General features: G+C 59.7%; 54 protein-coding genes (2 of these 54 running past the window's edge). 28 read left to right on the top strand and 26 right to left on the bottom strand.

Annotation, left to right across the window (positions count from 1 at the left end; translation table 11 throughout):
- Positions 1-1,373, bottom strand: partial view of a sodium-translocating pyrophosphatase gene (locus tag AC5S27_RS13945; RefSeq protein WP_493935170.1) — the 5' portion only. Its footprint begins 916 nt before the window's first position; only the first 1,373 of its 2,289 coding nucleotides appear in the window; it begins with the start codon at positions 1,371-1,373; the stop codon falls past the left edge of the window.
- A 323-nt stretch (positions 1,374-1,696) separates the two neighbouring features.
- Between AC5S27_RS13945 and AC5S27_RS13940 the strand changes: the two genes are divergently transcribed.
- Both AC5S27_RS13940 and AC5S27_RS13935 read left to right on the top strand, forming a co-directional pair.
- Positions 1,697-3,931, top strand: coding sequence for an alpha-ketoacid dehydrogenase subunit alpha/beta (locus AC5S27_RS13940; protein WP_493935169.1), 2,235 nt, complete (start codon positions 1,697-1,699; stop codon positions 3,929-3,931).
- A 135-nt stretch (positions 3,932-4,066) separates the two neighbouring features.
- Entirely contained in the window at positions 4,067-5,143 is a 1,077-nt protein-coding gene (locus AC5S27_RS13935) for a glycosyltransferase family 4 protein (RefSeq protein ID WP_493935168.1), read from the top strand.
- 387 nt (positions 5,144-5,530) lie between these two features.
- On the opposite strand, the gene AC5S27_RS13930 is transcribed toward AC5S27_RS13935, so the two are convergent.
- Entirely contained in the window at positions 5,531-6,505 is a 975-nt protein-coding gene (locus AC5S27_RS13930; protein ID WP_493935167.1) for an alpha/beta hydrolase, read from the bottom strand.
- 56 nt (positions 6,506-6,561) lie between these two features.
- Between AC5S27_RS13930 and AC5S27_RS13925 the strand changes: the two genes are divergently transcribed.
- Positions 6,562-6,885 (top strand): Rieske (2Fe-2S) protein, encoded by a 324-nt coding sequence (locus tag AC5S27_RS13925; RefSeq protein WP_493935166.1) that lies wholly within the window; start codon positions 6,562-6,564, stop codon positions 6,883-6,885.
- A gap of 221 nt (positions 6,886-7,106) precedes the next feature.
- Here the strand turns inward: AC5S27_RS13925 and AC5S27_RS13920 are convergent, their stop codons facing one another.
- Positions 7,107-8,516: an amidohydrolase family protein gene (locus tag AC5S27_RS13920; RefSeq protein WP_493935165.1), complete on the bottom strand. Its 1,410-nt coding sequence runs from the start codon at positions 8,514-8,516 to the stop codon at positions 7,107-7,109.
- 369 nt (positions 8,517-8,885) lie between these two features.
- Here AC5S27_RS13920 and AC5S27_RS13915 point away from each other — a divergent pair, with 369 nt between their 5' ends.
- The gene (locus tag AC5S27_RS13915) at positions 8,886-10,634 is read left to right on the top strand and encodes a hypothetical protein (protein WP_493935164.1); all 1,749 of its coding nucleotides are present in this window, start codon (positions 8,886-8,888) and stop codon (positions 10,632-10,634) included.
- A 442-nt stretch (positions 10,635-11,076) separates the two neighbouring features.
- Here AC5S27_RS13915 and AC5S27_RS13910 read toward each other — a convergent pair whose 3' ends face one another.
- The 12 genes from AC5S27_RS13910 to dnaX form a co-directional block, all read right to left on the bottom strand.
- Positions 11,077-12,345 carry an acyltransferase family protein gene (locus tag AC5S27_RS13910; protein WP_493935163.1) on the bottom strand — a complete coding sequence of 423 codons (1,269 nt, stop codon included), beginning with the start codon at positions 12,343-12,345 and terminating at the stop codon, positions 11,077-11,079.
- A gap of 54 nt (positions 12,346-12,399) precedes the next feature.
- Positions 12,400-13,686 (bottom strand): acyltransferase family protein, encoded by a 1,287-nt coding sequence (locus tag AC5S27_RS13905; RefSeq protein WP_493935162.1) that lies wholly within the window; start codon positions 13,684-13,686, stop codon positions 12,400-12,402.
- A 287-nt stretch (positions 13,687-13,973) separates the two neighbouring features.
- Complete coding sequence (gene tpiA, locus AC5S27_RS13900) at positions 13,974-14,726, bottom strand: triose-phosphate isomerase (RefSeq protein WP_493935161.1); 753 nt, start codon at positions 14,724-14,726, stop codon at positions 13,974-13,976.
- 97 nt (positions 14,727-14,823) lie between these two features.
- Positions 14,824-15,435 carry a recombination mediator RecR gene (gene recR / locus AC5S27_RS13895; RefSeq protein WP_493935160.1) on the bottom strand — a complete coding sequence of 204 codons (612 nt, stop codon included), beginning with the start codon at positions 15,433-15,435 and terminating at the stop codon, positions 14,824-14,826.
- A 55-nt stretch (positions 15,436-15,490) separates the two neighbouring features.
- Positions 15,491-16,642 carry a M48 family metalloprotease gene (locus AC5S27_RS13890; protein ID WP_493935159.1) on the bottom strand — a complete coding sequence of 384 codons (1,152 nt, stop codon included), beginning with the start codon at positions 16,640-16,642 and terminating at the stop codon, positions 15,491-15,493.
- 97 nt (positions 16,643-16,739) lie between these two features.
- A complete protein-coding gene (locus AC5S27_RS13885; protein WP_493935158.1) occupies positions 16,740-17,306 on the bottom strand; it encodes a hypothetical protein in 567 nt (188 codons plus the stop codon).
- A gap of 151 nt (positions 17,307-17,457) precedes the next feature.
- Positions 17,458-17,874 carry a secondary thiamine-phosphate synthase enzyme YjbQ gene (locus AC5S27_RS13880; protein WP_493935157.1) on the bottom strand — a complete coding sequence of 139 codons (417 nt, stop codon included), beginning with the start codon at positions 17,872-17,874 and terminating at the stop codon, positions 17,458-17,460.
- Positions 17,875-17,967: 93 nt separating this feature from the next.
- Positions 17,968-19,401 carry a UdgX family uracil-DNA binding protein gene (locus AC5S27_RS13875; protein WP_493935156.1) on the bottom strand — a complete coding sequence of 478 codons (1,434 nt, stop codon included), beginning with the start codon at positions 19,399-19,401 and terminating at the stop codon, positions 17,968-17,970.
- Entirely contained in the window at positions 19,398-20,651 is a 1,254-nt protein-coding gene (locus tag AC5S27_RS13870; protein ID WP_493935155.1) for a putative DNA modification/repair radical SAM protein, read from the bottom strand. Before AC5S27_RS13870 ends, AC5S27_RS13875 begins: the two co-directional genes overlap by 4 nt.
- A gap of 155 nt (positions 20,652-20,806) precedes the next feature.
- On the bottom strand, positions 20,807-21,757 hold the full coding sequence (locus tag AC5S27_RS13865) for an MBL fold metallo-hydrolase (protein WP_493935154.1): 951 nt from the start codon (positions 21,755-21,757) through the stop codon (positions 20,807-20,809).
- Between the two features lie 135 nt (positions 21,758-21,892).
- Positions 21,893-22,219: a YbaB/EbfC family nucleoid-associated protein gene (locus AC5S27_RS13860; RefSeq protein ID WP_493935153.1), complete on the bottom strand. Its 327-nt coding sequence runs from the start codon at positions 22,217-22,219 to the stop codon at positions 21,893-21,895.
- A gap of 46 nt (positions 22,220-22,265) precedes the next feature.
- Positions 22,266-24,470 carry a DNA polymerase III subunit gamma/tau gene (gene dnaX / locus AC5S27_RS13855; RefSeq protein WP_493935152.1) on the bottom strand — a complete coding sequence of 735 codons (2,205 nt, stop codon included), beginning with the start codon at positions 24,468-24,470 and terminating at the stop codon, positions 22,266-22,268.
- Positions 24,471-24,623: 153 nt separating this feature from the next.
- Here dnaX and AC5S27_RS13850 point away from each other — a divergent pair, with 153 nt between their 5' ends.
- The 3 genes from AC5S27_RS13850 (at position 24,624) to AC5S27_RS13840 (ending at position 26,701) form a co-directional block, all read left to right on the top strand.
- Positions 24,624-24,821 (top strand): type II toxin-antitoxin system VapB family antitoxin, encoded by a 198-nt coding sequence (locus AC5S27_RS13850; RefSeq protein WP_493935151.1) that lies wholly within the window; start codon positions 24,624-24,626, stop codon positions 24,819-24,821.
- Positions 24,822-24,918: 97 nt separating this feature from the next.
- On the top strand, positions 24,919-25,194 hold the full coding sequence (locus AC5S27_RS13845) for a VapC toxin family PIN domain ribonuclease (RefSeq protein ID WP_493935150.1): 276 nt from the start codon (positions 24,919-24,921) through the stop codon (positions 25,192-25,194).
- 286 nt (positions 25,195-25,480) lie between these two features.
- Entirely contained in the window at positions 25,481-26,701 is a 1,221-nt protein-coding gene (locus AC5S27_RS13840; RefSeq protein ID WP_493935149.1) for a hypothetical protein, read from the top strand.
- A gap of 85 nt (positions 26,702-26,786) precedes the next feature.
- Here the strand turns inward: AC5S27_RS13840 and AC5S27_RS13835 are convergent, their stop codons facing one another.
- Complete coding sequence (locus tag AC5S27_RS13835; RefSeq protein ID WP_493935148.1) at positions 26,787-27,224, bottom strand: STAS domain-containing protein; 438 nt, start codon at positions 27,222-27,224, stop codon at positions 26,787-26,789.
- Between the two features lie 140 nt (positions 27,225-27,364).
- On the bottom strand, positions 27,365-27,859 hold the full coding sequence (locus AC5S27_RS13830; protein ID WP_493935147.1) for an SET domain-containing protein: 495 nt from the start codon (positions 27,857-27,859) through the stop codon (positions 27,365-27,367).
- 129 nt (positions 27,860-27,988) lie between these two features.
- Between AC5S27_RS13830 and AC5S27_RS13825 the strand changes: the two genes are divergently transcribed.
- Positions 27,989-28,756 carry a tetratricopeptide repeat protein gene (locus AC5S27_RS13825; protein WP_493935146.1) on the top strand — a complete coding sequence of 256 codons (768 nt, stop codon included), beginning with the start codon at positions 27,989-27,991 and terminating at the stop codon, positions 28,754-28,756.
- Between the two features lie 159 nt (positions 28,757-28,915).
- Complete coding sequence (locus AC5S27_RS13820; protein WP_493935145.1) at positions 28,916-29,452, top strand: DUF1569 domain-containing protein; 537 nt, start codon at positions 28,916-28,918, stop codon at positions 29,450-29,452.
- A 32-nt stretch (positions 29,453-29,484) separates the two neighbouring features.
- Here the strand turns inward: AC5S27_RS13820 and AC5S27_RS13815 are convergent, their stop codons facing one another.
- Positions 29,485-30,369 carry a prepilin peptidase gene (locus AC5S27_RS13815; protein ID WP_493935144.1) on the bottom strand — a complete coding sequence of 295 codons (885 nt, stop codon included), beginning with the start codon at positions 30,367-30,369 and terminating at the stop codon, positions 29,485-29,487.
- A 108-nt stretch (positions 30,370-30,477) separates the two neighbouring features.
- On the opposite strand from AC5S27_RS13815, the gene mazG reads away from it, so the two are divergent.
- From mazG to AC5S27_RS13790, 5 genes are all read left to right on the top strand, one after another.
- Entirely contained in the window at positions 30,478-31,515 is a 1,038-nt protein-coding gene (gene mazG / locus AC5S27_RS13810) for a nucleoside triphosphate pyrophosphohydrolase (RefSeq protein ID WP_493935143.1), read from the top strand.
- Entirely contained in the window at positions 31,512-32,417 is a 906-nt protein-coding gene (locus AC5S27_RS13805; RefSeq protein ID WP_493935142.1) for a GNAT family N-acetyltransferase, read from the top strand. The genes mazG and AC5S27_RS13805 overlap by 4 nt, the downstream gene beginning before the upstream one ends.
- A 276-nt stretch (positions 32,418-32,693) precedes the next feature.
- A complete protein-coding gene (gene menC, locus AC5S27_RS13800) occupies positions 32,694-33,821 on the top strand; it encodes an o-succinylbenzoate synthase (protein WP_493935141.1) in 1,128 nt (375 codons plus the stop codon).
- Between the two features lie 142 nt (positions 33,822-33,963).
- The gene (locus AC5S27_RS13795; RefSeq protein ID WP_493935140.1) at positions 33,964-34,422 is read left to right on the top strand and encodes a hypothetical protein; all 459 of its coding nucleotides are present in this window, start codon (positions 33,964-33,966) and stop codon (positions 34,420-34,422) included.
- Positions 34,423-34,551: 129 nt separating this feature from the next.
- Positions 34,552-35,349 (top strand): DUF2076 domain-containing protein, encoded by a 798-nt coding sequence (locus AC5S27_RS13790; RefSeq protein ID WP_493935139.1) that lies wholly within the window; start codon positions 34,552-34,554, stop codon positions 35,347-35,349.
- A gap of 85 nt (positions 35,350-35,434) precedes the next feature.
- Here AC5S27_RS13790 and AC5S27_RS13785 read toward each other — a convergent pair whose 3' ends face one another.
- The gene (locus AC5S27_RS13785) at positions 35,435-36,031 is read right to left on the bottom strand and encodes a TetR/AcrR family transcriptional regulator (RefSeq protein WP_493935138.1); all 597 of its coding nucleotides are present in this window, start codon (positions 36,029-36,031) and stop codon (positions 35,435-35,437) included.
- 62 nt (positions 36,032-36,093) lie between these two features.
- Here AC5S27_RS13785 and AC5S27_RS13780 point away from each other — a divergent pair, with 62 nt between their 5' ends.
- The gene (locus AC5S27_RS13780) at positions 36,094-37,128 is read left to right on the top strand and encodes an alpha/beta fold hydrolase (protein WP_493935137.1); all 1,035 of its coding nucleotides are present in this window, start codon (positions 36,094-36,096) and stop codon (positions 37,126-37,128) included.
- A 263-nt stretch (positions 37,129-37,391) separates the two neighbouring features.
- Here AC5S27_RS13780 and AC5S27_RS13775 read toward each other — a convergent pair whose 3' ends face one another.
- The gene (locus AC5S27_RS13775; RefSeq protein WP_493935136.1) at positions 37,392-38,378 is read right to left on the bottom strand and encodes a hypothetical protein; all 987 of its coding nucleotides are present in this window, start codon (positions 38,376-38,378) and stop codon (positions 37,392-37,394) included.
- A 112-nt stretch (positions 38,379-38,490) separates the two neighbouring features.
- On the opposite strand from AC5S27_RS13775, the gene AC5S27_RS13770 reads away from it, so the two are divergent.
- Entirely contained in the window at positions 38,491-38,892 is a 402-nt protein-coding gene (locus AC5S27_RS13770) for a bactofilin family protein (RefSeq protein WP_493935135.1), read from the top strand.
- A 97-nt stretch (positions 38,893-38,989) separates the two neighbouring features.
- Positions 38,990-39,634: a class I SAM-dependent methyltransferase gene (locus AC5S27_RS13765; protein WP_493935134.1), complete on the top strand. Its 645-nt coding sequence runs from the start codon at positions 38,990-38,992 to the stop codon at positions 39,632-39,634.
- A gap of 253 nt (positions 39,635-39,887) precedes the next feature.
- On the opposite strand, the gene AC5S27_RS13760 is transcribed toward AC5S27_RS13765, so the two are convergent.
- The 3 genes from AC5S27_RS13760 to AC5S27_RS13750 form a co-directional block, all read right to left on the bottom strand.
- Positions 39,888-40,133: a hypothetical protein gene (locus tag AC5S27_RS13760; protein WP_493935133.1), complete on the bottom strand. Its 246-nt coding sequence runs from the start codon at positions 40,131-40,133 to the stop codon at positions 39,888-39,890.
- A 556-nt stretch (positions 40,134-40,689) separates the two neighbouring features.
- On the bottom strand, positions 40,690-43,074 hold the full coding sequence (locus AC5S27_RS13755; RefSeq protein WP_493935132.1) for an APC family permease: 2,385 nt from the start codon (positions 43,072-43,074) through the stop codon (positions 40,690-40,692).
- Between the two features lie 197 nt (positions 43,075-43,271).
- Positions 43,272-43,397 (bottom strand): hypothetical protein, encoded by a 126-nt coding sequence (locus tag AC5S27_RS13750; protein ID WP_493935131.1) that lies wholly within the window; start codon positions 43,395-43,397, stop codon positions 43,272-43,274.
- Positions 43,398-43,525: 128 nt separating this feature from the next.
- On the opposite strand from AC5S27_RS13750, the gene lnt reads away from it, so the two are divergent.
- From lnt to AC5S27_RS13710, 8 genes are all read left to right on the top strand, one after another.
- Entirely contained in the window at positions 43,526-45,178 is a 1,653-nt protein-coding gene (lnt, locus tag AC5S27_RS13745; RefSeq protein ID WP_493935130.1) for an apolipoprotein N-acyltransferase, read from the top strand.
- Between the two features lie 83 nt (positions 45,179-45,261).
- Positions 45,262-45,495 carry a ribbon-helix-helix domain-containing protein gene (locus AC5S27_RS13740; RefSeq protein ID WP_493935129.1) on the top strand — a complete coding sequence of 78 codons (234 nt, stop codon included), beginning with the start codon at positions 45,262-45,264 and terminating at the stop codon, positions 45,493-45,495.
- Positions 45,496-45,506: 11 nt separating this feature from the next.
- Positions 45,507-45,818: a type II toxin-antitoxin system PemK/MazF family toxin gene (locus AC5S27_RS13735; protein WP_493935128.1), complete on the top strand. Its 312-nt coding sequence runs from the start codon at positions 45,507-45,509 to the stop codon at positions 45,816-45,818.
- A gap of 90 nt (positions 45,819-45,908) precedes the next feature.
- A protein-coding gene (prfB, locus tag AC5S27_RS13730) for a peptide chain release factor 2 (protein WP_493935127.1) occupies positions 45,909-47,052 on the top strand; the annotation gives its coding sequence in 2 pieces (ribosomal slippage) (positions 45,909-45,983 and positions 45,985-47,052; 1,143 coding nt in all).
- 26 nt (positions 47,053-47,078) lie between these two features.
- The gene (locus AC5S27_RS13725; RefSeq protein WP_493935126.1) at positions 47,079-47,546 is read left to right on the top strand and encodes a CoA-binding protein; all 468 of its coding nucleotides are present in this window, start codon (positions 47,079-47,081) and stop codon (positions 47,544-47,546) included.
- A gap of 46 nt (positions 47,547-47,592) precedes the next feature.
- Complete coding sequence (locus AC5S27_RS13720; RefSeq protein WP_493935125.1) at positions 47,593-47,907, top strand: BrnT family toxin; 315 nt, start codon at positions 47,593-47,595, stop codon at positions 47,905-47,907.
- Entirely contained in the window at positions 47,888-48,166 is a 279-nt protein-coding gene (locus AC5S27_RS13715) for a BrnA antitoxin family protein (protein ID WP_493935124.1), read from the top strand. Before AC5S27_RS13720 ends, AC5S27_RS13715 begins: the two co-directional genes overlap by 20 nt.
- Positions 48,167-50,338 carry a protein-disulfide reductase DsbD family protein gene (locus AC5S27_RS13710; RefSeq protein ID WP_493935123.1) on the top strand — a complete coding sequence of 724 codons (2,172 nt, stop codon included), beginning with the start codon at positions 48,167-48,169 and terminating at the stop codon, positions 50,336-50,338.
- A gap of 79 nt (positions 50,339-50,417) precedes the next feature.
- On the opposite strand, the gene AC5S27_RS13705 is transcribed toward AC5S27_RS13710, so the two are convergent.
- The 3 genes from AC5S27_RS13705 to AC5S27_RS13695 are packed head-to-tail and all read right to left on the bottom strand — an operon-like array spanning position 50,418 to position 53,123.
- A complete protein-coding gene (locus AC5S27_RS13705) occupies positions 50,418-50,918 on the bottom strand; it encodes a GyrI-like domain-containing protein (protein WP_493935122.1) in 501 nt (166 codons plus the stop codon).
- Between the two features lie 40 nt (positions 50,919-50,958).
- Positions 50,959-52,338 (bottom strand): replication-associated recombination protein A, encoded by a 1,380-nt coding sequence (locus AC5S27_RS13700; protein WP_493935121.1) that lies wholly within the window; start codon positions 52,336-52,338, stop codon positions 50,959-50,961.
- Positions 52,335-53,123, bottom strand: coding sequence for a TrmH family RNA methyltransferase (locus AC5S27_RS13695; RefSeq protein ID WP_493935120.1), 789 nt, complete (start codon positions 53,121-53,123; stop codon positions 52,335-52,337). The genes AC5S27_RS13700 and AC5S27_RS13695 overlap by 4 nt, the downstream gene beginning before the upstream one ends.
- 187 nt (positions 53,124-53,310) lie before the next feature.
- Between AC5S27_RS13695 and AC5S27_RS13690 the strand changes: the two genes are divergently transcribed.
- The 3 genes from AC5S27_RS13690 to AC5S27_RS13680 all read left to right on the top strand — a co-directional run.
- Positions 53,311-53,952: an L-threonylcarbamoyladenylate synthase gene (locus AC5S27_RS13690; RefSeq protein WP_493935119.1), complete on the top strand. Its 642-nt coding sequence runs from the start codon at positions 53,311-53,313 to the stop codon at positions 53,950-53,952.
- Positions 53,953-54,642, top strand: a complete 690-nt coding sequence (locus tag AC5S27_RS13685) for a YdcF family protein (RefSeq protein WP_493935118.1) — start codon at positions 53,953-53,955, stop codon at positions 54,640-54,642.
- 325 nt (positions 54,643-54,967) lie between these two features.
- Positions 54,968-56,348: the 5' portion of a hypothetical protein gene (locus AC5S27_RS13680; RefSeq protein ID WP_493935117.1), read on the top strand. It continues 344 nt past the right edge of the window; the window shows 1,381 of its 1,725 coding nt (coding positions 1-1,381); it begins with the start codon at positions 54,968-54,970; the stop codon falls past the right edge of the window.

Genomic DNA, 56,348 nt, shown 5'->3' with positions numbered 1-56,348 from the left:
GAAAGCATGCCCAGCGTAGCAATCGCCGTCCCGTAAATACCCTTCGCGTAATCCGAAATCCCCACCCCATTCGGCAGCACCAGGTGGTCCAGCCCGATCACGCCAAAATAGTAGCTCAGCAGTAGCGCGCCGCTGATCACGACAGCAGGCATCGCCGGAGTCTGCATACCAACCGCCAGCCCGGTAATGATGTTCGTCGCCGGACCCGTCTTGCAAGCCTCGGCAATCGACTGCACCGGCCGGTACTGCGTCTCCGTGTAGTACTCCGTGATCCGCACAAACAGGAACGAAGTCACAATCCCCACCGCGCCCGCCGCCAGCAGCCACCAGCGGTCATCCAGCAGAAAATGCACCCCAGCCGCAAACCCAAGAAACGCCAGAAAGCTCGTAATGTAGAAGCCGCGATTCAGAATATGCATCGGGTCATCTGTCTCTTTCGCATGCACGGAAGCCACCCCGACGATGCTCGAAACGATATTGATCGCATGCACGATCAGCGGAAACAGAATCCCCTTCAACCCAAACACCGGATACAGCGCCGCGCCCAGAATCATCGCGCCAACGCTCTCTGCCGCGCTTGACTCAAACAGGTCAGCACCACGCCCGGCGCAGTCGCCAACATTGTCGCCAACCAGGTCAGCAATCACCGCCGGGTTCCGCGGATCATCCTCCGGGATTCCCGCTTCGACCTTGCCCACAAGATCAGCGCCCACGTCAGCAGCCTTCGTATAAATGCCGCCGCCCAGTTGCGCAAACAGCGCCACCAGCGAAGCCCCAAAGCCAAACCCCACAAGCTGGAAGGGAACTGCCTTGGCCATCTCATCCCCGCCCAGCCCGCCAAACAGCAGGAACAGCGTCCCAATCCCCAGCAGCGACAGCCCGACCACGATCAGCCCCGTCACCGCGCCACCGCGCAAGGCAAGCTTCAGCGCTCCGCCCATGCTCGTCCGCGCCGCCGCCGCCGTCCTCAGGTTCGCGCGGATCGAAACAAACATCCCCGTATATCCCGAGAGCCCCGAGCAAGCCGCGCCCACCAGGAAGCTCACCACCACCTTCAGCGCCAGCGGAGCCGTCGGCCCATACATCTTGTACCCGCCATAGAGCACCACTGCCAGCACAATCGCCATAATGGCAATCGTCTTGTACTGCCGGGCCATGAAAGCCTGAGCGCCCTCGCGAATGGCCCCTGCAATCTCCTGCATGTCAGTAGTGCCCGTGTCCGCCGAGAGCACGTTCCGGGCAAACAGCGTAGCGGCGACCAGAGCCAGAACACCAGCTCCCAGAGCAATCCATAAATAGATCGAATCACTGCCTGAAGAACCGCTGGTAAGTGGATCGGCCAGCGTGGCAAGCGCAAAATTGAATGCGAACATTCGGGGAGTATCCTCCTGAGATATAGCTGGTTGCTGTCATGTGTGCCGCAGAACGGCACAGCCCAAAAATCTTCGAACGCCTGATCGAACTCGAATCCAGTCCAAAGTCAGCCAGCGCAGTAGACGAATAGAAACACGGCAGCAATTCAATCGTCAATATGTCGAAATACGCTATGCCCGCGTCGCGCCCGCGACCTGATCCAAAGCGCACCCTTTTTCCACATCCCCCGGCGTTGTTACAATCGACAAGGCTTAACCCTGAGCACCGGCCAGTTTCCCGGCCACGTACCCCTCAGGCAAAGTTGCCAGGGGAGGTGGCAGGCATGGCAAGATCAGCTTCCAGCACCAAGGAACGAAGCGGCACCACCATCACGGTTGCGCAGGGAACCGATACTGCAACCGCAACGGAGGGCGATCTGGGCATTTTAGGCCCGCGCCAGCTCGTCGACTTCTACCGCCTCATGTACACCTCGCGCCGCATCGACGACCGCGAAATCCTCCTCAAACGCCAGCAAAAAATCTTCTTCCAGATCTCCGCCGCCGGCCACGAAGCCTTCCAGGTAGCCATCGCCCTCGGCACCCGCGCCGGATACGACTGGTACGTTCCCTACTACCGCGACCGCGCCCTCTGCCTCGCGCTCGGCATGACCGCCGAAGACATGTTCCTCCAGGCCGTCGGAGCCGCCAGCGACCCCTCCAGCGGCGGCCGTCAGATGCCCAGCCATTGGGCCAGCGAAAAGCTCAACATCGTCAGCACCGGCTCCTCCACCGCCACTCAGGTCCTGCACGCCGTAGGCGTCGCCGAAGCCGGCCTTTACTACGCCAAGCACCCCGAAGCCGCCGCCAAAGGGGAAGGGGACTATCGCGCCTTCCACAACGTCCGCTTCCACGCCGACGAAGTCGCGGTCACCACCATCGGCGAAGGTTCCACCTCGCAGGGAGAATTCTGGGAGGCCCTCAACACCGCCTCCAACAAGAAGCTCCCCGTCATCTTCTGCATTGAAGACAACGGCTACGCCATCTCCGTTCCCGTCGAAGCCAACACCCCCGGCGGCAATATTTCGAAGCTCGTCGCCAACTTCCCCAACTTCTTCTTCGCCGAAGTCGACGGCACCGACCCCGAAGCCAGCTACGCCGCCATTCAGGCCGCCGCCGCCCATTGCCGCGCCGGCAAGGGCCCCGCCTTCGTCCACGGCCACTGCGTCCGCATCTACTCGCACTCCTTCTCCGAAGACGACAAGAACTACCGCCAGAAGGCCGAGCGCGAAGCCGACGCCATGCGCGACCCCCTGCACAAGCTGCAGATGCGCCTTCTCCGCGAAAACATCCTCACCACCGCCGAGCTCACCGACCTCGAATCCCAGATCGACGAGCAGGTAGCCGCCGCCGCCGCCCGCGCCGTAGAAGCCGCCATCCCACCCATCTCCAGCATTACGAAGCACGTCTATTCAGAAGACTTTGACCCCACCAGCGAGTCCCTGGAGTCCGACCCCATCTGGATGGAAGTAGGCGACGGGCAGGCCAACCACAAGGCCGATAAGACCATGGCCGACCTCATCACCACCTGCCTTCGCGACGAAATGCGCCGCGACCCGCGCATCGTCGTCTACGGCGAAGACATCGCCGACGCCACCCGCGAAGAAGCTCTCAAGGAAGCCAAGGGAAAAGGCGGCGTCTTCGGCCTCACCGCCGGCCTCCAGTCCGAATTCGGCTCCGACCGCGTCTTCAACTCGCCCCTCGCCGAAGCCAATATCGTCGGCCGGGCCGTCGGTTACGCCGTCCGCGGCCTCAAGCCCATCGTAGAAATCCAGTTCTTCGACTACATCTGGCCCGCAGTCCACCAGATCCGCAACGAGCTCTCCGTTATGCGCTGGAGGTCCAACGGCCTCTTCCGCGCCCCCGTCGTCATCCGCGTGCCCATCGGCGGCTACCTCACCGGCGGCTCCATCTACCACTCGCAGAGCGGGGAGTCGATCTTCACCCACATCCCCGGCCTGCGCGTCGTCTTCCCGTCGAACGCGCTCGACGCCAACGGCCTCCTGCGCACTGCCATCCGGTGCGACGACCCCGTCCTGTTCCTAGAGCACAAGCGCCTCTACCGCGAACCCTACGGCCGCGCCCCCTACCCAGGGCCGGACTACATGATCCCCTTCGGCAAAGCCGCCATCACCCGCCCCGGCACTGACGTCACCATCGTCACCTACGGAGCACTCGTCCCCCGCGCCCTGCAAGCCGCGCAAAAAGCTGAGCGCGAACACGGCATCCAGACCGAAGTCATCGATCTCCGCACTCTAAGTCCCTACGACTGGGAAGCCATCGCTACGTCAGTCAAAAAGACCAGCCGCGTCATCGTCGCCTACGAAGACATGCGCAGTTGGGGTTACGGCGCGGAAATCGCCGCCCGCATCGCCGACGAACTCTTCGAAGACCTCGACGCCCCGGTCAAGCGCGTCGCTGCCATGGACACCTTCGTCGCCTACCAGCCAGTCCTCGAAGACGCCATTCTCCCTCAGCCCGAAGACTTGCTAAAGGCCATCCTGGAGCTGCGCGCCTTCTAAGGTAGGGCGCGGCTTTAGCCGTGCCAATCAAGAGCGAATAATGTGCGGGGCTTTAGCCCCTGAGGGACATCCATCCTGAGCCAGAAACTCCGCATCCTCCTCGTCGGCAACTACGAACCCGACCAGCAGCAGAGCATGCAGCGCTACGCCCAATGGCTCCTAGCCGCCCTCAAGGCCCGCGGCGTCACCGTCCTGCTCATCCGCCCTGTCCCGTTCTTCTCGAAACTCGCCGCAGGCCCTTTCCGCAAACAGGCCATCATCAAATACCTCGGCTACCTCGACAAGTACTTCATCTTTCCCAAGCAGCTCAAGACCGCAGCCAAACAGTTCGACCTCGTCCACATCTGCGACCACTCGAATTCCATGTACGTCCGCGCCACCTCCGGCGTCCCGAACCTGATCACCTGCCACGACGTCCTGGCCATCCGCTCCGCCCGAGGCGAATTCGCCGCCACTAGCACGGGTTGGTCCGGCCGCCTGCTCCAGTCCTGGATCCTTCGCGGCCTCAAGCAAGCCCGCAACATCGTCTGCGTCTCAGAAAAAACGAAGTCCGACCTGCTCCGCCTGACCGGCGATACAGCCGCCAAAGTAGAAGTCGTCCTGAACCCGCTCAACTGGCACTACAAGCTCCAGCCAGGCCTGCCTGCAGACTTGAAGTCGCGCCTCGGCCTTGCAGAAGGCGAAACATACTTCCTTCACGTAGGCGGAAACCAGTGGTACAAAAACCGACCCGCCGCCGTCCAGATCTTCCGCGAACTCATTCCGATGCAGGAGTTTAGCAGCGCAAAGTTAATCCTCGCCGGCAAGCCTCTCCCCGCCGCCCTGAAAGCCCTGATCGACGATTCGAAGTTGGCCGACCGCGTCCTCCCCATCATCGGCACCAGCAACGAAGAACTCGAAGCTCTCTACAGCAACGCCCTTGCCCTCATCTTCCCTTCATTGGAAGAGGGCTTCGGCTGGCCCATCGCTGAAGCCCAGGCCTGCGGCTGCCCAGTAGCCACCACCAACCGCCCCCCCATGACAGAAGTAGCCGGAAACGCAGCAATTCTCTTCGACCCCGCCCAACCTAAGGAAGCTGCCGAAGCAATCCGCCAGGGTCTGAGCAATCGTGAATCTCTAATAACCGCGGGTCTGGAAAACGTTCAGCGCTTCGAGGAATCCAAAATCATAGAAGAATATCGCCGTTTTTACTCGGAGATCCAAAATGTATAAACTATGTAATTTCAATTGCTTACTCTAGCGAATCAAGAAGATACTGTCACCTTGAGCAAAGCGTAGCAGAGTCGAAGGGCCTGCGGTTGTTCTTGCTGTTGCCGTCGCTCTTCTTATTTGTCATTCCCGAAGGGAATCTGCTTCTGCATTTGCCTTTGCCTTTCTTTCTGTCATTCCCGAAGGGAATCTGCTTCTGCATTTGTCTTTGCCGTTGCCCTTGCCTTTCTGTCATCCCTGAAGCGAATCTGCTGTTCTCCCAACTCGAATCAACATAAGCACAACTTCAAAGCCCACAAACCCAAGGGCCAAAGGCCCGCCGCAATACCAGCCCAGGGCAACGCCCTGGGTAGCAAGCACCAAAGAAAGCCAAAGGGCTGAAAGCCCGCCCTATCGCCCACCCGGACCTAAATCATCCAACCACCGCCGCAGCCCAGAATCGAAGAATGGATCCCCCACCACCGGCGCCCGCAGCCAGACCTTCGTCCCGCCCGCCACCGCAGGCAAATCGCCCTTTCCCTGCGCCAGCATCCACAAAGAAGGCACGCGCACCACGCCAGCCGCAGCAGCAAGATCCCACCGGTCCTTCACCATCCAGGAAACCGGCACCAGCCGGCTCCGCGCATCGCCGTAGACAGGCGCCATGGCATCCACCAGCGGCTCGTCCAGGATCACCCCAGCAATTTCCGAATGATCCGCCGCCACCTCAGCCGCCAGATTAGCCCCCAACCCCGACCCGGCAATCAGAATCCGGTCGGCAGGCAAATGCCGCATCTGCGTCAGCCAGCTCAGAGACCACTCCGCATCCTGCCGGAATTGCTTCTCACTCGGCCGAGGCAGAGCATCTCTCACCGTAGAAAGCCCATACCCGCGATAGTCCACCGCAAAGACCGCCAGCCCGTTCCGGTGCAGCGCCGCCAGCATATCCACCGAATCGCTCAGATTCCCATCCGCCCCATGCAGATAGAGCACCGTAAGGTGCGCATTCTCAACGGGAATCCACCAGCCAGTAAGCTGCGTGACGCCAGCCTCGGTAGCCGCAAACTTCACCGGCTCAAACGCCAGCCCAACACTCGCCGGAGTGCGCGTGATCGCCGCCTTGGGATGGTAGAGGAGCTGCCAATGCCCCTGCCAGAACAGCAAACAAAGCACCAGCCACCCGCACACCGCCGCCCCAACCAGGACAGCCGCTAACGCTCCCAGCAGCCACCTGGCCGAGACCGGTTGGAACACAGGCCGCGTCCCACTCTCCCGCTGCAAGCGCATTTCGTCCATCGCCTTCTCAAACCCGGAAAGTTTCGGAGGACTCGACGCGCGCGTGGTTTTCTTCTGTGGTTTCGAGGAACGATTTGTAGGACGGGCCATAGCTAACTCCATCCTATCGTGCAGGCTGCGATAGATTATTCAGAAGGAGTTCGCGAATGCGTGAGCTGGTAAAGATCTGCGACGAGAGTGATCTGCCCAAGGAAGGGCGCGTTTGTGAAATGGCAGGAGGCCGCCTCTGCGTCGCCCGTGTCAACGGCGAAATCGCCGTCCTCGACAACGCCTGCCCCCACCACGAAGGCCCGCTCGGCCAGGGACTGGTGGAAGACGGCCGAGTCGTCTGCCCGTATCACGCATGGGCTTTTGATGTGAAAACCGGTGCAGCACTCCATAATCCAGCCGCCAAAGTCCGCGTTTACGAGTCCGTGATCAAAGACCACGAGCTCTGGGTTCGCCCGCCGGATTATGCGGCTGAAGCTTGAGGCCAGAGTGTGGAACATAGCATTCCTGCTATGCCTGTTTTCGACGTATTCTGCAATGCACAAAACGGCTCAATTCAACGCAAAAGAATAGTTAGCAGAATCAATGAGTTACAACTATTTTGCTTGACAAAAGTTGAGGTCGGAAAAGCCGCAAATTGTTCCACGCGGAACAATCGTGGAACAACGGATTGTTCCACATCACCGTACGTCCTGAGCGAAGGCTATTTCGGGCAGGAATCGAGCGGTCCCAGCTCTGAGCCGATCGCCTTGAGCTTGGCCCTCAGACGGTCTTGCACTGCCAAAAACGAACCATTCGGCAGCGCATCCAGGTTCAGTGCTTTCTCCGTTCCGCAGAGTTGCAGTGGCTCTGTTTTCAGCTTGAGCGACTTCAACAGGGCCGGTTCGCCGTACACAGGCACGCCGTTGATCACTACCAGGTCGATGCTGCTGGCGATATTTCCGGCCACAATCTGGTCATAGGGATTGCCCGTACCAGGTTTGTCCGATTTGACGAGAAAGAAATCCGCATACAATCCAGCGGTGATCGTGCCTACTTTATCGTCGATCCGGGCTACGCGCGCGGGTATGCTTGAGGCCATTTCGACCAGCTGCCGTGCCGAGAACAGGCCGTTGAGTTGTTCCACGTTCACCTTCGCCGCGTACTGGATTTCTTCAAACATATTGTCCGAGCCGGAGGGCGACCAGTCGGGCGCGAGCGAGATGGTCACGCCTTCGCGGAATGCGGCTGCTACGTTTGCCGTCTGTCCGTAGAGCTCAAAGTTGCTGCGCGGCGACCAGACGATGGACGATCCGGCGCGGTGCACGCGGGCCAGTTGCTGCGGCGATAATCCGACGGAATGAATGAGCGCTGTGTGTGGTCCGAGCAGGCCGTGGGAGTCCAGAATGTCCAATTCCTGGGCGGATTCGGCGTCGGTGGGCAGCCCTTCGGCGATGTGAATTGCTAACAAATCCAGGCTGCCGTCGGCGATCTGGCGGGCGCGGAGTGCCGCAGTCTGGGAATCCATATCACGAGGCAGGATGCCGATCGAGTTGGCGATGCGCTCGTGATCGAGCTCTCTGCCATAGAAACCGGTGTAGTGGTCGAGGTTGCGGACCAGTCCGCGCAGGCAGCTTGGCGATTCGCTGCTGCCTTCGCCCGGCATGTGATTGGAGCCGAGGCCGATGATCGATGTCGTCCCGCCGATGAGCGCTTTGACTTCGGCGTACTCGTCAGTGTCGCAGAAGTTGGCTGGGTCGGCGAGCATGGCGTAGCCCTTCGATTCGAGCTGCTGCTGGTAGACGAACCAGTCGCGCCAGGCGTAGCGGTTGGGGAATTTGTGCGGCGGATTCCAGCGGGGGAAGATGTTGAAGGCCGGATGATTGTGCAGGTCGATGAATCCGGCGAAGACGAAATCGTTGGTTTCGAGCACCTGCGCGCCGGGGATATCCGGCTTCTCTCGTTCTACGTGGAGCATCTTTCCGTTGTAGACATCCAGCCAGCCGCCGGCGATTACGCCGTCCGGAGTGACGAGATTACCGCGCAGCAGTAGGTGGCTCGCGCCGGCGTCCTGGGCGTGAGAGACGGATGCAACCAGTAAGGCGAAGAAAAGGAGAATCAATTTGCGCAGCATCGTTTTGTCATCATGCCATAACGGGCCGGGGGCCAGTGGCTAATGGCCAGTGGTCGGTGGTCGGTGGCCAGCGATCCGTGATTGGTGGTGCCTGGCGATGCGGGACTTTGCCGATGGGTGCACTGGCCTCTTGTCGTCCTTTTTCAATGCCATATCGGGGGCGACTTCCGTAAAGCCGAGATATCATTACTTATCCGGCTCAATGAGCCCATTGGCGATTTATCTTGAAGCCAGATTTTACAGTTGTGGCAGGCAACAATACAGAGGCCGAACCGGCTAGACATATCAAGCATTACGATGAGTCTCGGCGATGGGCCAAGTTCTGGATTTACCAGATGGTCCGTACTTTCCCATTTCACGAGGATTCAGATGGCGCAAAATCTTATATCTTTGGCTATAGCTCGTTTTCAAAATCTGACGGCTGCGGAAGCATTGGCGATCAACGCCGCGGCAGCCGGAGAAGTCGCCGCGTGCGGCCCAATCTCGGAATATACCGACTCCCTGGACCCCTTCAAGCTCAACACCGATTGGTCAAAAAGAGTGATCCGGGCCGATATTGTGCGCTGGCTATGCCTCGAGGGTGGAACAACGGAACTAGTTCCACGCAGCGGGATTCAGATCTTCGCCGCCATGATTGTTGGTGAGCTCGATATGCAGTACACGTTGACACCGTTTCCGCTCACTCTGCAAAGCTGCTTCATTACTGACACTATCTCGTTCAAGAATGCACGCCTCTCTTCGTTGATCCTCTCAGGAAGCCACGTCTCGCGAATCCTAGCCGACGGTTTAGAAGCGAAAAATAACGTTCTCTTGAACAAGGGATTCGAATCCACGAGTGAAGTAGTGTTTCGAGATGCAAAGGTTGGAGGAGGCTTCAATACAACGGGCGGCATCTTCAGGAACCCTGAAGGAATGGCTTTAGGGTGTGACAGGATGCGTGTTGAGGGTAGCGTCTTCATTTCGCGCGCCAAAATAGGGATGCAGAGCCAGTTCTACGGGGAGGTTCGGTTCGCCGGAGCCCAAATTGGGAGCAACTTGGAATGTGATGGCGGTTCGTTTGCGAACCTCACCGGCCCTGCAATTACAGCGGACAGGGTCGCTACGAACGGTGGCGTGACCTTGAGAAATGGTTTCACGGCAAAAGGCGAAGTCCGATTCCAGAACGCGAGCATCGGGACCGCCTTCGACTGTAGCCATGGTACCTTCTTCAATCCAGATTGCAAGGCATTGAATGCCGAAGGCGCACGAGTAGGCGGTAGCGCATTCTTCGCCGGACAGTTCACGTGCACTGGCAGCCTCCATCTTTGGGGTTTTGCGGTAGATGGGGGCGTCCAGTGCCAAGCCGGGAAGTTTACGAAGATGGACCTGCGCAGAGCTTCAATCAAAGGACCGCTCCGCTGGATTGATATAACCAACCCAGGTGAGACGGATCTTGATCTTAGGGACGCGACAGTCGGATCGATCGAGGACACCGAGGAGAGTTGGCCCCGGTCGGGACACCTGCATATTGAAGGCCTGAGATATGAGCAGTTCGTGAATCGACCGAACGACGTAGAGAAGAGGTTGAAATGGCTGCGACTGGACACTTCAGACTCCTCTCGACCTTATCAACAGCTTGCTACGCTCTATTCTGAACTCGGCGAACCTACGATCGCTCGCCGTGTTCGGTATGAAATGGAGGAGATGCGATATCGTGGTCGCTCTCAGATCCTCGGCTTCCTGCTCAAATTGACGATTGGTTATGGATACCGACTTGGCAGGGCCGGTTGGTGTCTGGCTGTGATGTGGATGCTGGGATTCATCCTCAGTTCGATCGGGTACGCGAACGGTCTTGTCGTCCCCACCGAAAGTGACGCTTACAAGTATTTCGTTGTTCATGGAGATGCGCCACCGCAGTACCAGAGATTCAGTTCCGTTATCTACTCTTTGGAGCATTCAATTCCTGCACTCAGCTTGGGTGTGTCATCCGCATGGACTGCTAATGTTCCTGCAAATAATGTGCGACCGCGAATAGATCGCGGTCTCCGTTGGTGGTTCTGGTTGCAGACAGCACTAGGGTGGATACTTTCGATCTTTTTCGTAGCTGGCCTGACCGGGCTGGTCAAAAAAGATGCCTAGAACTTAGTAGAGCCGTCAAGACCAACGACTAAGGAGTGTCAGGCATCTAGCCCGACATGCTCGCCAGTTTCGATTTTTGATTTCAGTCTAATGTACTCATCGAGCAAGGATTGGAAAGACGAACACGACATTTAGTCCCGTGAGACGCGCTTGTCGTCAGTTGGGATCTGGGCGAGTGCCACATTCGCCATGCGCTCATGGACGGCTGGATTGATGTTTTCTCTGGCGAGATTTGATTTGACCGGCCTTACTTCCCTCAGGGGCGAAAGCCCTCATCGGTTGGACTGGCTTTTCGGCACGACTTAAGTCGTGCCCTTTCACAAAACTAACTTCCATTGGCACGAGTGAGGTCTTGCTCTTTCACAAAACTGGCTTCCTTTGGCGCGAGTGAAGTCTTGCTCTTTTTCACAAGCTGATTTCATCGGACTCAAGCAGAGGGTCTTCAGAGAATCCGGCGCAGGCCGGGGAGGCGGACGAGTGGGTCGGAGATCAGCCCGCAGGCGGCGATCGCAAGAGAGCCCGTAGTCGCGAATTTGATCAATGCTGGGGCGTGCCATGGATGCAATAGCAGGGCTACGGTGACGAGGACCGGCGGGTGGATGATGTAAACGGCGTAGGCGCGGCGGTTGAGCCAGTCCCAGAATCTGGAGGGCTGATTCATGTGTTCGCGGAAGAGGAGCAGCCAGAGACAGATGGCTCCCCAGGCTACGAATGGTTCCCACAGAGCGTAGAGAAGGGCTGTCCAGCTGAGTCCACCGTTGAAGCTTCCGCCGCCGCCTCCGCTGGCGAGTTTTTTCGCGAGTAGGATGCCGATGGGCAGGCATGGCCAGGCGATGACGAGGTTGATGATCCAGGGGCGGGCTTGTTTCCAGTTGAGCTGGCTGAGCCAGTCGTGACGCCAGGCGGCGATGCCTACGGCGAAGAGGAAGATGTAGCCGGGGAAGTAGCCGAGTTGCAGGCCGAAGACGTTCACGCCGACGGGGACGAACAGGCGGACGACTAAGGAGACTGCGGCGACGCCCAGCGCACTGATCAGCCACCAGAAGCCGGATGGGACTGGGGCGGCTTGCTGGCGGGCGGTGTCGAGTTGGCTGCCGAAGAATTTGCGCCAGAGGCAGTAGGCGAGGGCGAAGATGAGCAGTGCTTCGGCGAACCAGAGGGGGCCGTTGATGATGCGCTGGCGGTTCCAGAGGAAGCGGATGCAGGTCCAGAAGCCGTCGCCCTGCCACCAGTTCACGATGGCTGCCGTGAGGGGGCCGAGGAACAGGATGAATCCCAGCAGCGGGAGGCCGAGGCGGAGGAAGCGGTCGAGTAGGAACTGTTGGTAGCCTTTGCGTTCCAGGGAGCGCGGGGTGAAGTAGCCGGCGAGCAGGAAGAAAAAGCCCATGAAGTAGGCCTGGTTGGTGGCGCAGAAGAGGGTCAGTAGGAGGCTGCTGGGACGCGCGGAAGTTTGGTCTTCGTGCCAGAACCAGCCGCCCGAGCCGCCGTAGGTGATGGCGGTGTGGTGGAGGATGACGAGGGCGGTCATGACCGAGCGGAGGCGGTCGATGGAGTAATCGCGGGGTTTTGTTGCTTCGGTCACGAGATGAGCATACGCGAGGCGTTGCTGCGGGGTTCCGTAGCTGTTTCTTATCTGCGGGAGATTCAACGACAACAGCAGATTCCCTTCGGGAATGACAATAAGAATGGCAAGTGCAACCGCAAAAAACAACAGCAGATTCCCTTCGGGAATGACAACAAGGAAAGCAAAGACGACGACTGCGGTCTAGAAGATTTTGCGGAGGATTGGGAGGCGGACTAAGGGGTCTACGAGGAGCCAGACTGCGGCGCAGGCTAATGGGCCGGCAACTGCGAATTTCAGGAAGCCGGGAGCGTGCCAGTTGCGCAGGAGCAGGCAGACGGCGACCAGAACTGGTGTGTGGAAGACGAAGACGGCGTAAGCGCGGCGGTCGAGCCAGGCCATGAAGGCCGATGGTCGGTTGAAGTGGCGGCGGAAGATGACCAGCAGGAACGAGATGACGCCGACGGCCACGAGCGGGTCCCACGCGGCGTAGACGAGAGCTTCCCAGTGGAGGCCGCCGAGCAGGTGGCGGATGGTGTCGGTGGTGCGGAGGAAGGATTTGGTGATGGCCAGGGTGGGCCAGGCGAGGATGGAGACGACGATCCAGGGGCGGATGTGGCCCATGTTGAGCTGGCTCATCCACTGGTGGCGGCGGGCGGCGACGCCGATGCAGAAGAGAAAGATGTAGGCGGGGAAGTTGCCGAGCCAGAGACCGCCGAAGCGGGCGTCGGCGGGGAAGACGAGGCGCACGAGGAAAGTGGTTGCGATGACGGCGAGGACGAAGAGAGCCCAGGCACCGTGGCCGGGAAGGAGCTTCCAGCTGATGACGTGTAAAGGCTTCCAGGGCTTGCCGGCTTCGCTGCGTTCGTTCGCTGAGTGCAGTGAGCCGATGCGGAGCGTGCGCCAGCCGGCGTAGCCGATGCTGATGGCCAGCAAGCCTTCGGTGAACCAGAGTGGACCGTTGATGAAGTTGCGCTGCTGCCAGATTTCCTGGATGGCGGGCCAGAAGCCGTGCCCGGTGGCGGCGGAGACCATGGCGACGCTGAGCGGCGCGAGGACGAATCCGAAGAGCAACAGGGGAAAGCCGAGGCGGACGGCGCGGTGATAGAGGAATTTTGCCGGGCCTTTGCGGTCGAAGGAGCGCGGGGTGAAGTAGCCGGCGAGCAGGAAGAAGAGGCCCATCAGGTAGGCCTGGGTGGTGATGACGAACAGGGTGAAGAGAACGCTGGTGGGCGAGCGGGAGTTGCCGATTTCGCGATAGAACCAGAATCCGGTGCCGCCGTAGGTCATGGAGGCGTGGGTCAGGACGACCTGGGCGGTGGCGATGGTGCGCAGGTGGTCGATGTAGCGGAAGCGATGGGCGGATAGCTTCGGCGTCGATGGATTGGAAGCGGAGTTCTGCGCACCTGGGGAAGTGGAGAGACCGGATTGACGAGCGGCTGGATCCGGCTGCGCGGTGAGCGGCCCGGATGCGGACTGTATTGTGTGCAACGAGAGATCCTCCACGGCGTTCGGAGGTTAGAGGAAACGTTCAGCAGCAAAGGGGGAAGAGAGCGAGAAGGTACAGCACAAGGGAAACAAGTGAAACCGATGACGCAGATGGATATCAGGGTGCGGTGAACTAGCAATCCAACAGAGAGTGGTCGTTCAGGACATTGTGTGACGAAACATGAAAATTAGCCAGCAAAAAGCCGGGGATGTTCCCCGGCTCAAAGAAAAGCCTGATTGATTGTTGTCCGCCGCGAGCGGTTACGGGAATAGCACTGAAGGGTTACTGCTTAGTACTTGACGATAGCGGCGAAGGAGTCGGGCTTGAGGCTGGCACCGCCGACGAGGGCGCCGTCGATCTCTTCCTGGCTGAGGAGTTCGGTGGCGTTATCGGGCTTGACGCTTCCGCCGTAGAGGATGCGGGTGGCCTTGGCGGTGGCTGAGCCAAGAATGTTGGCGAGCTCGGCGCGAATGATCATGTGGGCTTCGACGGCCATTTCGGGGGTGGCGGTTTTGCCTGTGCCGATGGCCCAGACGGGTTCGTAGGCGATCACCAGAGAGGTGGCGTGCGCGGCATCAATGCCGGCGAGGGCGCCCTGGAGCTGCTTGAGGAGGACGACGCCGGTGTGGCCGGATTCTCGCTCGTGGAGATGTTCGCCGACGCAGACGACGGGGACGATGTTGTGCTTGAGGGCGGTGTGGAGCTTCTTGTTGACGATCTCGTCGGTTTCGTTGAAGTACTGGCGACGCTCGGAGTGACCGATGAGGGTGTGGGTGGCGCCGACGGCGAGGAGCATGGAGGCGGAGGTTTCGCCGGTGTAGGCGCCTTCTTCGGCGAAGTGCATGTTCTGGAGGCCGACGGCGACGTTGGACCCGGCGGCGGCTGCGACGACGGTGGCGAGCGAGGTGACGGAGGGGAAGAGGGCGATTTCGTCGCGGTCGTGGCCGGCTACGAGGGGGAGGAAGGCGTCGGTGAAGGCCTTGGCTTCGGCGGGGGTTTTGAACATTTTCCAGTTGGCTGCGATGAGTGCTTTACGGGACATTGGGTGTTTTTTCCTCGCTGCCATTCTAGTGGATTGGGGTGAGGGGCGACGCTTCCTCGGGTGGGATCAGTTGGAGCGGGGGGATTGGACGAGTTGTTTAGAGTTCGTGGCGGTGGTCCATTGCTCTGGACATGGTGACTTCGTCGGCGTATTCGATGTCGCTGCCGGCTGGGACGCCGGTGGCTATTCTGCTGATCCTGACTGGATGGGTGTGGGCGGTGTTGCGGAGGGTGGTGGCCAGCCAGCTGGCGGTGGCTTCGCCTTCCAGTGTGGGGCTGGTGGCGAGGATGACTTCGTCGATGTCGCCGCGGTCTACTCTGGCGATTAGATTTGCGGAGCGGAGCTGGTCTGGGCCTACGCCGTGGAGGGGCGAGAGGGTGCCGTGGAGGACGTGGTAGACGCCGTTGTAGTTGCGGGTGCGTTCGACGCTGGCGATCGAGGTGGGCTCTTCGACGACGCAGATGAGGCGCTGGTTGCGCGTAGGGCTGGTGCAATAGGCGCAGGGGTCTACGTCGGTGACGTTGTTGCAGATGGAACAGAGGCGCAGGGAGGCCTTGAGGGCGCGGACGGCTTCGGCGAGGGCGGCTGCGTCTTCGTCGTTGGCGCGGAGAAGATGGAAGGCGTAGCGCTGGGCGGTCTTGGTGCCTACGCCGGGGAGCTTCTTGAGTTCGTCGATGAGCCGGGACATGGGTTCGGCGTATCTGGACATGGTTCTAGGGTATAGGAGTTGGGTGGAGGTGTGATGGAGCTGGGTCACGGGTGTTTCAGTGGTTCGGCGCGGGCTTAAGCGGGCTGGGCGGTGTGCCGGGCGGCGTACCGGGTAGGATCGCTCCTGTGCGGTCGGCCTCCGGGGTCGTATCGGAGGGTGACGGTCTGTATTGGGTATCGAGGATGGTCTGGAGGTAGAGGCTTCGCTTGGGGCTCTTCAGTCTTGCGGGGTCTTTGGGAAGACGGGCCGGTGCCAGGAGCCGCCATGCCTCAGGCGCCTGGTGCGGATCGAATCCTGCATCGGCGGTGAAGGACAGGGCCATGCGGGCCCGCTCGTGTTCGTCGGTGCGTCCGGCATTGTGCAACGCGAGCAGGCCGCCAGTGCTGCCGATCGCTCCGGGGATGGGGCCTGCGACTCCTAACGCGCCGGACGCCAACTGCGCGCCATCTTTCCAGGTGTAGGGACGCCCGTTGAATGCCTGCAACTGCAGCTCTCCGGCGATGCCATCGGCCAGCACTGCGGCCAGCTGGTCGTCGTTGTGAAGGCGGCTGACTGCTTCGATGGGTACCAGAACGAGTCCGTTATCGCAGAAGATGGCGGAGCGGATGGCCTGCTCCTCAACCACGTAGAAACGGAAGGGGATTCTTGCGGGGTCATCGACAGGAAGGTCGCGCTGATACTGGGGGACTAGCTTCATCCCAAGGCGCCGGATATGCTCCTGCTGCGCGGGGTTGATGGTGACGTCATACCAGCCGCACCATCCGCCGTGATCTTCTGCGGGGAACACTCCTGGACCGATTGCAAAGCCGCGGTTGCCATCGACCTTGCTTTCGGGAGGGAATGTCGTCACTTGCCCGGCGGGGTTGCTTTTGGGAAGTTTGAGTCTGGCGAATGTTGCCTTGGTTGCTGCGATTGTGCCTGAGCCGTCTGGCTTGCCTTCTACGGTCGTCCAGGTGCTGGTGCCGACTTCGCTGAGAGCCTGCAGGCCTCTGCCGAAGCGGATTTCGGTGGCGGGAAGGATGCGGAACGAGTATCCTCCGGCTCGGAAGACCGGTTCCGAGCCTGGGGCGATCACCCGGTCGATGATGGCCTCGATCTTGATGGGTTTGTCGACATTTGGCGGAGGTGTGCAAACCGCGAGAGGAGGCGCGGTGAGTGCGATGAGGAATAGAAGCTGGAAGCGCGCGGCGATGGCTGATTTGCTCATAGGTATCCACGAAATGAAACATCCGGACTATGCCGGGGAATAGATCTCTACGCAGTTGACTCCATGCCGTTCACAAAACGGACTCTGTGGTTGGCAGCTAGAAGGTGGTTGGGCCTTTGACTTGCAGCGCCTGCTCTTTTCCGCCCATGGTCATGCGGCAGCGCCACTCGTTGAATTGTGTGCGCCAGCAAGCGCCCTGGCCTACGTCGCCACCGAAGGACTTGCTGCAGTTTTTGCCCTTGTTGTAAGGGTTTTCTGGAGTGCAGGTGTAGCTGGTGGAGGAACCACGCAGGGGGTAGACCTTGGCTGCGGGATCGATGTTATCCCAGTAGTTATCGACGCCGGGGTTGTAGGACTTGGGATTGCCTATCTGGACGACCACGTCGGTGGCCAGCATGAAGACCGGGCTCGAACCGCCGGCGTTGCTGTTGGATTCGAAGTCGCACTGGGCCATGACGGTGGCCTCGGCCATGCTGGGCACGTGTGTCACCTTCGCGCAGACTCGCGGGTTGCGGGCTTGAAATTGCTGGTTGAAGGTTGGCGGCGCGGGGGAGATGTCCGCGACTGATGCGCCGGAGGCCTCGACCGAATCGGATTTGCAGCCGGAGATCGCGGTGGTGACAGCGAGAAGCAATAGACAACTGGCAGCTGCGGGGAACTTCATGTTGAAATCTCCTGGCGGTTTTTGACGCCAAGAGTACCATGCCGTGTCAATCCCGTGTAAGCGGCTGCCCTTCCATCAGGAGGGCAGGGACAGAGCCACGGCAACGCGCAGTTGTCGTTGGGAGAAGAGATCAGTGCTATGCTGCTGAAACTTATTCGATGCCGAGGATTTTCACTATCACTCGCTTGCTGCGCTGGCCGTCGAATTCTGCGTAGAAGATGCGTTGCCAGGTGCCTAAGTCCAGCTTGCCATTGGTGATGGGCAGGGTGGTTTCATGGTGGAGTAAAAGCGCTTTCAAGTGGGCGTCGGCGTTGTCTTCTCCGGTCTGGTGGTGCTTGTAATTGGGGCGGTCGGGGGCTAGTTCTTCGAGCCACTTGCCGATGTCTTCGATGAGGCCGCTTTCGTGGTCGTTGACGTAGATGGCTGCTGTGATGTGCATGGGGGAGACGAAGCAGAGGCCGTCGCGGATGCCGCTGCGACGGACGATGGCTTCTACCTGGTCCGTGATGTGGACCATCTCTTTGCGTTTGCGGGTGTTGAAGGTGAGGTATTCGGTGTGGGCTTTCATGTCATGACCAGGGTACAGGGTGTAGGGGATAGGGAATAGCTTACAGAGAACAGCTTACAGCTTAAAGTTTTTTGGGGGAAGGATGGCCGGTGTTCAGGCTATTTCTGCTTTGGCTAGTTTGAGGTCGGACAGGAGGGCCGCTCGCATTTCTATACCTCGTTGTGGGTCGGGGGCGCGGAGGATGGCTGAGGGGTGGAGGGTGGCTATTACTTTTTCTGCCCAGGGGCTGGAGACGATTTTGCCCCGCTCGCGTGTGAGGGAAAATTTTGCGCCGAGCAGGGACTTCGATGCGGATGCGCCGAGACAGAGGACCAGGCTGGGCTGGACGGCGTCGAGTTCGGCGAGGAGCCAGGGGCGGCAGGCGTTGATTTCACCGAGGCGTGGGTTTTCGTGGAGCCGGCGCTTGCCGACCTCTTTGAACTTGAAGTGCTTGACTGCGTTGGTGACGTAGGTTTGGGCGCGGTCGATGCCGGCTTCGGCGAGCAGCTCGTCGAGGAGGCGGCCGGCAGGGCCGACGAAAGGGTGGCCTTGACGGTCCTCTTCGTCGCCGGGCTGCTCGCCGACCATGAGTAGTTTGGCGTGCGCGGGGCCTTCGCCGAAGATGGCCTGCGTGGCGCAAGCGTAGAGTTCGCAGCCTTTGCAGCCGGGGATGGCGTCACGCAGGACGGGCAGGGTGTGCTGCCTGGGCACCCAGGATTCGGCGCTTAGTTGAGAGCGTTGATCGACCATGGTTTGGACTCGATGTTCGGCATGCTGGAGGAGATCGGGCATGCTTTGGAGTTCGGGCAGGTTTTTCCAGTAGCGCACGGGCATTTCAGAGCGCATGGCCCGGAGGTTGGTGCGGGCGGGGTTGTAGATGGAGCCGTAGTAGGTGCGCCAGAGGTCTTCGAGCTCATCTGCCTGCGGGGCCAATTCTTTCGGGACGCCGGGGCCGAATTCTACTTTCCTGGTTGCCGGGTCCCAGAGCATGGATGCGTCGGGGGTCAGGATGGACCAGCGCATGACGGAGAATCGCTCCGCGAAGAAGGATGACGCGAGAGGGAGGATCCGGTGGTCGGGCTCGTACCAGGCGACGAACTGTTCTCCGCCGGGTGTGACGACCTGGCGGAAGCGAACGAAGGCGTGCATCTTGTGCAGGTCCCGTTTGACCTGATGCTCGAGACGCCGGAGGTCGGCTACATCGTCGTCGACGGCTATGTGCATCAGATCTCGATTGCTTTGGAGGCGCCACAGGAGGCTGTAGAGGATGTTCCAGCGGTCGGGGCTCCGATGGCAGGCGGCGATGGCGGCGCGCCGGAAAAATTCCGCGGGCACATGCGGGGTGGGGAAGGCTACGGGGACGTTGGTGGACTGTAGCTTCTGGGCCGCGAAGAGAGATGGTGCGCCGGGGGTGTGGGTGCCGGAATCGATGAAGTCAACCTGGTGGGGATGAATGCCTGCTTTCAGAAGCGGTCGGGCTGCTTCTCGCCAGGCGGCCAGTGTGGGCTCGATGTAGATGGGGTGTGCGAGGCCAGCGGTGGGGTTCATAGCTGTCCGGTGAGAGCGGATTGCGGGGTGAAGAGGTCCAGCTGAAGGGGGTGCGCGGCGGTGATTTTGCTGGACCGGGCGGGGAGCGGCAATTTTTTGGGGGGAAGGTGATCGTGCGCCATGAGGTAGTGGGCCGCGGTGCTGGTGCGGACGTGGAGCTTGCGCAGGTCGTCGAGGATGAGCTTGTGGTAGCGGCGGATTGTCAGGATGCGCTCTACGTTCTTGTGGCCGATGCCGGGAACGCGCAGGAGGGCTTCGCGGGAGGCTTTGTTTACATCGACGGGGAAGAACTCGGGGTGGGCCTGGGCCCAGGTGAGCTTGGGATCCTGGTCGAGGCGAAGGTTCGGGGTCTGGTCAGTGGTTAGCTCGGCGGCCTGGAACTTGTAGAAGCGCATGAGCCAGTCGGCCTGGTAGAGGCGGTGCTCGCGGACGAGGGGCGGGGCTGACTGCGGGAGGCGGCCGTCTCCGAGCGGATAGGGGGAGAAGCCGGAGTAGTAGATTCGGCGCAGCTTGTAGCTGCCGTAGAGGTGGGTGGCGGTGGTGAGGATGTCGCGGTCGGAGGTAGCGGTGGCTCCGATGACCATCTGGGTACTTTGGCCGGCGGGGGCGAATTTGGGGGTGGAGCGAATGCGGCGGCGGTCGTGGTCGAGCTCGTCTTTGCGTTCGCGGATCTGGCCCATGGTTCCTTCGATGACTTCGACTTTCTTGTCGGGGGCGAGCTGGACGAGGTCGCTCTGGGTGGGGAGCTCGATGTTGGCGCTGAGGCGGTCGGCGTAGGTACCCGCGCGTTCGGTGAGAGCTTGTGAGGCGCCGGGGATGGCTTTGAGGTGGATGTAGCCGCCGAAGAAGTGGTCTTCACGCAGGGAACGGGCGATATCGATCATTTGCTCCATGGTGTAGTCGGGCGACTGGACAATGCCGGAGCTCAGGAAGAGGCCTTCGATGTAGTTGCGGCGGTAGAAATCGAGGGTGAGCTGGACGACCTCGGCGGGGGTGAAGCGGGCACGGGGGATGTCGCTGGAGACGCGGTTGACGCAGAAGGCACAGTCGTAAGTGCAGTAGTTGGTGAGGAGGATCTTGAGCAGGGAGACGCAGCGGCCGTCGGGGGTGTAGCTGTGGCAGATGCCGGTGCCGTCGGAGTGGCCGATGCCTTTGCCGTTGCCGGCGCGCCTGGAGCCGCTCGATGCGCAGGAGGCATCGTATTTGGCTGCGTCGGCGAGGATGGATAGCTTCTGCTGGGTGGTCATCATGGGAAATGATCCGTCTACCAGCTTTTAGTGTAGCGAATAAAAGGCGAATTCATGAGCGAAATTGCGCACGGAAAGCCAGCCTTTGACGCGATCAAATGCGCGGCTTGAAAGCTACGTGATCTGCAAAAGCTGGCGGTAGGCGGATTTCTTTCTCGCTAGATGGTGCGGTAGGCAAGGCCGGCGAAGGCGTCGCCGTTCATCATGCCACCTGCCCACTTCGCGTCCCAGGGGGCGGTGGGTTTTTTGGCGATGGCTTCCTGTTCGGTGAGGCCGGAGGATTTGAGGGCGGCTACTTTCTCGCGGACTCCGCTGAGCATGTCGTGGAGGGCTTGCAGGTCGGCTTTGGTGCCGAGCGGGCCGTGGCCGGGGATGATTTTTGTGTCGGCGGTGGCGAGGGCGAGAGCCTTCTCGTTGGCGCGGATCATGCCGCCGATACTGCCGCCTGAACTCTCGTCGATGAAGGGGTAGAAACCGTTGAAGAAGGTGTCGCCGCAGTGGAGGACGTTGGCTTTCTGGAAGTGGATGTAGATGTCGGTGTCGGTGTGGGCGGGGTCGAAGTGGACGAGGTCGAGGGCGTCGCCGTTCTGGGAGATGGTCTTGGTGGAGTCGAAGGTGATGGTGGGGATGGCACCGGCGGGGTTTGGCGGGAAGTTGAGGTTGAAGGCTTTGATGAACTGCGGGGTGGAGAGGCGTTCGCGGGTCTTGGTGTGGGCGGTAATGGTGTAGCCGGCGGAGTGGAGGTTTTCGTTGCCGTCGGTGTGGTCGTAGTGCCAGTGGGTGTTGATGAGGGTCTTGGGTGCGCCGGGGCCGGCGGCTTTGGCAGCGGCGAGGATGGCGGGGACGGCTGTGGCGAAGCTGGAGTCGATGAGCAGGTGGCCGTCGGGGCCGGTCTGGAGTGCGATGTTGCCGCCTGCGCCCTGGAGAAGGAAGACGTTGTCGTAGAGTTTGGTGGTTTTGATCGGGGTCTTCAGGGCGGCTTCGCGCGCCTGGAGGACGCGGTCGGGGAGCTGAGCTTTCAGGAAGCGGCTTGCGGAGAGCGTGGCTGCTGTGGCCATGGCGGTGGTGCGGAGGAAGTGGCGGCGGGTGAGATTTTGCGGGGTGGGCATTTTGGCTCCGGGGCTGGACTTGGTGAAGGTAACAGCAGATTCTCTTCAGGGGTGACGGAAAGAGAAGCAACTGCAACAGCAGATTCCCTGCGGGAATGGCAAACCCAAAAAGCAAGGGCAAAGGCAAGTACGGCGCTAGGTGAGGCCGGGGATGTTCAGGCCGCCTAATGCGCCTTTCAGCTGGCCTTTGAGGGCTTCTTCGGCTTTGCGGCCTGCGTCGTTGACGGCGGCGACTACGAGGTCCTCCAGCATTTCGAGGTCGGCGGCGTTGCTGGTGAGGCTGGAGGCTGCGGCGGGGTCGATGCGAATTTTGAGGAGCTGCTTTTTGCCGTTCATGGTGGCGGTGACGGCGCCGCCGCCGCTGGATCCTTCGAGGATGGTGTTGGCTAGCTTGCGCTGGACTTCTTCCTGCATCTGGCTGGCTTGCGAGAGCATTTCCTGCATTTTTAGCGGGTTAAACATGGTCGCTCCTTGACAGTGAACAGAGAACAGCCGACAGAGAACAATTTTAGGTGCGGAGGTCTACTACGGCTACGATTTCGGCGTTGAAGAGGGATTGGGCTTGCAGAACTAATGGGTTGCTGCGGGCTTCGGCTTCGATGCTGCCTTGCGGGGCGCGGACTTTGGCTGGGCCGCCTGAGGCCTGGCCTTCGCCGGGGACGATGAGGAAGCGGGTGGGTGCTCCGGCTTGCTGGAGGCCGGCGCGGATGAGCTTTTCGGCGGCGGCGTTGAAGGTGATGCGGATCATGGTAGGCTTGGCGGCGACTTCGATGCGGACACTGGAGCCTTCGATGAGCCATTTGCCGTCTTCGAGGATGACGGCTGCTGTACCGTGGCCGCCCTGCGAGAGGGATTCGGCTACTGCGGTGCGGGCGGCTTCTACGAGTTCGTTGGACGCAGCGGCGGGGGGCTGGGGAGGAACGATTTGGGGGCCCGGGCTGTGTTGTGCAATCGGCTCTTCGGCGAGCGCAAGAGAGCCCATGGTCATGGGTTCGGACAGATGAGCCGATTCGACGTTATGAAATGCAGGTTCCGGAGTGTTGTGTTGCAGAGTGCCCGGGGCTGAAGCCGCTTCTCTGTCTGAGCCGACATTCAGGGGGCTGAAGCCCCCTGCTCCCTCCGGGATGGCCGCTGTCGCGCCCATGGGTGTTGAAGGAGCGGCGGCTGGTGCTTTGGCAGGGGCTGAAGCCCTGGTGATCTCAGGGGGATTTTCGGCACGGCTAAAGTTGTGCCCTGTTACAGAGGTTTCGGCCTGGTTGAGCTTTGGTGCTGGTGAAGCTGAGATTGAAGCTGGTGAAGCCGAAATTGACGCTGGCGTGGGCGAACTCGAAGCTTCCGTGGTGCGTTGAGTGCTGGCGCCGAAGGGGGACAATGATGCGATGGGTGAGGCCGGGGCTGCGGGTTGTTGCACGTGCTGTTGCGCTGGTGTGGGTGCTGACTGGCGCGGAGCAGAGGCGGGCGGCGCGGAGGGGCGCTGGCCTGTTGGGGGCGCTGGGAGGGACGGGCGCTTTGAGCTGCTTTGGAGGGAGAGGCCGCTCAGGATTTCTTCGACTGGCAGGAGGCGCTGGGCCTGGATGAGTTTGAGCATGCCCAGTTCGAGGTGGAAGCGCTGTTCCTGGCGGTAGTTGAGCTCGTCGAAGGTGCGGAGGGCGATCTGGAGGTTGCGGGTGAGTTCGTCTTCGGTGAAGAGCTGGGCGGTGCGCCAGGCGCGGCTGCGCTCGTCCTGGGCGATTTCGAGGAGCTGAGTGTTTTCGCCGCCGAGCTTGGACATGAGGCAGTTGCGGAGGTAGCGGACGAGCTGGCGGGCGAGGGCCGATGGGCTGTTGCCGGAGCTGATGAGCTTGTCGAGATCCTGCATGAGCGCGGCGGATTGCTGGGCGCTGACGGATTCCATGAGGCGCTCGAAAACGGCGTTGGGGACGGAGCCCATGAGCTCGCGGATCTGGTCGGTCTGCAGGACGGCGCGGCCGTTCTCCACCGGGGCCGAGGCGATGGCCTGGTCCATGATGGAGAGCGCGTCTCGCATGGAGCCGTCGCCGGCTTCGGCGAGCAGGGCGAGGGCGGCGTCTTCGGCCTGGACGTTCTCTTTCTCCGCGATGGCTTTGAGCTGGGCGAAGATGTCGTCGAACTTTACGGCGTGGAAGCTGAAGTGCTGGCAGCGGGAGCGGATGGTCTGCGGGATCGACTCGGGCTCGGTGGTGGCCATCATGAAGATGGCCCACTCGGGCGGCTCTTCGAGGGTCTTGAGGATGGCGTTGAAGGCGGCGTCGGTGATCTGGTGGGCTTCGTCGAGGAGGAAGATTTTGTACTTGTCGCGGGCGGGGCGGACGTCGGCCTGGGCGCAGATGGAGCGGACGTCGTCGATGCCTCGGTTGGAGGCGGCGTCGATCTCGATGAAGTCGAAGGAGTTGGAGGCGATCAGGTCGCCGGAAGCGTTGCCGCCGGAGGCGATTTCCTTGCAGGAGACGCATTGCAGGCAGGGCTCCACAGTGGGGCGGAGCTCGGTACCGACTTCGGTCCGGCAGTCGAGGGCCATGGCGAGGATGCGGGCGATGGTGGTTTTACCGATGCCGCGGTGGCCCGAGAAGATGTAGCCGTGGGCGATGCGCTTCTGGGTGAGGGCGTTGACGAGAGTGCGGGTGACGTGGTCCTGGCCGGCGACGTCAGAGAAGCGCTGCGGACGGTATTTTCGTGCGAGAACCTGATAGCCCATGCGATGCGCTCCCTGGTCGATTGTACCGTTTGGCGGGTGGGTTGGGGATGCTAGGGCTGGTGGAAAACGGGGGTCTGATCGGGGGACTGGTCATCTTTTCTATATGCAATCGGCTGACATCGTTTGATGCTAATATCCGTGCATGGAGGGTTTATGCGGACAACATTGGCCTTGGACGACGAATTAGTGCGGGAGGCGCAGGAGTTCAGCGGAGTTTTCGAGAAGACAGCGCTGGTAAGAGAGGCGCTGAAGGCGCTGATCGAGCGGGAGGCTTCGCGCAGGCTGGCCGCGCTAGGCGGCACGATGCCTGAGCTTGAAGATGTGCCGAGATTACGGGTGGCTAATCTGTGAGGTTGATTTGATTTTAGCTGACACAGCAGTTTGGATTTCCCATTTCCGGAGTGGGGTGCCGGCGATGGTGAGGTTGTTAGGACAGAATCAGATTGCTATGCATCCATTTATCGTGGCGGAGCTGGCGCTGGGGTCCTTGCGGGATCGGGTGCGTACGCTTGGGATGCTTGAGAGGTTGACGCAGGTTCGGGTGGCGCAACTGGGAGAGGTGCGCCGGATGATTGAGACGCATACGCTTTACAGTCGCGGCATCGGGCTTACAGACGCACATCTGTTGGCGTCTGTGCTGATAACACCTGGTACGCAACTTTGGACGCTTGATAAGAGGTTGATTGGCGTAGCGCGGGACTTAGGAGTGGACTCTGGTTTGTAGACCACGAGGTCGACAGAGGGAAAGAGCGGACGGCAACCATTGCTACTGGGTGGTGCCGTTTTTTGTTGGCTGGTGTCTACTTCGCTAGGAGTCAATTGCAGGCTGGATCTTTTAGCTTTTTATAGGGAGAGTTATGGCTGGCGCTGCGTGGTTGCTTTCCGGGTTATTGCTAAGCGCTTGGATTCAGGCTCCTGAAAAGATACAGGCACCTGAGCCTGCGCAGGCTGTGGCCCCGGCGTCTCAGGCGGAGCCAGGTCTTCGGCCTGGGGAGATTTATCAGCAGGCGATGAAACCGTTGGATCTGGTGCGGAGTTCGCTGGATAACTGGTCGGATACGGAGCTGGGTGCTTTGAGCGCAGGGATGCGGATGGCCCGGGTGAGTTGCAACGCTGTGAATATTGAGCAGCTGGTCATCGATAAAGCAGGAGCGGCCATGAAGCAGGTCGATGCGGGTGGCGTCAGCCTCACTTCTGATGACGATCTTTTCGACCTTATCCGTTTATGCGCGTTGGGGCAGGACTGGAATCAGAGTCTCGCGGCGGCGAAGAAGTACCTGGCAGTTGGAGCTGCTACGCATCGGAGTCAGGCGTATGCGCTGAGCATCAATGCGATGGTACGTATCAACGATCTGGATGGAGCTGTGGAAGCGGCGCGTGCGATGTTGCATGATGTGCCGTATGACGCCGAGGTGGCGTATGCGACGCAGTTTCTCAAGGCCTATCTGACGCAATCCGTCGACCCCAGGGCTCTCACCTTTGCTACCGAGGAACATGGCGCGCTGGTGGAGGCATTGAAGAGTGGTTCTACGTTGAAACCGCTGCATGGGGGCGCGGTGATGGGGGTAGGAACGCTGTACACGTCGGGAATGCAGTTGGCGTTCTTGCAGCGGTACGCGGGCGATGAGCGCGGGGCAACGCGAACGATCGTGGAGCTGGATGCGGCGGCGGCGACGTCCCAGTCGCTGACAGCGCCGGATGTGCAATTGATGGGGGCTGTCCGGAAAGAGTATGGATTGCTGGGGCATGTCTTGCCGGAGATTGAGGCGCAGGGGATTACCAGCGGCGCCGCTCCAAGAAAGTTCAGAAGCGATGAGGGATTTGTCACGGTTGTTGTGATGTTTCCGGATTATTGCCCGCAGTGTGTCAAGACGATTACGGATCTGAAGGAGTTTGCGGCGGAGCATGTAGCAGCAAAGGTCCATGGGTATGGGTTGGTGGTGCGGGAGGTTATGGAGGCTGCGCAACCGGAGAGTTGGAAAGCTCTTAAGGGGGCGAACCTTTTGGCTGTAAAGCCGGGTGTGGCGCAGATGTTGGGAGCTGTTGACTATCCGCTCTTTGTGGTTACAGACGAGCATGGATTGGTGTATTTCGTGGGGACGGCTCCGGCGAATGCCTTTGTGCCGAATGGGTATATGGAGCAGACGATCGGGCGGATTGTGGGTGAGGTTGCTTTGGAGCGCAATGCAGTAGTTGGGAAGGGTAAGCAGGTGGTCAGGAAGCCTAACTAATGTAAGGGCGTGCCTATTTGGGTTACAGGTTCTTTGTTTTCGAGTGGATTGAATTTCTGATTGGTCTGCTGGGGGCGGGGATGTTTCAGAATTTCATTCCGTGTTCGCCGATGTGGGAAAAGACATTTAAGAGGCCGGTGACGCCGAGGAGTTCGCGGATGCGTTTGCCTAGGTGGGTTAGTTCCAGCGTTACGCCGTGGGTCTTGGTGTGGACGTAGATGCGGACCAGGGTGCCGAGGCCCATGCTGTCGGCGTATGTGAGGTCGGACAGGTCGAGGATGATGTGTTTGGTTTCGGGGAGGAGCTGGGTGACCTGGGTGTAGAGGGTTGGTCCGGTTTCTGAGATGAGGCGGCCGTGGCAGTGGACGATGGCTTTGCCGCCGTGGCGTTCGATATCGAGAGTTAGCTGAGGCGTGGCCGGGTTGGTGGCGGTGGACATCTTTGGCTCCTTGAGGACTTCGGCGTGGATGGGGTGCGAAGTCGGACGACCATAGATTTCAAGAGTTTGGAATGTGGAAAGCATACCTCAGGGGATAAATCCCCGTCGAAATGATTGGTTTTTGTGCCTGGGATAAATCCCCGGCCTACCTTGGAGACGACTTCATCAGGGGAGATGGATTTCCGTTCTACATATGCCGACGGTTCTTCTCTGCATGGGGAGCTTCATTTGCTGGCTTTGGCGCGGGTTTTGGCGGCTTTGCGTTTGCCGCGTTTTTTGGTGCGGGCTTTGCGTTCTTCGGCTTTGCGGCGTTTGATTTCTTCTTTGGAGTACATGCTGCCGCGGCAGTTGGGGGCTTTGCAATAGCAGGTGCAGGGATCGTCGGCGCCGTCGTAGAGGCAGTAGTCGTAGGTGATTTCGCTGCCTGCGGGGATGTCTCGGAGGGCGACGATGAAGACGCGGCCATCTTCTTCGATGGTTTCGGAGTTGCCGTCGCAGCTGTGGTTGATGAACATGGCGGTGCAGAAGCCGTCGATGACGATCGCGCCGTCACCGAGTCCAAAGAGGTAGGTGACGGGGTAGTCCTGATAGAGCTCGTCGGCTTCTTCCTTGGTGATGCGGCGGCCGGTGTATTCGGCGATACGTTCGCCTTTGCGGACGGCGGTGGTGGTGTAGCAGCCGGCGGCGTGGATGGCTGATGATTGAACGATCAGTCCCATGGGGTGAGTCTCATAAAATGGAAAGAGGCCTTTGTGGGGATGGGGAAATTTTGTAGCCCAGAACCGCATCCTAACATTGCGTGGTGCGGGACGGTAGAGGTTTGATTTTGCTGGGGAATTAGAGCTGGAATGCTGAGAGATTTTTCAATTCGGGGTTGGGGATGGAAGGCGGCTGCCGGACTCTGGCTGGGGCTGTTGCCTGTGCTTGGGATGACGGCGGCGCTTGGGCAACAGACGCCTCCGCCTGCTCCGGCCCAGGATAAGCCTAAGCCGGACGCGCCGAAGTCGGACAACGACAATCCGTTTCCGGGGGAGAACTCGAATGCTCCGATTATCCCGGTGGAGCAGCCTGCGGACCCGAATGCTACGACTGCGGGCAGGAAGCCTGCGATTCCAATGGAGGATGCCGGAGTGGCGCGGCCGGCTCCCGATCCCGATGGGGATCCGGTGCGATCGCCGGAATCCGCTGAGGGCGCTGAGGGTGGTTCGGATGACGGGTTCAGTTCGAGCCGGTCTGGGTTGAACCATCTGCCGGTGGAAGACGATGCGGAGGTGAAGCCGGGGTCTTCAGCGAAGGTGAAGACGCGGCTGCAGGTGGTGAAGGAAGATGTTGATGTTGGCAATTTCTATTTAGAGAAGAAAAACTGGAAGGCGGCGCAGGCGCGGTTTGCTTCGGCGTTTCAACTGGATCCGGAGAATGCGGATGCCGTGTTTGGGATGGCGGAGGCGGAGCGGCACCTTGATCTGTTCAAGGATGCGGCGGAGCATTACAAGGTGTTTCTAAGCTACGATCCGGATGGCCCACATGGGAAAGCTGCTCGCAAGGGGCTGGACCAGGTAGAGGCGGGTCTGGCGCATGCTGGAAACGGGCCGGCGGCTGCGGCTCCAAAGCAATAACTCGATAAATTGTGTTACCTTGGTAACGATTTTTGCGAGAAGATAAATCGTTGGTTTTCCACCTATCAAAATGAGCGATTTGACTTAGTCTTGGAAAAAAGCATCCAAAAGTCTTGCCGTTACGTTAGGTATTCAGAGAGGACACGGTCGATAGCTTTCATGCATCCAGTCTTGAAGTCTGCCCTGGAACCTCTAGCTGAACAAATCTCCACTGTGAGCAAGGAAGAGGCTCAGGTGGCTCCGCTTCCGGGGCAGGACCGGTGGTGTGCTCAGCAGATCCTGGAACATTTGATCCTGACGTACAAGATGACTACGGACTCGGTGAACCGGCAGTTGAAGACGGGCCGGGTGCTTAAGAACAAACGGGGGCTGCTCGAGTTTCTGCTGCGTGCACAGACGATCGGGCTGGGGTATATGCCTTCCGGTGTCATAGCGATACGAGCGGTGCGGCCTACGGACTTCGAGCCGGAGAGCGGTGCGGAGACGGCGGTACGTTTTCTGGCTGCAGCTGAGGAGATGGACGAGGCGCTGGTGGCGGCACGGAAGAAGTTTGGGATACAGACGGTGGGGGAGCATCCGTTTTTCGGAGTGATGCGGGTGGATGAGTGGCGGCGATATCATGCGGTGCATGCGAAGCATCACATGGGGCAGCTGAAACAGGCGATTCGCTATGCGCGTACGACGAACCCGGTTTAGAGGCTGCTTAGAGCTTTCGATACGTTAGAACTTTAGAGGGTCAGGCGGGTCCATACTTCCCAGGGCCAGTCGGGGTAGAAAATTTCTGATAATGCGGCGATGCAAAGGAAAGTGCCCAGCGGGAGGGTTGCTTTGGCCCACTCGCGCGTTTCAGCCTTGTCGCGGCGGAGGGCTGAGGCGGCGAGCGCGATGAGGGCTGCTGCTGTCGCTCCGAGGACGGCAAGGGCGAAACATTCGAGGGCGCCGATGAGGCCCAGCCAGGCGCCGAGCATGGCCATGAGCTTGGCGTCGCCGAGGCCCATGCCTTCTCTGCGACGGACGAGCCAGTAAGCCAATCGGATGACGAGGACGATGGCGGCTGGAGCGAGAAGTTCGACGACTGGAGGCCAGGCTTCGGTGGGCCAGTCGAAGGGATGGTGGCCGGGGTTTCTGGTCCAGGCGAGGGCGACGGTGACTCCGTAGCCGAGGAGAATGCCGGGAAGGGTGAACCAGTCAGGGAGCCAGAAGTATTCGGCGTCGAGGGCGGCCAGGGCTACGAGAAGCCAGGCCAGCGCGGCGTGGCCGAGGAGCTGGATGAGGGTGTTGGCTAGCTGGTGGGGGACTGCGCTTGGGTCGTTCGTGAAGAGCGGTTGGCTGAATTTGAGCCAGATCCAGGCCCAGAGGAGGCCGATGGTGAGTTCGGTGAGCGGGTAGCGAATGCTGATGGGGGTGTGGCACTGGCGGCAGCGGGCGCGGAGGATGAGCCAGCTCAGGACGGGCAGGTTTTCCCACCAGGCTAGGGTGTGGGTGCAGTTGCGACAGTGGGAGCGGGGGTGGGAGAGATTTTCGCCTTCGGGAAAGCGGATGAGGACGACGTTGAGGAAGCTGCCGAAGGCGAGGCCGAGGAGGGCGGCGAAGAGAGTTCCTAGTTGTTGCATCTGTTGGCCGGGTCTCCTGGGATCATGTGCCGTGAGGGATAGACGGGTGGGCGGGATGGGACGTTCGTCGTCTCCGAGTGGGGGCTAAAGGCAGGTTACAGTATTCGTATGACGGAGCCTTTGGCTGGGGATGATTTTCGGGAAGAACTGCGGTTGCGTGAGTTTGGAGCGGCTGGGACGGCGTTTGCTGAGGCTGTGGCGATTATGGCGCGGCTGCGGGGGCCGGGTGGGTGTCCGTGGGACCGGGAGCAGAGCTTTGACTCGATCCGGAAGTACACGCTGGAGGAGACCTATGAGGTTCTGGACGCGATTGAGCGGCGGGACTGGGCGAATCTGACGGAGGAGCTTGGAGATCTGCTGCTGCAGGTGCTGTTTTATGCGCAGATGGCTGCGGATGAAGGCAGGTTCAAGATCGAGGACGTTTTGGAGGGGTTGAACCGGAAGCTGGTTCGGCGGCATCCGCATGTGTTTGGGGAGGCGGCTTCTGCGGCGGCGGGGAATGAGGCTCAGGTGGATTCGGCAGTGGATGGTTCGGCCGCAAGGGTTCTAGCGAACTGGGACGCAATCAAGAAGGCGGAGAAGGGTGAGGCTGGGGACGCTTCGCTGTTGGATGGGGTAATGCGCGGGCAGCCTGCGCTGCTGGAGGCGGCTAAGTTGGGGTCGAAGGCGGCTAAGGTGGGGTTTGACTGGCCGGAGTGGCGGGGATTGCTGGCGAAGGTTGAGGAGGAGACTGCTGAGCTGGTGGAGGCTGTGGAGAGGCAGGGAATCGGGAGAAGGAAACAGGGAACAGGGAATAGGGAACAGGGAATAGAAGACGGGGTAGAGGGTGGCGCAGAGAAGCAGATTCCCTTCGGGAATGACAACCAAAAAGGCAAAGGCAACAACGAAGTTGGCGGCGATGCGGTTGAACAGGATGAGGTTGAGGCTGAGCTGGGGGATTTGCTGTTTACGGTGGTGAATCTGGGGCGGCATCTTGGGGTGGATGGGGAGATGGCGCTACGAGGGACGAATGCCCGGTTCCGGAAGCGGTTTGGATGGATGGAAACTGCAGCTGCGAAGCCACTGAATGAGCTTTCGGCGGACGAGTTGGAAAGGCTTTGGAGTGAGGCGAAGGTTAGTTTAAGCAATTCTGGGGTGGGGAAATGATTGTGATTCGGGAGTGCCGCGGGTTTGCGGAGTTGCAGGCTTGTGTGGATTTGCAGGTGGAGGTTTGGGGTTACAGCGATGGGGATGTGATTCCGCGGCGGGTTTTTTTAGTGGCGCAGAAGATTGGCGGGCAGGTTTTGGGGGCGTTTGAAGAGCAGGGAACAGGGAATAGCCACCCCAGCGAGCAAAGACCGCTCGCCGGGGACCCCGGCAGGGAACAGGGAATAGAGAGCAAAGAACAGCGGACAGAGAACAGAGAACAGTGGACGCGCGAGGCTGCGGAGAAGATGGTTGGGTTTGCTTTGGCTTTGCCCGGGGTGAAGACTGGGGCGAAGTCTGGCACTGGGAAGCCGCAGAGTTATCTTCATTCGCACATGCTGGCGGTGCGGGAGGGGTATCGGAACCAGAGTATTGGGGCGAAGCTGAAGCTGGCCCAGAGGGCGGATGCTTTGGAGCGCGGGCTGGTGCGGATGGAGTGGACGTTCGATCCGCTGGAGATCAAGAACGCATTCTTGAATATTCACAAGCTGGGGGCGATTGTGCGGCGGTACGAGGAGAACTTTTATGGAGCCTCTTCTTCGCCGTTGCAGGGTGGGTTGCAGACGGACCGGCTGGTGGCTGAGTGGTGGCTTGCTACGCCCCACGTCGAGGAGGCTGTGCAGGGGCGACGATCTGCGACGCCGGGACGGCCGGGTGAGGGCTGGGTCGAGTCGATTCGGGTGCCTGCTGAGGTCTATGCGTGGAAAGCGGATGACGCACAGCGGCACCTTGCGGCTGAGGTTCAGAGGCAGAATCGGGAGGTTTTTCAAGACGCGTTTGCGCGGGGTCTGGCGGTGATTGCGTTTGAACGGAACGAGCGGGGTGACGGGATATTCTATTTAGGTGAGTGGGTCGAGCCGTAGGCTCGGGTGCGCGAGTGTGAGTGTGTCAAGGCAACAGCAGATTCCCTTCGGGAATGACAAGCAAAGTGCAAATGCAAGTGCAACAGCAGATTTCCTTCGGGAACGACAACAAGAAACGCAAAGGCAATCGATTGCACCGGAAGTGGAGCGATTGGCCGGGAATCTGCGTTTTATACAGTGTGCGCATGATGGAATGGCGCGCGGGCCGGGGTATTCTGGATTCGAAACGCGGTCTTCGGCATCTGACATAGCAATGGAAATCAGGACCCTGACGATATGAAGATTGATGCGATTTATCTGCGCGAGTTGAACATGCCGCTGGTGCGGCCTTTCCAGACGAGTTTTGGAGTGACGACGGACCGCCGGGTTGTGCTGGCGGAGATTCACTCCGAGGGTTTGATTGGCTGGGGTGAGTGCACGGCGGGGGAGCATCCGCATTTTTCGGAGGAATCGGTGGATTCCTGCTGGAACGTGATTGTGGATGAACTCGGGCCGAAACTGGCGGCGAGCGAGCCGGAGTGCGGTGGGCAGGTGCCGCGGATTCTGGAGCAGGTACGCGGGAATCGCATGGCGAAGGCTACGCTGGAGAACGCGGTCTGGGACCTGGAGGCGCAGCGGCAGGGTGTTTCGCTGAGCCAGTTGCTGGGCGGGGTTCGCGAGACAATTCCGTGCGGGGTTTCGCTGGGAATTCAGCCTTCGATTCCGGAGTTGATGGATATCGTGGAGCGTGAGGTTGCGGCGGGATATCAGCGGATCAAGCTGAAGTGCAAGCCGGGCTGGGACGTTGAGGTTTTCGAGCGGGTGCGGAACAAGTTTCCGGATATTACGCTGAGCTGCGATGCGAACTCTGCGTACCGGTTGAAGGATTCCGATCATCTGGCTACGTTTGACCAGTTCGATTTGCTAATGGTGGAGCAGCCGCTCTGGTATGACGACTTCTACTACCACTCCATGCTGCAGAAGCGGTTGAACACGCCGATTTGCCTGGATGAATCGATTCGGAACCGGCGGGATGCGCTGGCGGCGATTGAGATGGAGAGCTGCCGGATTATCAATATCAAGCTGGGGCGCGTGGGCGGGTTCTCTGAGGCGATTGCTGTGCATAACGCTGCTTATGAGCGCGGGATACCGGTTTGGTGTGGCGGGATGCTGGAGTCGGGGATTGGGCGTTCGCACAACATTGCCCTTTCGACGCTGGAGAACTACAAGTTGCCGGGGGATGTTTCGGCTTCGAAGCGGTACTGGGCGGAAGACATCATCGAGCCTGAGGTGACTGTTTCGCCGGAGGGTGAGATTGCGATTTCGGATGCTCCGGGGCGCGGATATGAGGTGCGGACGGATTTGGTGCAGCGGCTTACGGTGCGCAAGCATGAGATTCGGGCGCATGCGCTGGTGGGGATCTAGTTTTAAAGCAGGGAACAGGGAACAGGGAACAGGGAATAGGGAATAGGGAATAGGGAATAGGGAATAAAAAACAACAGCAGATTCCATTCCGGAATGACGGCCAGAAAAGCAACGGCAGTGGCAACAGCGGATTTCCTTAGGTATGAAATGTAGAGTTCACGCTGCGGTGGTTGTGCTTACGCTCCTAGGTTTTGTGGGGTGCCGGGGTGGTCAGCGGCAGGATACGGTCATTTCTTCGGCTACGAATCCCAGTCACACGTACCGGGCGACGATTCTTTTGCGGGAGTACATTGTGGACGGGCATGTGGACAACAGCCCTACGACGTATGTTCTGCTGGACAAGATTTCCGGGGATACCGGTGGACCAGAATATGACCAGGGGCAGGATTTCAAGGACTCGCAGATTGTGATGAAGCCGAAGCAGTGTGGGCCGCTGAGCCTGCACTGGCCGGACGACAATACCCTGAAGATTACGTGCGAGAAATGCGGGCTGGCGGTTTCGGCGCTGGGGGAGCACGCGAACGGGGTGGGGGCGATCCAGGTGCAGTATGACGAGTTTCCTGCTGTGTCTTCGTGGGAGGGTGGGCCGCAGGGGCGTTGAGGCTGCTTGTGGAACCCCGGTTGGGCGCCGTGCGTAGAATCTGATAGCTGAGCAACTCTGCTGGCTGGATCGCGTCTTAACTGATGAGAGCGGAGCCGGATTTGCGGGTTGCCGCTGGAGGTTTTACTCGTGACTTCACAGGAAGAACAGATGCTGAACTCGCTGGTTGAGCGAGTGAATTCGACACAGTTGCCGGAGAGGGATCCGGATGCGGCTGATTTGCTGAAGAAGGGTTTCAGCGGGAATCCGGATGCGGTTTACATTTTGTCGCAGAGCGTGCTGGTGCAGAACATTGCGCTGGAGCAGGCTCGGGCGCAGCTTTCGGACGCGCAGGCGCAGTTGCAGAAGCTGCAGCAACAGCCGCCGCGGGCGAATACGTTTTTGGGGAATCTTCTGGGGCATCGCGATCCTGCGCCGCCACCACCGCCTTCTCAGGGATATCAGCAGGTTTATAGTCCGCCTGCGCCGGAGTATCAGCAGCCGTATTACGGCAACCAGCCCTATGGGCAGCCTTATGGCGGGCCTCAGTATGGGGCTCCTCAGCAGCCTAGTTTTTTGCGTTCGGCGGCCACCACGGCTGCCGGTGTGGCAGCGGGTGCGCTGGCGTTTGAGGGAGTGGAGGCGCTGCTGCATGGCGGCTTTGGGCATCCGGGCTATGGCATGGGCGGCGGGTTTGGCATGCCTGGTGTGGGGATGGGCATGGGGCCGGAGGTGGTCTATGATGCTCCTCGCGAAGAGATCATCAACAACTACTACGACTCGCCGGGGGGCGGGGAACATCATCACAGCGAGGGCTATTCGGATGCTTCTTCGAGCTGGGGGGATGATTCGGGGAGTACTCCTTCGGACTTTGGGGACTCGGGTGGTGGTTTCGACGATGGTGGCGGATCCTCTGGCGGTTCCGGGAATGATGACGGCGGATTCTGATCGGTGGGCCTCATGTCTCAGAGAGATGTGAGGCCTTTTTCTTGTTCGCAATTTGATCGCCGGAATTGAAGGCACGAAGCTCTGTTCAACAGAGACCGTGCAGGAGCCTGTCCATGGAGCGCAAGAACAACTGTGTGAACTGGCGGCGAGAGAGCAGGATTCGCCCGCTGAGGTAGAGCGTTACGAGTCCGTGGGCGTGGGCCCAGATGGTCAAGGACGTTTCGGTCACGTCGTCGGCACGAATTTTGCCTTCCTGCATCACACCGCTTACGGAATCGCGCAGCATCTTCAGGGATGGTGACTGTCCCAGCCGGACAGCGTCAGGATACGCCAACACGTCGGCCCGCTGTGAGAAGTATATGTAGCGGAACAGGTTCGGATGATCTAGCGCGTAGTCCAGATAGCCTCGCATCACGCGAAGGCCGGTTGCGTCTTTGCGCGCTCTCGATACCTTGAAGTAGTCGGCGATGCGCTGGTACTCGATCTGGGTGGCCGCTCTCAGCAGGGCTTCTCGATTGGAAAAATGCCGATAGAGAGCCATCGGGGTAATGCCAACTTTTTCAGCGATACGCCTCATGCTCACGGTGGCTGGATCTTCGGACTGGTCGAGGAGTTCCAGAGCCGCAGCGCAAATTTTTTGCGAGGTCGTCTGCGAATCCTTTTGCGACGTAGTTGCGCTCATACGTATACAGTGTATACTCGCCTCCATAAGTATACAGCGTATACATGGTGGGAGGGTTTGCGATGGCACACGGCTGGAATCGAATCTCGAAAAGGGCCTGGAAGCGCATCTGGATTTGGATTGGGATCAGCGCAGTGATCTACCTCTTGGCGATGTTCGCGGTTGCCGGAGTGCTGGTGCGATCCGGCCACATCACCCAACCCAAACCCCTGGAATCGGTGACCGAACCGTTTGCACGAATGGACCTATCCGGTCTTCCTCCGGTGACACGCTACAAGGCGCGCGATGGCGTTGCGCTCTCGTATCGGTTGTACGAAGGCGGACACGCCCAGATTGCAGTGCTGATTCATGGCTCGGCGGGAAGCAGTTATGACATGCATAGCATGGCAGAGGCGTTGTTGCAGAGGGGCGTTACGGTCTTTGTTCCCGACCTGCGCGGGCATGGCGCCAACTATCCGCACGGAGATATCTCCTACCTCGGTCAGCTTGACGACGACATGGCCGATTTCCTGAGTGCTGTCCACCCGCAATACGCTAGCGCCCAGTGGACCCTGGTTGGATTTTCGTCCGGAGGAGGTTTTGCTTTGCGGATCGCCGGTCGAGATGCCGGCAGGGACTTCGACAGGTTCGTCTTCATCTCTCCGTTCCTACGCTATAACGCGCCGACTGTCCGCCCTGCCACTCCGGGGGAGGAGGCTTCGCCTGATAAGAACATCTGGTATAGCGTCTCCGTCAAGAGGATCGTCGGCCTGTCCATCTTCAATTCCTTTGGCATTCATCATTTTGACGGTTTGCCCGTGCTGGCGTTCCCGGTACCTACCGACATTGAGGCTACGACCGCCACGTATTCGTTCCGGATGGAAGAGAACTTCGAACCCCGGGCCGACTACAAGGCAGACATTCGGGCTATCAAGAAGCCCACACAGGTCTTCGTTGGCGGCCGGGACGAATTGTTTCTTCCAGAGAAGTTCGCGGAGGTCTTCGATCACGGGCGAAGCGATATTCCTGTGACGATTGTTCCGGGAATGGGTCATTCCGACATGATTACGAAACCTGAACCTATCAGTGCGGTGGTCAATACGTTTCCCATGAGTTAGTTTGCAGGGCAATCTTGTCGAGAAGTGAAGGCGACGACTGATCCGACGTGCAACAGAAGATTTTCCAATGGAATGACGGAGAGAAAAGCAAAGACAAAGACAACAGCAGATTCCCTTCGGGAATGAAAGAAAGAAGAGCAAAAACAAAGACAACAGCAGATTCCCTTCGGGAATGACACATAAGAAGAGCAAAGACAACCGCAGGTCCTTCGTCTTCGCCTCCGGACTTCGCTTAGGACGACATTATTTTGAGAGTTGGCTGACTACTTGTTCTGTGCGCGGAGGAGTTGGATGGCTTGCTGATAGTTGAGGCCTGGAGTGACTGGGCTGAAGTTCGAAAGTTCGAGGGTGGTGTCGAGTTTGATGGATTTGAAGAGGACTCTTGCGTTCATGATGAGGACCATGTGGGTGGTGCGCCACTGGTGGTTGCCGATGTCGGCTTGTTCGAGCAGGAGGGTGCCGCCCTGGTCGAGTTTGCCGAGGATGCTCCAGCCGTAGTCGACGTCGTGGAGACGCTTGCCTTCGAGGCGGGTGACACGCTGCTGGGCTACGTCGATCCAGAGCTCGCCGGCCATGGCTTTGAGGACCTGGGCTTCAATGTCCTGGGGGTCGAAGTGGGGATTTGGCTGGTAGGTGAAGCGGTAGCTGGGGCCCTGGGGCGTGTTGACGAAGCCGGCGAACTGGTAGAGGAAGGCGTCGGGCAGGGCGCGCATGATTTTGCGTGCGCGCTCGGCGTCGTCCTGCTCGCGCTGCTGACGGTGGCGCTGTTTGCCGGGGTCGCTGAGGAGGCCGTCGAGGCGGGCGTCTTCGGTGGCCTGACCGGCGGCGTCGAGTGAGGCGTTGTTGACGGCGATGAGGCGGGCTACGTCGCCATCTTTGGTTTCAACGATGAGCTTGGTGGTGGAGAGGCGCGGGCTTGTCTTGCGCAGCCGGTAGAGCATGGGATGGGTGGCGGCGGGGTCGTGGGCGGCTTCGAGCTCGACCTGGAGGACGCGCTTGATCATGGCCTGGGTTTGCTCGTTCGAGAGCGGGGCGGGCGTCTGTTGGGTTGCCAGTGCAGCGGCTTGGATGATCCTGGGCGTCGTGAGCAGGGCGCATAAGACGAGTGCTGGGACATGGCGCAGCCAGGCTAGCCGCCAGCGATGCCGCCGATTGGCGGGAGGCGCGGCGCGGCGTGTTACAGCGCGGCGAGCAGCGGCTGGACGGAACTCGAGGCGCGGGAAACGCCTGGGACTTGGGGAGGAGGGCATTCCTCTTTTAGACGCGAATGAGCGGCTGGCGTTGCAGGAGTTTTGTCAGGGATGGCTGGGGTTGTTATAGTGCGGGCAGGGTTTCGTAATTGGCCCTCGAGGGAATTGACCAATGGCAGTTGAGACAGCACCGGCACGGATTGGGAAATCGGTAATGATCCGCGGAGAACTGAAGGGTAGCGAAGACCTGTTCATCGACGGTCACATTGAGGGAACGATCAACCTGTCGGAGAGCCGTTTGACGGTGGGTCCGAATGCGGTGATGGCGGCGGACCTGTCGGCACGGGATGTCGTGGTGCTGGGGCAGGTGCAAGGCAACATCGTGGCTACGGGCCGCGTGGAGCTTCGGGCCGGGTGCCTGGTGACGGGCGATGTGAAGGCTTTGCGGCTGGCGATCGAGGACAATGCGGTCTTTCGCGGCAAGGTGGATCTGACGCAGGGGCCGGCGGTAGCGGGCAAGAGTCCTGAGCCTGAGACAGGCGCTGAGTCCAAGCCTGCAGGTGGCCTGTTTTAGTCGGCCCTACCGGGCTGGCGTGGCGCGCTGGCGAGGTTTCGCGGGTGTTGCTTAAGCAGTTTGGATCAGTGCTGATGACGCGCAGGGAGCGACGGCCATGCTAGGCAGATTGTTTGATCGGCAGCCATCGGCTGGGACGGGTTTGAACCTGGGAGGCCCGCGCGTGGCGCGCCACTCGGGTGGATGGGCTGCGCTACGCAAGCGGCTGGCTGCGGAGCCGGGGCTGCGGGTGCTGGATGTAGGGAGCACTTCGCCGAGCAACATCAACTACCTGACGAGTCTTGGGCATAGTGTCTATATGGCTGATCTGGTGGAAGAGGCTGCCACGGACGGCTGGCAGACGGGTGTGGACGAGGACGGCAAGCCGGTCTGGAATGTTGAGGGATTTACCGAGCAGAATTTGCAGTTCTCGGGGCGGACTTTCGATATTGTGCTGCTGTGGACGACCCTCGACTACTTGCCAGAAGCGCTTGTGGCTCCGGTGATTTCGGCATTGCATCGGTCGATGGCTCCGGCGGGGCAGTTGCTGGCGCTATTTCATACCAAGCTGGTGCCGGAGCAGTCGCCGTATCAGCGGTTCCACCTAACTCCTGCGGATGATGTTGAGTTTCAGACGGCGCGGGCGGCTGTGCAGCAGCGGGCTCTGACGAACCGGAATATTGAGCGGCTGTTTGCAGAGTGGTCGGGGTTAAAGCAGTTTCTGGCTAAGGATGGGGTTTCTGAGGCGATTATTGTCCGGTGACGGTAGGGATTAGGGATTAGGGAAGAGGGATTAGGGAACAGGGATTAGGGATTAAGGAACAGGGAAGAGCGATTTGTAACGACGAAAGTAGATTGTGGTTGAGTAAGGAAAATAGGGTGTATCTGCAAACCGCCTAGGTTGCCGCCTGGGCTGTCGGGGTAACTCAGAGAAGACGAAATCTAAAAATGGAAAGAAGGCTGGGGAATTCCTCAGCCTTCTTTTGATTGCCCGGATTGCTTTCTAGAGCGGAGTTTTATTTTCCGGCGGCCTTCTTCTGCAATTCCCAACGACGGCGGACGGCTTCTGCAATGCGCTTGCGGCCTTCCGGAGAAAGGTTGCGCTTCTTTTTGCGCTTGGGGGCTTCGATGCTCACTTCAGCGGACTTAGTTTTGCGGGTCTTTTTGGGGGCCGGGGCGTCATCTCCGGAAAGCAAGGTGCGGGCTTGTTCCAAACGAGCAATCTCTACATCAATTTCAGCCAAAATTTTCGACAGTTGCATTCTTCCTCCTGATATCGCCAGCCAGCTCTGCAGTGCGTGAGCCCTTAGGGCAGAGGACAGGTCGTATTTACTATGTATAAAACATGAGCCATGTTTGTAAACCCAAATTCGCACTTTTTGTGCATGAAATACAAAGAGTTATCTAGGTTTGTATGTTTTTTCGGTTTATCTGGTGTTTTGAGGGCTTTGCACGGGGTTCCTACGGGCTAGCGAGCGGTGAGTCTCTATGTGTGACTCGTAAATGTTATGACAAATTCTGACTGGAACTCTTGAGGCAGGATTATCGCCTCAAGAGCAAATTTTTCGTCAGAGTTGAAAGCGGCGGGAGCTCGTAAGTTCGCAGAGGGAGTTATGCAGGTGTTGTGGATCACGGCAGGCGTTGGGAGTGCGCCGGCAGAAATGGCACGGGAGTGAACCTTCGATTTCTGCCAGTGTTGCGAGGCAACTTTACGGCGAAGGATCCAGGACGGTCCCAGAACACGGAGTTTGTATAAGGGAAACGGTGAGGCCCATCAGGGGTGCAGTGAGATGCGTCCCTGATGGGCCCCCAATTGCACTATTCTTTGTCCGAGCTATCGTTGCCGCGTACATCGAGATTGCGGGTCTTGGGCGGAGTGTAGGACGAACTCAATAGGGAATCGCTGCCGGATAGCTTGAGGGATGCAGGCAAGTCGGCGGACTTATAGCCGCGGAGGTCCTTGACGATCTCCTGCTTCTCACGGGCGTACTGGCTGGCTAGGCGGGTGAGGGCGTAGGTGATGATGTCGCTGTGGTGGAGGTCCTGCATGGATGGGTCGCGGCGCAGGTTGAGCCAGAGGCGGTGGACGAGCTGGACATCATCGGGGCGCAGGGATGGGGCGTGGGGGCCGAGGTAGTAGACCTTGGATTCGCCAGAGGGGTTGATGACGTAGAAGTTGAGCTGGCGCTTGGGCTCGGGGAGAGCTTCCCAGGCCTGGCCGATGTGGAAGGCCTGGTCTTCGGCGGACATCTTGGTGGACATACCGGAGACGACGGAATCGACTTCGAGGGAGTTAGCGGTCTGCATGAGGGCGGCGAAGATGTCTCCTGCGGGCACGACGAGGAGGGAGACTTTCTTGCCGAAGCTTTCGGCGACTGAGATGGCTTTGGTGAAGACCATCTGCTCGTGCTCGGAGAAGATCTGGTCTTCGGGGCCGAGGAATTCGGGGCCGCCTACGCCCATCATGCGGACGGTGAGGACGACGACGTCCTGCTCGTCGGTATCGGTGCGGGAGAGCGCCCACTTGAGAGCGAAAGGGTTTGCGGCGTCACGCATGGTGACCATGACCGAGCCGGGGCGGACATCTACGGTTTCGCGGTTGACGACGTCCTGGTGGTCGAGCTGGAAGTGCTCCTTCATCTGGCGGGCATTGAGGGCGTGCTGTTTCTTATTGCGATGCTCAGAGATGGAGAAGATGACGAAGAAGGCTGCGGCGAAAATGATGCCGCTGACGGTGGCTACCGACTTGGTGAAAAGGTTTACGATGGCCGTCGTTAACAGCACCAGGAAGACGGAGGCGAGGCCGACGGGGAACTCGGTCTTGCCGATGGTGATGTTGGGCGGGACTTTCCAGCCGCGTTCGCCTTTGTACTTCCAGCGCAGGACAAGCATCGCGAGCGAGTTGAATGTAAAGGACCAGATGACACCGAAGGCGTAGGCCTCCCCGAGCATGATCACGTCACCGCGGGTGACGATGATGGTGAACATCTGCATGATGAAGACGAGGTTGACGATGCGGTAGCTGGTGCCGAAGCGCTTGTGTGGTTTGCGGAACCAGTCGGTGAGGACGCCGTCTTCGGCGACGCGCATCAGGACGCCCGTTGACCCGATCATGGAGGTGTTGATGGCGCCGGAGAGGATGAGGAAGCCGACGATCACGACGAAGACGCGGAAGGCGATCTTGAGGACGTCGGGGCCGGTCATGAACATGGCGAGGCCGGCGATGAGGTTGTCCTGGTAGAGCTGGGTTCGCGGGCCGTCGGGGATGAGCATGGAGGCGAGCAGGGATGCTCCGCCGGTAAAGATGAGCGAGTAGATGGCGATGACGATGGCGGCGCGTTTGAGGTTCTTGAGCTTGGGGTGCTCGATCTCGCGGTTGACCTGAGCGAGAGATTCTTCACCGCTCATGGCGAGGACGGAGTGTCCGAAGGCCATGAGGATGCCGAAAAGGCCGAGCATGCCGGCGTATTTGGTGGAGCGGAGGAAGCCGAGTGCGTCGTTGCTGAACTTGAGGTTGCCGGGGGTGGGCAGCGGCGGCAGGCCTTTGTGCTGGGCGAAGACGGAGTAGATGCCCCAGGTGAGCAGAATCACAACCATGACGGTGGTGATCTGCATGACCTTCATGGCCTTTTCGCTGGACTCTTCGATGCCCTTGGTGTTTTCCCACCAGTAGTAGATGGTGACCGCGGCGGCGAAGACGGCCGAGGTGTGGTTCATGTCGAACTGGAACAGTGGGTGGCTGGGGCTTGGAGCCATGATGACGGGAAGCCAGCCGTGGTTGTTGCTGACGGAGATGATTTCGTTGAGTAGGCCTGTAATGTATTGGCCGGCGGACACGCCTGAAATGGGGCCGGTGAGGATGTAATCGAACATCAGGGCGGAGACGCTGAGCTTGGCAAAGGTGCCGCCGAGTGCCTCCTTGACGACGCGGTAGACGCCGCCGCGGGTGAACATGGAACAGCTCTCGACGTAGACGGCGCGGACGGCGAAGGAGAAAAGCATGACGCCGAGGATGAGCCAGGGGGCGGATTTTCCGATGGCCTGTTCGGCGATGCCGCCGGCGTAGAAGGCGGACGATCCGAGGTCGTTCAGTACGATAGCGGCTGCTCGCCAGAAAGAAATGAAGGTGAGCATGACCGAGGACGCCACAACCAGCCGGACGCGATCAGAGATTGGGGCGTGAATAGTTTTAGGAGTTCCCATGAGTGCGAATTGGGCCTACCGGGCCTTACTTCAGAGTTGCAAGAGGTATTTCAGTTGGAAATGCGTTGGGCAAAACGCTGACGCCCAGCGGTGAGTCTACGGCGCATCGGAACGCCAGTCAATCGAAAGTTGGGGATTTTAGGGGTTGCCTTCGGCGCGGTCGCAAATTTCGGCGCTGGGAGGGGCAATGGGGAATGCTAATCCTCGCCGAAGAGTTCCTTGGCGTCTTCAATGAAGCTGATGACGACAACGATGGCAGAGCCGGCCATGCCGACGAAGAACATGACCTCAAGGATGTGCATTGCGAGTAGTCCGAAATCCATTCCCTTATTGTATGCCCGATTATCGTGTGCCGGGTGGGCTTACGTTGGTAACGCTTCCATTTCGTTTGACGGGGGCCTGCCAGGCGCTCTGCTAGACTCGCGGCATGCGTGGGATTCCATGGAGGCTTTTGGCGTTGGCGGTGGGTACGGCGGTGCTGCTGGATTTGGCGTTTCCGGTGGCCGGGCCTATGCCGGCGTGGCGCGGGGTGTTTGGGTGGTTTGGGCTGGTACCGCTGCTGGTTGGATTGATGAGGCTGCCGGTTGGGGAGCGGAAGCGACGCTGGGTGTTGGGCTGGTCGCTGCTGGGAGGATGGCTTTCAGGCGCGGTGTGGTTTGGGGCGAACTGCTATTGGGTGTTTGACACGATGCACCTATATGGCGGGATGGACAAGCCGATGGCGGCGGTGGCGCTGGTGGCTTTCAGCTTGTACCTGGGGTTCTGGTTTGGGGCGTTTGGGCTGGTGCTTGGGCTGGTGCGGGTGGTTACGCTTATGCGCGGGCCGCGTTGGCTGGCGCTGGTGGGTTCGCCGTTTCTCTGGGTGGCGATGGAATTTGCGCTGGCGCGGGTGCCGGGGTTTCCGTGGGACTTGCTGGGGTATTCACAGGTGGACAATGGGCTGCTGATGCGGCTGGCACCCTTGACCGGGGTTTGGGGAATCAGCTTTCTGCTGGCGGTGGGGAACGCGCTGCTGGCGGCTGGAGTGGTTTATTGGCGACGGAGTCTGGTGATTCGGCGGGCTCCCGTGGTGGATGTTGCGCTTTCGGGAAAGGCTTTTGGGGCGTATGGGTTGGTGCTGGTGTTGGTGGGGTGTGCGGGGTTGAAGGAGAAGACTCCTGTCGCGCCGACTGAGGCTACGGCGGTGCTGGTGCAGCCGAATCTGGATGTGGCTGGTGATTCGGCCTGGTCGGATGCGGAGTGGAGGCGGCAGATTGCACAGTTCGGCAGATTGGCAGGGCAGAGTTGTGGGAGTTTTCTAACGGGTATGCCGGAGACGGGTGCCTCTGTAACCAGCTTGGATTGTAATGTTGCTCCGACACCTGTTTTGGTGGCCTGGCCGGAGTCGCCTGCGCCGTTTCGGGACAAGGATCCCCGGTTTCAGGAGGCTATGGCGCAGGTGGTGACTGCCTCGGGTGTTCCGCTGATTGTGGGTGCGATCGGACTCGATGAGGACCAGGCTGGGCAGCAGACGTTGATTTACAACTCAGCGGTGATGATCCAGAAGGACGGGCGGTCCATAGGTCGTTACGACAAGATGCATCTTGTGCCGTTTGGGGAATATGTGCCGTTTCGGCGGGTGCTGTTTTTCATCCGGCAGGTGGCGCAGTCGATGACGGATATGAGCACGGGGGCGGAGCGGAAGGTGTTTCGGTTGAACGGGCACCGGTTTGGGACGTTTATCTGCTATGAGTCCGTATTTGGGGATGAGGTGCGGCAGTTTGCCGGGTTGGGGGCTGAGGTCTTTGTCAATATCTCGGATGATGGGTGGTATGGGGATACGAGTGCGCCCTGGCAGCACTTGAATATGGCGCGGATGCGGGCGGCGGAGAACCGGCGGTGGATTCTGCGGGATACGAACAATGGGGTGACTTCGGCGATTGATCCCGAGGGGCGAGTGCGGCAGAGTATTCCGCGGCACCAGGTGGGGGCGCTGGCGGCGCGGTTTGGGTATTCATCGGAGATGACTTTCTATACGGTGCATGGGGATTGGGTGGCCGAAGGGTGTGCCGCAGTTGCGCTGGGAATTTGCTTGTGGGCGGCACGAGTGCTCCTACGTCGCTAAAGAACAGAGCTTTCATTAAATTGATCTTTTCACTCGCTTTGTTCGCCTTGATTGTGGAGCTAATTGTGGAGTATCTTCCACATATGGAAACGATCCAGATCGTGCTTGATAGCGAACTTCGGATTGCTGCAGATGAGGCGGCGCGCAGCCGCCAGGTGAATCGATCGCAGTTGATGCGGGAGGCGTTGCGGGAGTATCTGCAGCGGCTGGAGATGAAGGCGCGTGAGGAACGCGACCGCGCGGGCTACCAGAAGACTCCGCCTGTCCTGGATGAATTGCAAGGTTGGGAGAGCGAGGCGGCGTGGCCGGAGCTATAGCAAGAGGAGATGTGCGCCTTGTTCACTTCGCCGCTCCGGACAAGAATAGGCCGGCGGTGGTGCTTACGCGCGACAGCGCCATTGGCTATCTGGCAACGGTCACGGTAGCGCCGGTCACCTCCACGATTCGCGGAGTTCCTTCCGAAGTACTGCTGGATACCGAAGATGGGATGAAAGGCCCGTGTGCAGTGAATCTGCACAACGCCATAACGATCTCGCAGGAAAGGCTGGGTAGGCGCGTAGCGAGGCTTGATGCGGCTCGGATGGACGAGATTTGCGCCGCTCTGGCTTTCTCCCTCGGCTGCGATCCAAAGGAACATTGATGGCTCCGGGCGTGTGTCCGCAACGCACTGTTACTCTGTAAACGTAAGTAATTTCTGTAAATCCATCCTAAAGTCAGGTCTTGAAGCGAAATGGCGTCTTTGAACGATTTAGAGTTTGCCTTTGCTCCCCTCCGCGATACTGTGCGCGACCTGCGGGAGTATCTTTGACCCGGCGCGCCTGCACCGGGAACTAGAAGCAATTGGGAAAAAGCTGGAAGATCCGGCGTTGTGGTCGAATCCGGCGGCGAGTCAGCCGTTGATGCGGGACCGCAAGCGGCTGGAGACTCTGATTGCCGACGATGATGAACTCGTCCGGCGGCTGGGCGACATTGACGCCTACTTCGAACTCGCCAAGGAAGGCGCCGAAGAGGTGCTGCCAGACCTCGAGCGTGAGATGGCGTCGCTGCGCGAGTTCTGCGAAGTGCTCGAGGCGAAGACGATGCTTTCGGGGGAGACGGATCCTCTGAATGCGATCGTCACTGTCCATCCGGGCGCGGGCGGGACGGAGAGCCAAGACTGGGCCGAGATGTTGATGCGGATGTATCTGCGCTGGGCGGAACAGAATGGCTACAAGACGGAGATGAACGACCTGCAGGATGGGGATGAGGCTGGCATCAAGTCGGCTACGTTTACTGTATCCGGCGAGAATGCGTTTGGCCTGCTGGCGGGCGAGAGCGGTGTGCACCGGCTGGTGCGGATTTCGCCGTTTGACTCGGCGAAGCGAAGGCATACTTCGTTTGCGAGGGTGTACGTTTCGCCGGAGATCGATGACACGATCGAGGTGAATATTCGCGAAGGGGATTTGCGGATTGATACGTACCGGTCGGGCGGCAAGGGCGGACAGCATGTGAATACCACGGATTCCGCAGTGCGGATGACGCACTTGCCGACGGGGATTGTGGTGACCTGCCAGAACGAGCGGTCGCAGATCAAGAATCGCGATAAGGCAATGAAGATGTTACGTTCCCGCTTGTACGAATACGAACTGGCGAAGAAGCGGGCGATTACCAAGGATATTGAAGACGCTAAGCTGGAGATCAATTTCGGGTCGCAGATTCGGTCGTATGTGCTGCAGCCCTACCGCATTGCCAAGGACCACCGGACGAAGGTGGAGGTGGGCGACGTGGACAAGGTGTTGGATGGGTTTCTTGAGCCGTTCCTGCGCGGATTTCTTTTAATGAAGCGGCGGGGGACGGCGGTTGCATCGGATGATGGGGATGATCTGGACGTCTAGAGACAGTGCGAGTGTGAAGTGTGAGTGTGAAAAGCTTTATTTCTGAGGTGGTTGAATTGGCGGATAGCGCGAAGTTGATTGATGAGATGTTGACCACGGCTAAGACGATTGCTGTGGTGGGGATTAGTAACAAGACGGAGCGGGCTAGTCTTCATATTGCCAACTACCTAGGGAAGCATGGGTATCGCGTGGTGCCGGTGAATCCGGTGCTGAGCGAGGCGGTGGTGAATGGGCAGGTGCTGACTTGCTATGCCACGCTCGAGGATGCGCAGACTGCCTTGGCTGTTGAGGGTGGGAAGATCGATCTGGTGGATGTTTTTCGTGCTTCGGATGCGGTGCCGGGGATTGTTGAGGATGTGATCCGGCTGCATGTTCCTTATCTCTGGCTGCAGGATGGGGTGCAGCATGACGAGGCTGTGGCGAAGGCTGAGGCGGCTGGGGTGAAGGCGATCCAGAATGATTGCATTTATCGGGAGCATGCTGCGCGCGGTTAGCGCGGCTGGCACGTCGATATGGGTATATATGTGATATATACAAGTTATGAGAAAGAATCCACTTACCGAATGTGTCGGGTTTGAGTGGGATGAGTGGAATTCCGGAAAGATATGGGAGCGGCATCGTGTGACGCCGACGGAAGCCGAAGAGGTCTTCTTTTGTGATCCATTGGTGTTGAAAGACGACTCGGCCCATTCCTTGATCGAGAAGCGATACGGGATCCTTGGACAAACTGCTGACGCAAGGTTGCTGTTTGTTGCTTTCACCATTCGCACAAAGCATATTCGTGTAATTTCTGCGCGCGATATGAATCTAAAGGAAACGAGGGAGTACCGGCGACATGAAAAAAGAGATTCCTGAGTTCAAGAGCAAAGAAGAAGAGTTTGAGTTCTGGAGTACGGCGGATTCGACGGAGTACTTCGACTGGGCTAAGGCGGAGAAGACGAAGTTCGTCAATCTGAAACCCACGCTGCGAACGATCTCCGTGCGGTTGCCTGTTGCGATGGTTGAAGACTTGAAGTTGCTGGCGAATCAGCGGGATGTTCCGTATCAGTCGCTGCTTAAGGTGTTCTTGGCCGAACGGCTGCAACAGGAACGCGGCATGAGGAGAACGGGGTAGATGCGAGTCTCTAAGGTAATTCTGTTCGGTTTTGCGACTCTCATCTCGGCGCCGGCTGCTTTTGCTGCTGTGTCTTCGGCGGATGCGCCGCATGTGCATGTACAGCTTGTGGCTCCCACGCGGGTGCTGGTGGCTGGGGCGCGGGCGGATGCTGGGGTGTACTTCAAGCTGGATGAGGGGTGGCATGTTTATTGGAAGAATGCCGGGGATGCCGGGGAGCCGCCGCGGGTGCGGTGGACGTTGCCGGACGGTGTGACGGCGGGGGAGATGCAGTTTCTGGCGCCGAAGCGGCTGCCGAATGGCCCGCTGATGGACTACGGATATGAGGGGGAGGCGCTCTTTCCGGTCACGCTGACGGCGGCGAAGACGGTGAAGGCTGGCGCGACGCAGGTGCTGGGCAAGGTTAGCTGGATCGTTTGCCGGGAGGTTTGCATTCCGGGCAAGGCTGAGCTTGGATTGGATTTTCAAGTCTCCGATCATTTGCTGAAGGACGTGCCCGGGAAAGGGCCAGATGCGGCGCTCTTTGAGAGAATGATTTCGAGGATTCCTGCGCCGCTGCCGGCTGGGGTGAAGGCTGTGTTTGCGCCTACTGCTGCTGGGTTCAAGCTGGCGATTCTTACGGGGAAGAAAGAGACGGATGCGCAGTTCTTTCCGGATCAGCAGAATGTGATTGATAATCCTTCGCCGCAGATGGCTGCTGCTGTGGCGAATGGCGTAGTGCTGGAGCTGAAGAAGGATGCGAATCTGGCGGCTGCTCCGACGACGCTGACGGGGGTGGTGGAGCTTTCGGGAGGGCGGGCTTACGAGATTACCGCTGTGCCAGGGGCGGTGCCTGCTGCTGCGGTGAAGGGAAGCCTCGGAGATGCGGCGAAGTTTGCTGGGCTGGCTTTTCTGGGTGGGATCATTCTGAACCTGATGCCCTGTGTGTTCCCTGTGCTGTTTCTGAAGGGGCTGGCGCTGGTGAATTCTTCGCGGCATGAGCGGTCGCATCAGCGGGGGCATGGGCTGGTCTATGCGGCTGGGATTGTGGCTTCGTTCTGGGTGCTGGTGGGGGCGTTGCTGGTGCTGCGATCGACGGGGGCGCTGCTGGGGTGGGGATTTCAGTTGCAGTCGCCGGTGTTTGTGGCGCTGACGGCTGGGTTGCTGTTCTTTCTGGGGTTGAGTCTGGCGGGACAGTTTGAGGTGGGGTTGACGCTGACTTCGGCGGGCGGTTCGCTGGCGCAGAAGCAGGGGTATGCTGGGAGCTTCTTTACCGGGGTATTGGCGGTGGTGGTGGCTACGCCTTGCACGGCTCCGCTAATGGGGCCTGCGGTGGGGTTCGCGCTGACGCAGTCGGTGGCTGTCACGTTTGTGATCTTTACGGCGCTGGCGTTGGGGTTGGCTTTGCCTTATCTTGCGCTGACGTTTCAGCCGGCGTGGACGCGGTTGCTGCCCCGGCCTGGGGCTTGGATGGAGGTGCTGAAGCAGGCTACTGCTGTGCCGATCTTCGCGACCGTGATCTGGCTGGCGTGGGTGCTGGCGCAGACGCGCGGGGCTACGGGTGTGGCGGCGCTTCTGGCGATGTTCCTGCTTCTGGCGATTGCTGGATGGATTCTCGGGCGATGGCCGGCGAAGCGGGTGCCTTCGCTGGTGGCTGGGCTGGTGATTGTGGCGGCTGTGGCTACTTCGATCTATGGGATCAGTGCGCTGTCGGTTTCGGTGGTCACTACTTCTTCGACGGGGTCAGGGGCAGCCGGCAGTTCGGCGTGGGAGCCCTGGTCGCAGGCTGCTGTGGACAAGTATCGGGCTGCCGGGCGGCCGGTGTTTGTGGATTTTACGGCTAGCTGGTGCCTTAGCTGCCAGGTGAATGAGCGGGTGGTGCTGCGGACGGATGCTGTTGGAGAGGCGTTCAAGAAAGGGAATGTAGCGCTGCTGAAGGCGGACTGGACGGAGCATGATGATGCGATTTCGCAGGTGCTGACTTCGATGGGGCGGAGTGGCGTGCCGGCGTATGCGCTGTATCCGGCGGGGTCGGGAGAGCCTGTGCTGCTGCCTGAAGTGTTGACGCAGGGGATTGTGATGGATGGGCTGAACCGGGTTTATGCGCTGGGTGCTGCGGATTCGGCGATGAAGGCTACTTCGGATGCTGCGAAGACTGCTGAGGAAGCTGCGCGGAAGGCCAAGACTCAGTAGGCAGTAAAGCAGTAAGACAGCATCGACTCGAACGACGAGCGAGCCGTCCTTTTCAGACGCTCGCCGTGGCCGCTTTCAACTATTCGGCCGCGGGTTGGAGGCCTATGTGGATTTCTACGACGGCGTTGGTGGGGTCTGTGGCGCGTTCGCCGTAGACTTCGTAGTCGGTGAGGAAGGCTCGTTTGCCGTCTAGCTCTTCTGTGGGCATTTGCCAGATCTCTTTCCAGGTGCCTGCGACCATTTCTGATACCGGGCCTTTTTCTGTGGTGACTACGGCGTAGCGTCCGGTGGCTATGGCCGCAAAGGTTATCCCGGGTGGAAGGCTCTCCACGGAAGTCACCTGTGTTCCTAGCAGAAAGTCGTACTCGCCGTACTCGTCGCTCTGATAGTTGGAGTAGACGGCGTAGAGGCTGTTGCCGGTCTGTTGGGGGATTTGGGCGAGCAGGTTTTCGGCGAAGAAGCGATGCCAGAGGGGGCCGATTTTGCCGTCTCCTGAGAGTTCCGCGGCGTTGGTGGTGCGGGTCTGGATGCCGGCGATGATGAGGGGTTCGTGCAGGGTGGTGTGGCTGATGCTGCTCATGCTGGTTGCTCCGTTCACGACTTGGAATCGAGAGTACAGCCTATTGGTTGTGTTTGGACTGCCGGATTTTTCTTATTTCATCGAGCCGCTGGGCTAACTGCTTTTCTCGGCCCTCGTGTGTGGGCTGGTAGTAGCTGCGGCCCAGGAGCGAGGGTGGGAGGCAGTCCATGGCGGCTACTTTGCCTTCTTCGTCGTGGGCGTATTTGTAGCCTCTGCTGTAGTCGAGGTCTTTCATGAGCTTGGTGGGGGCGTTGCGCAGGTGGAGCGGGACTGGCTCCTGGCGGGTGGCTTCGATGTCGGCCTGGACGGCGCTGTAGGCGGTGTAGACGGAGTTGGACTTGGGGGCGAGGGCGAGGTAGACGACGGCCTGGGCGAGAGCGAGGTCGCCTTCGGGAGAGCCTAGCATTTCCATGGCCTGGCGAGCGCTGAGGCAGAGGTTGAGGGCTTCAGGGGCGGCGAGGCCGATGTCTTCAAAGGACATGCGGATGACGCGGCGGGCGAGGTACATGGGGTCCTCGCCGGCGGCGAACATGCGGCCGAGCCAGTAGAGGGCCGCGTCGGGGTCGGAGTTGCGGACGGATTTGTGGAGGGCGGAGATGAGGTTGTAGTGCTCCTCGCCGGATTTGTCGTAGATGAGAACGCGCTGTTGGAGGGCTTCTTCGGCGATGGCGCGGGTGATGCGGCCAGGTTTGCCGTGTTCCTTACGGTCGAAGGCGATTTGGGCGGCGATCTGAGCAGCTATTTCCAAGGCGTTGTAGGCGTTGCGGCAGTCTCCGCTGGAGTAGCCTGCGAGCATTTCGAGGGCGTCTTCGTCGGCGGTTAGTTCGAGGTTGCCGAGGCCGCGTTCGCGGTCTTCCAGGGCTTTGCGGAGGAGGGTGACGATCTGGTCTTCTTCGAGGGCTTTGAGGACGTAGACACGGCAGCGGGAGAGGAGCGCGGAGATGACTTCGAAACTGGGATTCTCTGTTGTGGCGCCGATGAGGCGGATGGTGCCGCGTTCGACGTAGGGGAGAAAGGCGTCCTGCTGGGCTTTGTTGAAGCGATGGATTTCGTCGACGAAGAGGATGGTGCGGGTGCCCATCTGCGAGGCTTGCTCGCTTTGGACCATGACCTGCTTGATTTCCTTGATTCCGCTGAGGACGGCGGAGAATTCTAGGAAGCTGGCGCCGGTGGTGGCGGCGATGATCTTGGCTAAGGAGGTTTTGCCGACGCCGGGCGGGCCCCAGAAGATCATGGAGGCGGGGTCGTCGTGCTCGATCTGGATGCGGAGAGGTTTGCCGGGGCCAATGAGGTGTTCCTGGCCGGCGTACTCGGCGAGATTGCGGGGGCGCATGCGTTCGGCGAGCGGGGCGGCGCGGAGGCGGCGGGCTTCGCTCTGGGGTGTTGCGGGGGTGTCGAAGAGGCTGGATTCTGCGGTCATTGGCTGTGCCTCTGGCGGGAGGCTTCATAGAGTAGGATGCTGGCGGCTACGGCGGCGTTCAAGCTTTCTACTGGGCCAGGGCAGGGGATGGTGATGCTGGCATCGCATTGGGCGGTGAGTTCTGGCGAGAGGCCGGAGCCTTCGGAGCCTATGAGGATGGCTACCGGGCCGGTTAGCTCGTGACTTGTTAGCGGCTCGGCGTTGTGGGATGAGGTGGCGAGGGTGCGGATGCCGGCTTCCTTGAGGTGCTGGAGGGCTTTGGCTTCGGAACTGGTTAGGGTGGGGAGGCGGAAGACGCTGCCGGCAGAGGCACGCATGACCTTTGGGTTCCAGCGGGTGACAGTGCCTGGGAGGGCGATGACGCCGGTGGCGCCGAAGGCTTCGGCGGAGCGGAGGATAGTGCCGAGGTTGCCGGGATCCTGGATGCCGGATAGGACGAGGATCAGGGCGCTTTCCGTCAGAATGCTGTCCCAGGGCCAGTTGCGCGGGTGAGTGAGCGCGGCGATGGGCTGGGGAGTCTCGGTGGTTACGGTTTCGGCTAGCAATTCCTGGGGCACGACGAGGACTTCTGTCGATTCCGGGAGCTTGAGCGGATCGAGCAGAGATTCGTGGCCCTGGGCGATGAAAACGGACTGGAGATGCATCTTACTGCGGAGGGCTTCTTCGACGAGGTGGTAGCCTTCGAGGGCGATGAGGTCGGATTCGCCTCGGCCGGGGCGCAGGAGTGCGGAGCGCAGTTCTTTGATCCTGGGGTTCTGCTTACTCTGTACAATTCTTAGAGCCATTGGATAGTGCCTCGGGCGCGCTTGGGGCCTTAGCCGATTGTAGCGTTACGGGTTACGTGAGATTTCAAGAGCGGGAACGGGTATAGTACGGGAAACGGCAGCGGTTACTTGCGCGATTGCCGGGGAACAAATTGATTCGGCTTGTTGGGCAATCAGGAATTCAAATAAGCGATCTGAGGTAGAGCATTTGTCCGCGGAGATTTTGCGGGTTCATCCCGACGAACCACAGCCAGACCGGATTGAGTACATTGTCTCCTGCTTGAGGCAGGGAGACGTGGTGGCATTGCCTACGGACACGTTCTATGGGTTGGCGGTGGACCCGGTGAATCTGCATGCGGTGGAGCAGATTTACCAGATCAAGTCACGGCAGAAGCACAAGCCGCTGTCGCTGCTGATTGCTTCGGTGGCGCAGGCGTATGAGCTGGCGCGGGAGATCGATGACCGATTTGACCGGCTTGCGGAGAAGTTCTGGCCGGGGCCGCTGACGATCATCGTGCGGGCTGGCAGCAAGCTGCCGCTGCGGTCTACGGCGAATACGGGCAACGTGGCGCTGCGGGTACCGGATGCGCCAATTGCGCGGGCGGTGGTGGAGTGTTTCGGTCTGCCGATTACGGCGACGTCGGCGAACCTGGCGGGTGCGAGCGAGTGCGCGCATGCGGCTTGTGTGCGCGATCAGATTGGGGACCGGATTCCGCTGATTGTGGATGGCGGGCCTTCGGGCCACGCTTTGCCTACGACGATTGTAGATTTGTCGGGAAGCGGGTCGTGGCAGATTTTGCGTGAAGGGGCGATCTCGACGAGCGAGATTGCACTGGCCTTACAACGATAGATGGGTACGCCTGAGAAAGACGGCATGGTGCGCGCTGAAGTTTTGCGGGACGGGGAACTTCCTGCGCGACCACGGCGGCGGGGATGGTTTGGGTCGGCGGTTGGTTTTCTGCTTGTCTACCTGATTGCCGTGGCTTTGCTCTCTGCGCTGGCCTGGTGCATCTGGGTGTATGTGCAGATTGAGCGGGCTGCGTATGAAGACCAGGCTGTGCCGGCGGATGTGATCTGCGTTTTTGGGGCGGCGGAGTATGGCGGGCGGCCTTCGCCTGTGTTGCGGGCGCGGCTGGATCATGCTCTGGCGCTGTATGAACATGGAATCGCTCCAATTGTGCTGACGCTGGGCGGGAGTGCTCCGGGGGATAAGTTTTCCGAGGGGAAGGTTGGGCAGGCTTTCCTGATGGCCAACGGGGTTCCGCTGAAGGCTATTATTGCCGAGACTTCAAGCCGGACGACCGAGGAGCAGACGGCGCGGATTGTGGTGATTGCGCGGACGAATGGATATAAGCGGGTGGTGATTGTCAGCGATCCTACGCATTTGTTTCGGATTCGGGAGATGTGTGCTCGGCAGGGGCTTGAGGTGCTGACTTCACCGCGACCGCAGACGGCGGCGGTGGGGAGTGCTACGGAGTGGAAGCAGGTTTGGCATGAGATTGTGGCTTATACGGCGTTCCGAATGCATTTGGATGGATAAGGAACAGGGATCAGGGAATAGGGAATAGGGAATAGGAAAACAAGTGCAAGGGTTACCACAGGTCGTTCTGCTTTGCTCAGGATGACGGTGTTTCGCTGATTCTTTATAGCTCGCTTGAAAGCAAAGACAACAGCAGATTCCCTCCGGGAATGACAAACAGCAAAGCAAAGACAAGAACAACGGCAAGGACTCACGTACATTTGTCTTTCCCACCTATCCGGAAAAACAAAGACCCGGCGAGGGTGGGGCACCCATATCGTTTTGAACTTTAATGTCTTGTACTTTGTGATTGCTGGGTTGGTTTGGGGTGGTAGTCTCTTACGCTATGAGACTCTTTCGATACGTTTCAACTCTTCTGATTGCTGCTGCCCTGGTGTGTGGTTCGGCGGCTGCTGTGGCGCAAACTTTCTATATCGACTTTCCTAAGAAGCTGAGTGCGAAGCCGCTGGATGGGCGGTTGTTGCTGATGCTTTCTACGGATGATTCGGCTGAGCCGCGGATGCAGATTAATGCTGGCGTGAATACGCAGCTCATCTTTGGCGTGAATGTGGATGGGCTGGCTCCCGGGGCTGCGGCAACGGTGGATGCCAGCGCGCAGGGATTTCCATACAAGAGTCTGAAGGATGTGCCTGCCGGGACTTATACGGTGCAGGCGGTGCTGAATCTTTATGAGACGTTTCACCGGTCGGATGGGTCGGTGGTGAAGCTGCATATGGACCAGGGCGAGGGGCAGCACTGGAACATGACGCCGGGGAACCTTTACAGCAAGCCGATGAAGATGCAGTTGAAGCCGGGCGGCGCGCCTTACACGCTTTCGCTGACGGAGGTGATGCCGCCGGTTCCTGAGAAGAAGGATACGAAGTATGTGCGGCGGATCAAGATACAGAGTGAGCTGCTGACGAAGTTCTGGGGCCGGCCGATGTTTTTGTCGGCGGTGGTGCTGCTGCCGGAGGGGTTTGACGAACATCCTGAGGCGCATTATCCGGAGATGGTGTTTGAGGATCACTTTACGGATGAGATCAGCGATTTTCGCGAGACGCCGCCTGATCCGAATCTGAAGCCGGATTATAGTGAGCGGTTTCATCTGGCGGGGTACAACCGCATTCAGCAGGAGGAGGCATACAAGTTTTATCAGCAGTGGACGGGTGCGAAGTTCCCGCGGTTTATGGTGATCAAGATTCAGCATGCGAATCCGTTTTATGACGATTCGTATGCGGTGAATTCAGCGAACCTTGGTCCCTACGGGGATGCTATTGAGACTGAGCTGATGCCGGCGATTGAGAAGAAGTTTCGCGGGATCGGGCAGGGCTGGGCGCGGTTTTTGTATGGTGGGTCCACGGGCGGGTGGGAGTCGCTGGCGGTGCAGGTGTTTTATCCGACGCACTATAACGGGGCGTTTGTGGCTTGCCCGGACCCGGTGGATTTTCATGCGTATACGAACATCGATCTCTACAACGACAAGAACGCGTTTTATCGCGAAGGGCCGCATCAACGGATTGCTCAGCCGGCGTACCGCGACTACCTGGGGCGGACGCTTGAGACTACGGAGGGCGTGACGCAGCTTGAGGCGACGTATGGGGATCATGGGCGGTCAGGAGAGCAGTTCGATATCTGGCAGGCGGTGTATTCGCCGGAGGGGCCGGATGGGTATCCGATGCAGATTATCGACAAACAGACGGGCGCGATCGACCACAAGGTGGCTGAGT

It is taken from the genome of Acidicapsa borealis (genome assembly GCF_059115245.1).
Note: the sequence above shows the minus strand (reverse complement) of the source record. Positions and strands in the feature narration are given on the sequence as shown.

Coding starts and splice junctions, on each gene's coding strand:
- AC5S27_RS13940 (WP_493935169.1), top strand. CDS start 1,697: ATGGCAAGATCAGCTTCCAGCACCAAGGAACGAAGCGGCACCACCATC.
- AC5S27_RS13935 (WP_493935168.1), top strand. CDS start 4,067: ATGCAGCGCTACGCCCAATGGCTCCTAGCCGCCCTCAAGGCCCGCGGC.
- AC5S27_RS13930 (WP_493935167.1), bottom strand. CDS start 6,505: ATGGCCCGTCCTACAAATCGTTCCTCGAAACCACAGAAGAAAACCACG.
- AC5S27_RS13925 (WP_493935166.1), top strand. CDS start 6,562: ATGCGTGAGCTGGTAAAGATCTGCGACGAGAGTGATCTGCCCAAGGAA.
- AC5S27_RS13920 (WP_493935165.1), bottom strand. CDS start 8,516: ATGCTGCGCAAATTGATTCTCCTTTTCTTCGCCTTACTGGTTGCATCC.
- AC5S27_RS13915 (WP_493935164.1), top strand. CDS start 8,886: ATGGCGCAAAATCTTATATCTTTGGCTATAGCTCGTTTTCAAAATCTG.
- tpiA (WP_493935161.1), bottom strand. CDS start 14,726: ATGTCCCGTAAAGCACTCATCGCAGCCAACTGGAAAATGTTCAAAACC.
- recR (WP_493935160.1), bottom strand. CDS start 15,435: ATGTCCAGATACGCCGAACCCATGTCCCGGCTCATCGACGAACTCAAG.
- AC5S27_RS13890 (WP_493935159.1), bottom strand. CDS start 16,642: ATGAGCAAATCAGCCATCGCCGCGCGCTTCCAGCTTCTATTCCTCATC.
- AC5S27_RS13885 (WP_493935158.1), bottom strand. CDS start 17,306: ATGAAGTTCCCCGCAGCTGCCAGTTGTCTATTGCTTCTCGCTGTCACC.
- AC5S27_RS13880 (WP_493935157.1), bottom strand. CDS start 17,874: ATGAAAGCCCACACCGAATACCTCACCTTCAACACCCGCAAACGCAAA.
- AC5S27_RS13875 (WP_493935156.1), bottom strand. CDS start 19,401: ATGAACCCCACCGCTGGCCTCGCACACCCCATCTACATCGAGCCCACA.
- AC5S27_RS13870 (WP_493935155.1), bottom strand. CDS start 20,651: ATGATGACCACCCAGCAGAAGCTATCCATCCTCGCCGACGCAGCCAAA.
- AC5S27_RS13865 (WP_493935154.1), bottom strand. CDS start 21,757: ATGCCCACCCCGCAAAATCTCACCCGCCGCCACTTCCTCCGCACCACC.
- AC5S27_RS13860 (WP_493935153.1), bottom strand. CDS start 22,219: ATGTTTAACCCGCTAAAAATGCAGGAAATGCTCTCGCAAGCCAGCCAG.
- dnaX (WP_493935152.1), bottom strand. CDS start 24,470: ATGGGCTATCAGGTTCTCGCACGAAAATACCGTCCGCAGCGCTTCTCT.
- AC5S27_RS13850 (WP_493935151.1), top strand. CDS start 24,624: ATGCGGACAACATTGGCCTTGGACGACGAATTAGTGCGGGAGGCGCAG.
- AC5S27_RS13845 (WP_493935150.1), top strand. CDS start 24,919: ATGCATCCATTTATCGTGGCGGAGCTGGCGCTGGGGTCCTTGCGGGAT.
- AC5S27_RS13840 (WP_493935149.1), top strand. CDS start 25,481: ATGAAACCGTTGGATCTGGTGCGGAGTTCGCTGGATAACTGGTCGGAT.
- AC5S27_RS13835 (WP_493935148.1), bottom strand. CDS start 27,224: ATGCTTTCCACATTCCAAACTCTTGAAATCTATGGTCGTCCGACTTCG.
- AC5S27_RS13830 (WP_493935147.1), bottom strand. CDS start 27,859: ATGGGACTGATCGTTCAATCATCAGCCATCCACGCCGCCGGCTGCTAC.
- AC5S27_RS13825 (WP_493935146.1), top strand. CDS start 27,989: ATGCTGAGAGATTTTTCAATTCGGGGTTGGGGATGGAAGGCGGCTGCC.
- AC5S27_RS13820 (WP_493935145.1), top strand. CDS start 28,916: ATGCATCCAGTCTTGAAGTCTGCCCTGGAACCTCTAGCTGAACAAATC.
- AC5S27_RS13815 (WP_493935144.1), bottom strand. CDS start 30,369: ATGCAACAACTAGGAACTCTCTTCGCCGCCCTCCTCGGCCTCGCCTTC.
- mazG (WP_493935143.1), top strand. CDS start 30,478: ATGACGGAGCCTTTGGCTGGGGATGATTTTCGGGAAGAACTGCGGTTG.
- AC5S27_RS13805 (WP_493935142.1), top strand. CDS start 31,512: ATGATTGTGATTCGGGAGTGCCGCGGGTTTGCGGAGTTGCAGGCTTGT.
- menC (WP_493935141.1), top strand. CDS start 32,694: ATGAAGATTGATGCGATTTATCTGCGCGAGTTGAACATGCCGCTGGTG.
- AC5S27_RS13795 (WP_493935140.1), top strand. CDS start 33,964: ATGAAATGTAGAGTTCACGCTGCGGTGGTTGTGCTTACGCTCCTAGGT.
- AC5S27_RS13785 (WP_493935138.1), bottom strand. CDS start 36,031: ATGAGCGCAACTACGTCGCAAAAGGATTCGCAGACGACCTCGCAAAAA.
- AC5S27_RS13780 (WP_493935137.1), top strand. CDS start 36,094: ATGGCACACGGCTGGAATCGAATCTCGAAAAGGGCCTGGAAGCGCATC.
- AC5S27_RS13775 (WP_493935136.1), bottom strand. CDS start 38,378: ATGCCCTCCTCCCCAAGTCCCAGGCGTTTCCCGCGCCTCGAGTTCCGT.
- AC5S27_RS13770 (WP_493935135.1), top strand. CDS start 38,491: ATGGCAGTTGAGACAGCACCGGCACGGATTGGGAAATCGGTAATGATC.
- AC5S27_RS13765 (WP_493935134.1), top strand. CDS start 38,990: ATGCTAGGCAGATTGTTTGATCGGCAGCCATCGGCTGGGACGGGTTTG.
- AC5S27_RS13760 (WP_493935133.1), bottom strand. CDS start 40,133: ATGCAACTGTCGAAAATTTTGGCTGAAATTGATGTAGAGATTGCTCGT.
- AC5S27_RS13755 (WP_493935132.1), bottom strand. CDS start 43,074: ATGGGAACTCCTAAAACTATTCACGCCCCAATCTCTGATCGCGTCCGG.
- AC5S27_RS13750 (WP_493935131.1), bottom strand. CDS start 43,397: ATGGATTTCGGACTACTCGCAATGCACATCCTTGAGGTCATGTTCTTC.
- AC5S27_RS13740 (WP_493935129.1), top strand. CDS start 45,262: ATGGAAACGATCCAGATCGTGCTTGATAGCGAACTTCGGATTGCTGCA.
- AC5S27_RS13720 (WP_493935125.1), top strand. CDS start 47,593: ATGAGAAAGAATCCACTTACCGAATGTGTCGGGTTTGAGTGGGATGAG.
- AC5S27_RS13715 (WP_493935124.1), top strand. CDS start 47,888: ATGAAAAAAGAGATTCCTGAGTTCAAGAGCAAAGAAGAAGAGTTTGAG.
- AC5S27_RS13710 (WP_493935123.1), top strand. CDS start 48,167: ATGCGAGTCTCTAAGGTAATTCTGTTCGGTTTTGCGACTCTCATCTCG.
- AC5S27_RS13705 (WP_493935122.1), bottom strand. CDS start 50,918: ATGAGCAGCATCAGCCACACCACCCTGCACGAACCCCTCATCATCGCC.
- AC5S27_RS13700 (WP_493935121.1), bottom strand. CDS start 52,338: ATGACCGCAGAATCCAGCCTCTTCGACACCCCCGCAACACCCCAGAGC.
- AC5S27_RS13695 (WP_493935120.1), bottom strand. CDS start 53,123: ATGGCTCTAAGAATTGTACAGAGTAAGCAGAACCCCAGGATCAAAGAA.
- AC5S27_RS13685 (WP_493935118.1), top strand. CDS start 53,953: ATGGGTACGCCTGAGAAAGACGGCATGGTGCGCGCTGAAGTTTTGCGG.